Source organism: Staphylococcus sp. FSL W8-0271, assembly GCF_038006605.1.
GTDB lineage: Bacteria > Bacillota > Bacilli > Staphylococcales > Staphylococcaceae > Staphylococcus > Staphylococcus cohnii.
This window is the reverse complement of the sequence record NZ_JBBOVM010000001.1, coordinates 1,903,161-1,960,831: the sequence shown is the minus strand read 5'-3', so window position 1 is coordinate 1,960,831 and position 57,671 is coordinate 1,903,161. Positions and strand designations below refer to the sequence as shown.

At 32.6% G+C, this 57,671-nt stretch carries 58 protein-coding genes and 1 pseudogene (2 of these 59 cut by a window edge); 40 read left to right on the top strand and 19 right to left on the bottom strand.

The window, feature by feature from the left end:
* Positions 1-246: the end of a methionine ABC transporter permease gene (locus tag NST87_RS09525; RefSeq protein ID WP_019469767.1), read on the top strand. The gene continues 450 nt to the left of window position 1, outside the view; the window shows 246 of its 696 coding nt (coding positions 451-696); its start codon lies off the left edge, out of view; its stop codon occupies positions 244-246.
* An 18-nt stretch (positions 247-264) separates the two neighbouring features.
* Positions 265-1,080, top strand: a complete 816-nt coding sequence (locus NST87_RS09520) for a MetQ/NlpA family ABC transporter substrate-binding protein (RefSeq protein ID WP_040030175.1) — start codon at positions 265-267, stop codon at positions 1,078-1,080.
* Positions 1,081-1,811: 731 nt separating this feature from the next.
* Here the strand turns inward: NST87_RS09520 and NST87_RS09515 are convergent.
* Positions 1,812-2,663 (bottom strand): DUF368 domain-containing protein, encoded by an 852-nt coding sequence (locus NST87_RS09515; RefSeq protein ID WP_019469765.1) that lies wholly within the window; start codon positions 2,661-2,663, stop codon positions 1,812-1,814.
* Positions 2,664-3,027: 364 nt separating this feature from the next.
* Between NST87_RS09515 and sufC the strand changes: the two genes are divergently transcribed.
* The 12 genes from sufC to NST87_RS09455 all read left to right on the top strand — a co-directional run bounded on the left by sufC (position 3,028) and on the right by NST87_RS09455 (position 15,735).
* Positions 3,028-3,789: a Fe-S cluster assembly ATPase SufC gene (gene sufC / locus NST87_RS09510; RefSeq protein ID WP_019469764.1), complete on the top strand. Its 762-nt coding sequence runs from the start codon at positions 3,028-3,030 to the stop codon at positions 3,787-3,789.
* Between the two features lie 100 nt (positions 3,790-3,889).
* Positions 3,890-5,197, top strand: coding sequence for a Fe-S cluster assembly protein SufD (sufD, locus tag NST87_RS09505; protein WP_040030174.1), 1,308 nt, complete (start codon positions 3,890-3,892; stop codon positions 5,195-5,197).
* A gap of 171 nt (positions 5,198-5,368) precedes the next feature.
* On the top strand, positions 5,369-6,607 hold the full coding sequence (locus tag NST87_RS09500; protein WP_019469762.1) for a cysteine desulfurase: 1,239 nt from the start codon (positions 5,369-5,371) through the stop codon (positions 6,605-6,607).
* Positions 6,597-7,046, top strand: coding sequence for a Fe-S cluster assembly sulfur transfer protein SufU (gene sufU, locus NST87_RS09495; RefSeq protein ID WP_019469761.1), 450 nt, complete (start codon positions 6,597-6,599; stop codon positions 7,044-7,046). The genes NST87_RS09500 and sufU overlap by 11 nt, the downstream gene beginning before the upstream one ends.
* A 127-nt stretch (positions 7,047-7,173) precedes the next feature.
* Positions 7,174-8,571 (top strand): Fe-S cluster assembly protein SufB, encoded by a 1,398-nt coding sequence (gene sufB / locus NST87_RS09490; RefSeq protein WP_019469760.1) that lies wholly within the window; start codon positions 7,174-7,176, stop codon positions 8,569-8,571.
* Positions 8,572-8,811: 240 nt separating this feature from the next.
* Positions 8,812-9,831: a hemolysin family protein gene (locus NST87_RS09485; protein WP_340721624.1), complete on the top strand. Its 1,020-nt coding sequence runs from the start codon at positions 8,812-8,814 to the stop codon at positions 9,829-9,831.
* A 52-nt stretch (positions 9,832-9,883) separates the two neighbouring features.
* Positions 9,884-10,951 carry an NAD(P)H-dependent flavin oxidoreductase gene (locus NST87_RS09480; RefSeq protein ID WP_040030172.1) on the top strand — a complete coding sequence of 356 codons (1,068 nt, stop codon included), beginning with the start codon at positions 9,884-9,886 and terminating at the stop codon, positions 10,949-10,951.
* A gap of 189 nt (positions 10,952-11,140) precedes the next feature.
* On the top strand, positions 11,141-11,989 hold the full coding sequence (locus NST87_RS09475) for a DUF72 domain-containing protein (RefSeq protein WP_019469690.1): 849 nt from the start codon (positions 11,141-11,143) through the stop codon (positions 11,987-11,989).
* A gap of 12 nt (positions 11,990-12,001) precedes the next feature.
* Positions 12,002-12,826 carry a sulfite exporter TauE/SafE family protein gene (locus NST87_RS09470; protein ID WP_019469689.1) on the top strand — a complete coding sequence of 275 codons (825 nt, stop codon included), beginning with the start codon at positions 12,002-12,004 and terminating at the stop codon, positions 12,824-12,826.
* 20 nt (positions 12,827-12,846) lie between these two features.
* Positions 12,847-14,166: a bifunctional metallophosphatase/5'-nucleotidase gene (locus NST87_RS09465; protein WP_340721623.1), complete on the top strand. Its 1,320-nt coding sequence runs from the start codon at positions 12,847-12,849 to the stop codon at positions 14,164-14,166.
* An 81-nt stretch (positions 14,167-14,247) separates the two neighbouring features.
* A complete protein-coding gene (gene lipA / locus NST87_RS09460; protein ID WP_019469687.1) occupies positions 14,248-15,177 on the top strand; it encodes a lipoyl synthase in 930 nt (309 codons plus the stop codon).
* Positions 15,178-15,348: 171 nt separating this feature from the next.
* Positions 15,349-15,735, top strand: a complete 387-nt coding sequence (locus NST87_RS09455) for a YutD family protein (RefSeq protein ID WP_019469686.1) — start codon at positions 15,349-15,351, stop codon at positions 15,733-15,735.
* A gap of 272 nt (positions 15,736-16,007) precedes the next feature.
* Here NST87_RS09455 and NST87_RS09450 read toward each other — a convergent pair whose 3' ends face one another.
* The gene (locus NST87_RS09450) at positions 16,008-16,274 is read right to left on the bottom strand and encodes a DUF3055 domain-containing protein (protein ID WP_019469685.1); all 267 of its coding nucleotides are present in this window, start codon (positions 16,272-16,274) and stop codon (positions 16,008-16,010) included.
* Between the two features lie 145 nt (positions 16,275-16,419).
* Between NST87_RS09450 and NST87_RS09445 the strand changes: the two genes are divergently transcribed.
* The 8 genes from NST87_RS09445 (at position 16,420) to dltD (ending at position 23,276) form a co-directional block, all read left to right on the top strand.
* The gene (locus NST87_RS09445; RefSeq protein WP_019469684.1) at positions 16,420-16,854 is read left to right on the top strand and encodes a DUF86 domain-containing protein; all 435 of its coding nucleotides are present in this window, start codon (positions 16,420-16,422) and stop codon (positions 16,852-16,854) included.
* Positions 16,855-16,860: 6 nt separating this feature from the next.
* The gene (locus NST87_RS09440) at positions 16,861-17,640 is read left to right on the top strand and encodes a TIGR01457 family HAD-type hydrolase (RefSeq protein ID WP_019469683.1); all 780 of its coding nucleotides are present in this window, start codon (positions 16,861-16,863) and stop codon (positions 17,638-17,640) included.
* A gap of 10 nt (positions 17,641-17,650) precedes the next feature.
* Positions 17,651-18,610: a 2-hydroxyacid dehydrogenase gene (locus NST87_RS09435; RefSeq protein ID WP_040030171.1), complete on the top strand. Its 960-nt coding sequence runs from the start codon at positions 17,651-17,653 to the stop codon at positions 18,608-18,610.
* A gap of 434 nt (positions 18,611-19,044) precedes the next feature.
* Positions 19,045-19,191 (top strand): teichoic acid D-Ala incorporation-associated protein DltX, encoded by a 147-nt coding sequence (locus tag NST87_RS09430; protein ID WP_019469681.1) that lies wholly within the window; start codon positions 19,045-19,047, stop codon positions 19,189-19,191.
* Positions 19,192-19,205: 14 nt separating this feature from the next.
* The gene (gene dltA, locus NST87_RS09425) at positions 19,206-20,669 is read left to right on the top strand and encodes a D-alanine--poly(phosphoribitol) ligase subunit DltA (protein WP_019469680.1); all 1,464 of its coding nucleotides are present in this window, start codon (positions 19,206-19,208) and stop codon (positions 20,667-20,669) included.
* Complete coding sequence (gene dltB / locus NST87_RS09420; protein ID WP_040030169.1) at positions 20,666-21,880, top strand: D-alanyl-lipoteichoic acid biosynthesis protein DltB; 1,215 nt, start codon at positions 20,666-20,668, stop codon at positions 21,878-21,880. The genes dltA and dltB overlap by 4 nt, the downstream gene beginning before the upstream one ends.
* Positions 21,881-21,897: 17 nt before the next feature.
* Positions 21,898-22,134, top strand: coding sequence for a D-alanine--poly(phosphoribitol) ligase subunit 2 (gene dltC / locus NST87_RS09415; RefSeq protein WP_019469678.1), 237 nt, complete (start codon positions 21,898-21,900; stop codon positions 22,132-22,134).
* Positions 22,131-23,276, top strand: coding sequence for a D-alanyl-lipoteichoic acid biosynthesis protein DltD (gene dltD, locus NST87_RS09410; protein WP_040030168.1), 1,146 nt, complete (start codon positions 22,131-22,133; stop codon positions 23,274-23,276). The genes dltC and dltD overlap by 4 nt, the downstream gene beginning before the upstream one ends.
* A 163-nt stretch (positions 23,277-23,439) precedes the next feature.
* Here the strand turns inward: dltD and NST87_RS09405 are convergent, their stop codons facing one another.
* Positions 23,440-23,682, bottom strand: coding sequence for a NifU family protein (locus tag NST87_RS09405; RefSeq protein WP_019469675.1), 243 nt, complete (start codon positions 23,680-23,682; stop codon positions 23,440-23,442).
* A gap of 106 nt (positions 23,683-23,788) precedes the next feature.
* Here NST87_RS09405 and NST87_RS09400 point away from each other — a divergent pair, with 106 nt between their 5' ends.
* The gene (locus NST87_RS09400) at positions 23,789-24,100 is read left to right on the top strand and encodes a YuzD family protein (protein ID WP_019469674.1); all 312 of its coding nucleotides are present in this window, start codon (positions 23,789-23,791) and stop codon (positions 24,098-24,100) included.
* A gap of 92 nt (positions 24,101-24,192) precedes the next feature.
* Here the strand turns inward: NST87_RS09400 and NST87_RS09395 are convergent, their stop codons facing one another.
* Positions 24,193-25,257, bottom strand: coding sequence for an NAD(P)/FAD-dependent oxidoreductase (locus NST87_RS09395; protein WP_019469673.1), 1,065 nt, complete (start codon positions 25,255-25,257; stop codon positions 24,193-24,195).
* A 435-nt stretch (positions 25,258-25,692) separates the two neighbouring features.
* Between NST87_RS09395 and NST87_RS09390 the strand changes: the two genes are divergently transcribed.
* The 7 genes and pseudogenes from NST87_RS09390 to NST87_RS09360 all read left to right on the top strand — a co-directional run.
* A complete protein-coding gene (locus NST87_RS09390; RefSeq protein WP_019469672.1) occupies positions 25,693-25,929 on the top strand; it encodes a YuzB family protein in 237 nt (78 codons plus the stop codon).
* A gap of 13 nt (positions 25,930-25,942) precedes the next feature.
* Positions 25,943-26,302: a HesB/IscA family protein gene (locus tag NST87_RS09385; protein WP_019469671.1), complete on the top strand. Its 360-nt coding sequence runs from the start codon at positions 25,943-25,945 to the stop codon at positions 26,300-26,302.
* Positions 26,303-26,537: 235 nt separating this feature from the next.
* Complete coding sequence (locus tag NST87_RS09380; protein WP_019469670.1) at positions 26,538-27,746, top strand: NAD(P)/FAD-dependent oxidoreductase; 1,209 nt, start codon at positions 26,538-26,540, stop codon at positions 27,744-27,746.
* Between the two features lie 183 nt (positions 27,747-27,929).
* The gene (locus NST87_RS09375) at positions 27,930-29,405 is read left to right on the top strand and encodes a M17 family metallopeptidase (RefSeq protein WP_019469669.1); all 1,476 of its coding nucleotides are present in this window, start codon (positions 27,930-27,932) and stop codon (positions 29,403-29,405) included.
* Between the two features lie 234 nt (positions 29,406-29,639).
* Positions 29,640-30,956, top strand: a complete 1,317-nt coding sequence (locus tag NST87_RS09370) for a Na+/H+ antiporter family protein (RefSeq protein ID WP_019469668.1) — start codon at positions 29,640-29,642, stop codon at positions 30,954-30,956.
* A gap of 30 nt (positions 30,957-30,986) precedes the next feature.
* On the top strand, positions 30,987-31,367 hold the full coding sequence (locus tag NST87_RS09365) for a PaaI family thioesterase (protein WP_019469667.1): 381 nt from the start codon (positions 30,987-30,989) through the stop codon (positions 31,365-31,367).
* Positions 31,368-31,664: 297 nt separating this feature from the next.
* Positions 31,665-31,852: pseudogene (locus tag NST87_RS09360) on the top strand (transposase); the annotation flags it as partial.
* A 146-nt stretch (positions 31,853-31,998) separates the two neighbouring features.
* Here NST87_RS09360 and NST87_RS09355 read toward each other — a convergent pair.
* From NST87_RS09355 to kapB, 9 genes are all read right to left on the bottom strand, one after another.
* Positions 31,999-33,144 (bottom strand): NAD(P)-binding domain-containing protein, encoded by a 1,146-nt coding sequence (locus NST87_RS09355; protein WP_019469666.1) that lies wholly within the window; start codon positions 33,142-33,144, stop codon positions 31,999-32,001.
* A 127-nt stretch (positions 33,145-33,271) separates the two neighbouring features.
* Positions 33,272-33,628: a Na+/H+ antiporter subunit G1 gene (locus NST87_RS09350; protein ID WP_019469665.1), complete on the bottom strand. Its 357-nt coding sequence runs from the start codon at positions 33,626-33,628 to the stop codon at positions 33,272-33,274.
* Positions 33,606-33,899, bottom strand: coding sequence for a Na(+)/H(+) antiporter subunit F1 (locus NST87_RS09345; RefSeq protein ID WP_019469664.1), 294 nt, complete (start codon positions 33,897-33,899; stop codon positions 33,606-33,608). Before NST87_RS09345 ends, NST87_RS09350 begins: the two co-directional genes overlap by 23 nt.
* A complete protein-coding gene (locus NST87_RS09340; protein WP_019469663.1) occupies positions 33,899-34,378 on the bottom strand; it encodes a Na+/H+ antiporter subunit E in 480 nt (159 codons plus the stop codon). Before NST87_RS09340 ends, NST87_RS09345 begins: the two co-directional genes overlap by 1 nt.
* A 1-nt stretch (position 34,379) precedes the next feature.
* A complete protein-coding gene (locus NST87_RS09335) occupies positions 34,380-35,876 on the bottom strand; it encodes a Na+/H+ antiporter subunit D (protein ID WP_019469662.1) in 1,497 nt (498 codons plus the stop codon).
* Positions 35,863-36,210 carry a Na+/H+ antiporter Mnh1 subunit C gene (gene mnhC1 / locus NST87_RS09330; protein WP_040030166.1) on the bottom strand — a complete coding sequence of 116 codons (348 nt, stop codon included), beginning with the start codon at positions 36,208-36,210 and terminating at the stop codon, positions 35,863-35,865. Before mnhC1 ends, NST87_RS09335 begins: the two co-directional genes overlap by 14 nt.
* The gene (locus NST87_RS09325; RefSeq protein WP_080760407.1) at positions 36,210-36,638 is read right to left on the bottom strand and encodes a Na(+)/H(+) antiporter subunit B; all 429 of its coding nucleotides are present in this window, start codon (positions 36,636-36,638) and stop codon (positions 36,210-36,212) included. The genes mnhC1 and NST87_RS09325 overlap by 1 nt, the downstream gene beginning before the upstream one ends.
* Complete coding sequence (locus NST87_RS09320; protein ID WP_040030164.1) at positions 36,619-39,036, bottom strand: Na+/H+ antiporter subunit A; 2,418 nt, start codon at positions 39,034-39,036, stop codon at positions 36,619-36,621. The genes NST87_RS09325 and NST87_RS09320 overlap by 20 nt, the downstream gene beginning before the upstream one ends.
* A 128-nt stretch (positions 39,037-39,164) precedes the next feature.
* Positions 39,165-39,545, bottom strand: coding sequence for a sporulation phosphorelay system protein KapB (kapB, locus tag NST87_RS09315; protein ID WP_019469658.1), 381 nt, complete (start codon positions 39,543-39,545; stop codon positions 39,165-39,167).
* Between the two features lie 67 nt (positions 39,546-39,612).
* On the opposite strand from kapB, the gene NST87_RS09310 reads away from it, so the two are divergent.
* The 5 genes from NST87_RS09310 (at position 39,613) to NST87_RS09290 (ending at position 45,460) form a co-directional block, all read left to right on the top strand.
* The gene (locus NST87_RS09310; protein WP_019469657.1) at positions 39,613-40,209 is read left to right on the top strand and encodes a peptidylprolyl isomerase; all 597 of its coding nucleotides are present in this window, start codon (positions 39,613-39,615) and stop codon (positions 40,207-40,209) included.
* A gap of 429 nt (positions 40,210-40,638) precedes the next feature.
* Positions 40,639-41,040 carry a S1 domain-containing post-transcriptional regulator Ygs gene (gene ygs, locus NST87_RS09305; RefSeq protein ID WP_019469656.1) on the top strand — a complete coding sequence of 134 codons (402 nt, stop codon included), beginning with the start codon at positions 40,639-40,641 and terminating at the stop codon, positions 41,038-41,040.
* A gap of 179 nt (positions 41,041-41,219) precedes the next feature.
* Entirely contained in the window at positions 41,220-42,353 is a 1,134-nt protein-coding gene (locus tag NST87_RS09300) for an NADH-dependent flavin oxidoreductase (RefSeq protein ID WP_019469655.1), read from the top strand.
* A gap of 564 nt (positions 42,354-42,917) precedes the next feature.
* The gene (locus NST87_RS09295; protein WP_019469654.1) at positions 42,918-44,108 is read left to right on the top strand and encodes an ornithine--oxo-acid transaminase; all 1,191 of its coding nucleotides are present in this window, start codon (positions 42,918-42,920) and stop codon (positions 44,106-44,108) included.
* Between the two features lie 107 nt (positions 44,109-44,215).
* Entirely contained in the window at positions 44,216-45,460 is a 1,245-nt protein-coding gene (locus NST87_RS09290) for a Glu/Leu/Phe/Val family dehydrogenase (RefSeq protein ID WP_019469653.1), read from the top strand.
* Between the two features lie 63 nt (positions 45,461-45,523).
* Here NST87_RS09290 and NST87_RS09285 read toward each other — a convergent pair whose 3' ends face one another.
* From NST87_RS09285 to NST87_RS09260, 6 genes are all read right to left on the bottom strand, one after another.
* Positions 45,524-46,510, bottom strand: a complete 987-nt coding sequence (locus NST87_RS09285; protein WP_040030162.1) for a glycerophosphodiester phosphodiesterase — start codon at positions 46,508-46,510, stop codon at positions 45,524-45,526.
* 292 nt (positions 46,511-46,802) lie between these two features.
* Positions 46,803-47,198 carry an arsenate reductase (thioredoxin) gene (arsC, locus tag NST87_RS09280; protein WP_019469651.1) on the bottom strand — a complete coding sequence of 132 codons (396 nt, stop codon included), beginning with the start codon at positions 47,196-47,198 and terminating at the stop codon, positions 46,803-46,805.
* A 17-nt stretch (positions 47,199-47,215) separates the two neighbouring features.
* The gene (gene arsB / locus NST87_RS09275; protein WP_103211271.1) at positions 47,216-48,505 is read right to left on the bottom strand and encodes an arsenite efflux transporter membrane subunit ArsB; all 1,290 of its coding nucleotides are present in this window, start codon (positions 48,503-48,505) and stop codon (positions 47,216-47,218) included.
* A gap of 2 nt (positions 48,506-48,507) precedes the next feature.
* On the bottom strand, positions 48,508-48,822 hold the full coding sequence (locus tag NST87_RS09270; RefSeq protein ID WP_019469650.1) for an ArsR/SmtB family transcription factor: 315 nt from the start codon (positions 48,820-48,822) through the stop codon (positions 48,508-48,510).
* Between the two features lie 415 nt (positions 48,823-49,237).
* Positions 49,238-50,620: an argininosuccinate lyase gene (gene argH / locus NST87_RS09265; RefSeq protein ID WP_040030159.1), complete on the bottom strand. Its 1,383-nt coding sequence runs from the start codon at positions 50,618-50,620 to the stop codon at positions 49,238-49,240.
* Positions 50,613-51,815: an argininosuccinate synthase gene (locus NST87_RS09260; protein ID WP_019469648.1), complete on the bottom strand. Its 1,203-nt coding sequence runs from the start codon at positions 51,813-51,815 to the stop codon at positions 50,613-50,615. The genes argH and NST87_RS09260 overlap by 8 nt, the downstream gene beginning before the upstream one ends.
* 352 nt (positions 51,816-52,167) lie before the next feature.
* On the opposite strand from NST87_RS09260, the gene NST87_RS09255 reads away from it, so the two are divergent.
* The 5 genes from NST87_RS09255 to addB all read left to right on the top strand — a co-directional run.
* On the top strand, positions 52,168-53,499 hold the full coding sequence (locus NST87_RS09255; RefSeq protein WP_040030158.1) for a glucose-6-phosphate isomerase: 1,332 nt from the start codon (positions 52,168-52,170) through the stop codon (positions 53,497-53,499).
* A gap of 240 nt (positions 53,500-53,739) precedes the next feature.
* Positions 53,740-54,315, top strand: coding sequence for a TVP38/TMEM64 family protein (locus NST87_RS09250; protein WP_019469646.1), 576 nt, complete (start codon positions 53,740-53,742; stop codon positions 54,313-54,315).
* Positions 54,316-54,319: 4 nt separating this feature from the next.
* Positions 54,320-54,838 (top strand): signal peptidase I, encoded by a 519-nt coding sequence (gene lepB, locus NST87_RS09245; RefSeq protein ID WP_019469645.1) that lies wholly within the window; start codon positions 54,320-54,322, stop codon positions 54,836-54,838.
* An 18-nt stretch (positions 54,839-54,856) separates the two neighbouring features.
* Complete coding sequence (gene lepB / locus NST87_RS09240) at positions 54,857-55,429, top strand: signal peptidase I (RefSeq protein WP_064264172.1); 573 nt, start codon at positions 54,857-54,859, stop codon at positions 55,427-55,429.
* Between the two features lie 234 nt (positions 55,430-55,663).
* Positions 55,664-57,671, top strand: the 5' portion of a protein-coding gene (gene addB, locus NST87_RS09235; protein ID WP_019469643.1) for a helicase-exonuclease AddAB subunit AddB. The gene runs 1,457 nt beyond the window's last position; the window shows 2,008 of its 3,465 coding nt (coding positions 1-2,008); the start codon lies at positions 55,664-55,666; its stop codon lies off the right edge, out of view.

Sequence of the window (57,671 nt, the reverse complement as noted above, 5' to 3'; positions counted from 1 at the left end):
GTGTTGTTACCTGAAGCAATGCCAGCGTTAATATCTGGAATAACTGTAACAGCAATTGCTTTAGTAGGCTCTACTGCAGTAGCTGGTGTGATTGGAGCTGGAGGTTTAGGTAACTTAGCATACTTAACTGGCTTCACACGAAACCAAAACGATGTCATATTCGTTTCTACAATTTTAATCTTAATTATTGTTTTTATCATCCAATTCATTGGAGACCAAGTTACAAATAAAATAGATAAACGTTAAGTTAAAGGGGACAATTATATGAAAAAATTATTTAGTTTAGCTTCAATAATAGCTTTAGCATTAATATTAGCTGCCTGTGGTAATGGCGGTGGAGGTAAAGATAAGACGATTACAGTTGGTGCTTCTCCAGCACCACATGCTGAAATCTTAGAAAAAGCAAAACCGATTTTAAAAGATAAAGGCTATGACTTGAAAATCAAAACGATTAACGATTATACGACACCAAATAAATTATTAGATAAAGGTGAGATAGATGCAAACTTCTTCCAACATACACCATATCTAAATACTGAAAAGAAAGATAAAAATTATAAAATCGAATCAGCAGGCAATGTACATTTAGAGCCTATGGCCGTCTATTCAAAGAAATATAAAAGCTTAAAAGAATTACCAAAAGGCGCTACTGTTTATGTTTCAAATAACCCTGCAGAAGAAGGTCGTTTCTTAAAATTCTTCTCTGATGCAGGATTAATCAAAATTAAAAAAGGTGTTAAAACTGAAGATGCTAAATTTGATGATATCGTAGAAAATAAAAAAGATATCAAATTTAACAATAAACAATCAGCAGAATATCTACCTAAGATTTATCAAAAAGAAGATGCAGACGCAGTAATTATTAATTCAAACTTTGCAATTGATCAAAAGTTAAGTCCTAAAAACGATTCTATTGTTTTAGAAAAAGCAAAAGATAATCCATACGCTAATTTGATTGGTGTCAAAGAAGGTCATAAAGACGATGAAAAAATCAAGGCATTAATGGATGCATTACAGTCTAAAGAAATTAAAGATTATATCAATAAAAAATATGACGGTGCAGTAGTACCAGCAAAATAATATCAATTCCGATAAAGAATCCTTTAACTACAACGGTTATAGGGTTCTTTTTATTTGTTTAAAATTAGAAAAAGGGCATAAAAATTAGCAGTGTGTGGAATATGACATATAAAAATACGAATGGTTTAGGATATATTAACTTGGTTGCATATGCTCAAATTTGTTCATGATTTTGTCATCAACAAGTGTAATATGCAATTATTTAGTGAGGTGTTACTCGATGATTTTAATAGTCTAAAGGATTGATAATTGTTTTTTGAGATGAGTTATATTTATTTACTTTGCTTATAAGATGATTTTAAATTGAAAAATTACATATTTGAATTTCACATTTTTATGGCGTAAAATTAAATTATGTTTGAGTGTTTTGCTTTAAAGCACGAAAATATTGATGGTGTTTTTCGATACCACAATATCATTCAAACTGTAATAGGGAGAACTTAAAATTGGGCGTACGTTAAATTAGAATGTAGGATGCGCCATTATATATAGGCATTCATCATATATCATTTCGCTATTGATATATAAGTATGAATGTAAAATAGCCCGGATGTGGTATGGATTTGTAACTAAACTACTTAGTTATAGCAACGAATCATTACCATTCCGGGCTTTAATATTTTTGATAAAGGCAAAATCAAATATTATATAGTGATTGTATTGTCAAAATGCTTAGTTAAGCTTCTGATAAATATACAATCCTATTTTTATATGGTTTATACATAGAAAAATTAAAAATCATCGCTTGTAATATGCCCTAGTTTGTAGCTAATAAAGTAGCCTGAAATTACTGTAATAAAAGAAATAATCCAAGTGAAAACATCGCTTGGCAAACCAGGAAATACTGCATATAGTGACCCTACAACAAAACCAATGATAAGTGCATAGGTTAAATAAGTATAATGGTTTAAAAGGTATTGAATCAATTTACTAGAAAATAAGAAACCACAAATAATCCCAATACCTACGACTATTAAGATTGATACAGCTTTAAAATTTAAAGACATAAATTCTGAAATTGAAAACATTATAGTACCATATACACCAAATACTAATAACATAAAGGATCCTGAAATGCCTGGTAGTAACATTGCACTAGAAGCACAAACACCTGCAATAAAATATTTAATAATAAGACCAGTTGATAATTCAAGTGTTTCTCCTGCATGTTTATCACCATTATTTAACAAGGTGATCACTACAATAATAATAATACCAAGTAAAACAAGTAAATAGTGAGAAGTTTGAAATGTTTGTTTAACTCTTGCTGTATTTAATAAATAGGGTATGATGCCTGCTATTAGTCCAACAAATAAAAACATGGTTGGTACAGTATGTTCACTTAAAAGATAATTAATTACTTTGCTCAATAAGCCAATAGCAATGATCATTCCTAATCCAATAGGAATCAAGAATTTTAAGCTTTCCCAAAACCTCTTTGAAAATATACCACTAATAGACCGTATAAAATCATCATAAATACCCAGAAGTAAAGCTATAGTACCGCCACTTACACCGGGTACTAAATCGGAAGTACCCATTGCAAATCCTTTCCATAGATTTGACCACTTAATTTTTGACATACCAAAATCCTTTCTATCTAAAATATATTGAAAATGATAGCACAATTTGTCTTATAACTATATTAAAACAAAAGTTAAAATGAATGAATGATTATAGAATATGCTTTGCTTATAATAAATGATATAGGAATAAATGAGTTGAGAACATCACATCTTATATTATCAGTTAAAGAATTTATTAATGTACTATCAAAAATCATTGTATTTTGATAACAATTTTAATTTAGCACTTGAAAAGGTTTATATTCCAACACAACTGCGTTATAATTAGAAGGTGTAACAAGGGCTCAGTCTTTTGACTGTAGATTAAAATTATTATAAACTGGATAGGAAAAACATATCATATAATACGGAGGGAATATGTATGCCATCAACATTAGAAATTAAAGACCTACATGTGTCTATTGAAGATAAAGAGATTCTTAAAGGTGTTAATCTAACAATTAACACAGGAGAAATACATGCAGTAATGGGACCTAATGGTACAGGTAAATCAACATTATCATCTGCAATCATGGGACACCCAAGCTATGAAGTAACACAAGGTGAGGTACTATTAGACGGCGTCAACATTTTAGAACTAGATGTTGATGATCGTGCCAAAGCTGGATTATTCCTAGCAATGCAATATCCATCAGAAATCACTGGTGTAACGAATGCTGACTTTATGCGTTCAGCGATAAACGCTAAACGTGAAGAAGGCGAAGAAATTAATTTAATGCAATTCATTAAAAAGTTAGACAAAGAAATGGACTTTTTAGATATTGATCAAGATATGGCACAACGTTATTTAAACGAAGGATTTTCAGGTGGGGAGAAAAAACGTAATGAAATTCTTCAATTAATGATGTTAGAACCTAAATTTGCTATTTTAGATGAAATTGACTCAGGGTTAGATATTGATGCATTAAAAGTAGTTTCAAAAGGTATCAATCAAATGCGTGGAGAAACGTTTGGGTCATTAATCATTACGCACTATCAACGACTATTAAATTATATTACACCTGATCATGTACACGTTATGTATGGTGGAAAAATTGTTACTTCAGGAGGACCTGAATTAGCGAAACGCCTTGAAGAAGAAGGTTATGAATGGGTTAAAGAAGAGTTTAATGCTGCAGAATAAGTCTTAATTCATATGAAAAATAATATTATAGATGAAGATTTAGGTTTTGATTTATACCGATGAGTTAAATCATACAATCATCAAATGGGAGGAAAAAAGTATGACGACTGAAACTTTGAACATTTCTGAAGCTCAACTTGTTGAATATTCACAAGCCCATAATGAACCTTCTTGGTTAACTGAATTACGTAAAGAAGCGTTGCAATTAACTGAAACTTTAGAAATGCCAAAACCAGATAAAACAAAAATCACGAGATGGGACTTTGATTCATTTAAGCAACATGAAACAACAGGTAACTTATATGAATCATTAGAAGAATTACCAAGTGAAGTTAGAGAGATTATTGATGTTGAAAACACTGAGAATTTGGTTATCCAACATAATAATACATTAGCGTTCACGAAAGTTTCTGATTCAGCTCAAAATGATGGCGTTGTCGTTGAAGGCCTAGCAGAAGCTTTAATCAACCATCCTGATTTAGTAAAAAAATATTTCATGAATGAAACTGTTACAGTTGATGAACATAGATTGACAGCACTACATACTGCATTACTTAATGGTGGCGTATTCGTATATGTTCCCAAAAATGTAGTGGTTGAACACCCAATCCAATATGTAGTATTACACGATGATGAAAATGCAAGTTTCTTCAACCATGTCATTATTGCAACTGAAGAAAGTGCTGAAGTAACTTACGTTGAAAACTATTTATCAATCGCAAGTGGAGAAGGTAACCAACTTAATATTGTTTCAGAAGTAAGTGCTGGTGCTAATTCAAAAATCACATACGGTTCAGTAGATTATTTAGATAAAGGTTTCACCGGCCACATTATTCGCCGTGGTGTTACTGAAGCAGATGCTACTATAAATTGGGCGTTAGGTTTAATGAACGAAGGTAGTCAAATCATTGATAATACAACTAATTTAATTGGTGACCGTTCTGAAAGTGAACTCAAATCAGTGGTTGTAGGTACTGGTAGTCAGAAAATTAATTTAACTTCTAAAATTGTGCAATATGGTAAGGAAACAAATGGCTACATCTTAAAACACGGTGTAATGTTAGAAGGCGCGCAAACAGTATTTAATGGTATCGGCTATATTAAACATGGTGGTACGAAATCTATTGCGAACCAAGAATCTCGTGTCCTTATGCTTTCTGAAAAAGCACGCGGTGACGCGAACCCTATCTTACTTATCGATGAAGATGATGTAGAGGCTGGACATGCCGCATCCGTTGGCCGTGTTGACCCTGAACAATTATATTATTTAATGAGCCGTGGTATTTCTCGTCAAGAAGCTGAACGTCTTGTTATTCATGGTTTCTTAGATCCAGTTGTACGTGAATTGCCAATTGAAGATGTTCAACGTAAATTACGTGAAGTAATCGAATTAAAAGTTAATAAATAATAAACAATAAATACAATTGAATCCGCAGCAAAATAATTTTAAGAGAATGTGATTGAACATTATTATAAAATGCTCAGATTAAATAAATTAATATAAGTTAGTTTGTTGCATTTCTTAAATTGCTACGGTTTCTTTATTGATTTTTTAAATTAAGAAAGGTCTGTGGATAATTTGACCCAATCACTAAATGTTAACGAAATATTAAAAGACTTTCCAATTCTTAATCAAAAAGTTAACAATAATCGCCTTGCTTATTTAGATACAACTGCTACTAGTCAAACACCAACACAAGTCATTGATGTTATAGCTGATTATTATAAACGTTATAACTCTAACGTACATCGTGGTGTACACACACTTGGATCATTAGCAACTGATGGTTATGAAAGTGCACGTGAAACAGTCAGACGTTTCATTAATGCAAAATATTTTGAAGAAATTATCTTCACACGTGGAACGACAGCTTCCATTAACATGGTTGCACATAGTTATGGAGATGCGAATATTTCTGAAGGTGATGAGATTGTAGTCACTGAAATGGAACATCATGCTAATATAGTGCCTTGGCAACAATTAGCGAAACGCAAGCGTGCATCTTTAAAGTTCATTCCAATGACAGATGAAGGTGAACTTACAATTGAAAATATAAAAGCGACAATTAATGATAATACCAAAATTGTTGCTATCACGCATGTTTCAAATGTACTAGGTACAATTAATGACATTAAGGCTATCACAGACATTGCGCATGAACATGGTGCTATCGTGAGTGTGGACGGTGCACAAGCAGCGCCACACATGGATTTAGACATGCAATCATTAGATGTTGATTTTTATAGTTTTAGTGGTCATAAAATGTTAGGGCCTACAGGTATCGGTGTACTTTATGGTAAACGCGCTTTATTGGATGAAATGGAACCGGTCGAATTTGGTGGGGATATGATTGATTTCGTTGAAAAATATGATGCTTCATGGGCTGATTTACCTACGAAATTTGAAGCTGGTACGCCATTAATTGCACAAGCGATTGGTTTAGCTGAAGCAATCCGCTATATTGAAAATCTAGGTTTTGATGCAATACAAGCACATGAACATGAATTGACGACGTATGCTTACGATAAGATGTCTGAAATAGAAGGTATTGAAATATATGGTCCACCAAAAGACAGACGTGCTGGTGTTATCACTTTCAATATGACTGACGTTCATGCACATGATGTAGCGACTGCAGTTGATACAGAAGGTGTTGCTGTTAGAGCAGGGCATCACTGTGCACAACCGTTGATGAAATGGTTAAATCAATCATCAACTGCACGTGCAAGTTTCTATATTTATAATACTAAAGAAGATATTGATCAGTTAGTACAATCCTTGAATCAAACGAAGGAGTTTTTCTCATATGAATTTTAATAATTTAAACCAGTTGTATCGTTCAGTCATTATGGATCATTATAAAAACCCTAGAAATAAAGGGAGTTTAGATACTGGTGCAATGACAGTAGATATGAATAATCCAACTTGTGGGGATCGCATCAATCTTACGTTTGATATTGAAAATGGTTTTATCAAAGATGCTAAATTTGATGGAGAAGGTTGTTCAATTTCAATGTCAAGTGCTTCTATGATGACAGAGGCAGTAAAAGGTCACTCTTTAGCTGAAGCAATGCAAATGAGTCAAGAATTCACAAAAATGATGCTTGGTGAAGATTATGAAATCAGTGAAGCAATGGGGGATATAGAAGCGCTACAAGGCGTTTCTCAATTCCCAGCTAGAATTAAATGTGCTACTTTGGCTTGGAAAGCTTTAGAAAAAGGTACAGTTGAAAAAGAAGGAAATACAGAAGACTAATCCATGTTGATACGTTGACATTGTGTAAATTTCCATTCACACTAGACATAACATCATGATTACGATGTAACTACAAATGAAGTTATCTTGACGCGAGTCGTTTTAATATATAAAAGGAGTGATTTAAATGGCTAAAAAAGCACCTGATGTGGGCAATTACCAATATGGTTTCCATGATGAAGATGTTTCCATTTTTAGATCAGAACGCGGTTTAACAGAAAATATCGTCCGTGAAATTTCAAATATGAAAGAAGAACCAGAATGGATGCTTAATTATAGATTGAAAGCATTAAAACAATTCTACAAAATGCCAATGCCTCAATGGGGTGGTGATTTATCAGAATTGAATTTTGATGATATCACTTATTATGTTAAGCCATCAGAACAAACTGAACGTTCATGGGATGAAGTACCAGAAGAAATCAAACGTACATTTGATAAATTAGGTATTCCTGAAGCAGAACAAAAATACCTTGCTGGTGTTTCAGCTCAATATGAATCAGAAGTTGTTTATCACAATATGGAAAAAGAACTAGAAGATAAAGGCATTGTCTTTAAAGATACAGACACTGCATTAAAAGAAAACGAAGAATTATTTAAACAATATTTCTCAACAGTTGTACCAGCTGGAGATAACAAATTCTCAGCACTTAATTCAGCTGTTTGGTCTGGTGGATCATTCATTTATATACCAAAAAATATCAAACTAGATACGCCTTTACAAGCGTATTTCCGCATTAACTCTGAAAACATGGGACAATTTGAACGTACACTAATCATTGCAGATGAAGGTGCTTCAGTTAACTATGTAGAAGGTTGTACTGCACCAGTTTATACAACAAGTTCACTACACTCAGCTGTGGTTGAAATTATCGTCCACAAAGATGCCCATGTGCGTTATACTACAATTCAAAACTGGGCTAATAACGTTTATAACTTAGTTACAAAACGTACATTAGTGCATGAGAATGGTAATATGGAATGGGTTGACGGTAACTTAGGTTCTAAATTAACAATGAAATATCCTAACTGTGTGCTTATGGGTGAAGGTGCTAAAGGTAGTACGCTATCAATTGCATTCGCTGGTAAAGGACAAGTTCAAGATGCTGGTGCAAAAATGATTCATAAAGCACCTAACACTTCATCTACGATTGTATCTAAATCTATTTCAAAAGATGGCGGTAAAGTTATTTATCGTGGTATCGTACACTTTGGCCGTAAAGCTAAAGGTGCACGTTCTAACATTGAATGTGATACGTTAATTTTAGATAATGAATCTACTTCAGATACAATTCCATATAATGAAGTATTTAATGATAATATTTCATTGGAACATGAAGCAAAAGTATCAAAAGTTTCTGAAGAGCAATTATTCTATTTAATGAGTCGTGGTATTTCAGAAGAAGAAGCTACAGAAATGATTGTTATGGGCTTCATTGAACCATTTACAAAAGAGCTTCCAATGGAATATGCTGTTGAAATGAATCGTCTTATCAAATTTGAAATGGAAGGTTCAATCGGCTAAAGTATTTATGACGAATAGTTTAGTTTTACAGTAAGTGATTAAATTTAAAAAACACGAGTGATATGATTTTGATACCCTTATATATGTGGGCATTCAAATATGTATCACTTCGTGTTTTTTTATTATAGTTGTTTTGAAAACGCTATTTTAATAGTTAGAAATGCGTTTATGTATTGTAAAACAAGGGAATTGATACATATCGTTTAAAATTTTATAGAATAAAAAAGGAGTTATGCTGATATGATTATAGCTATAATCATACTTTTATTTGCTTCATTCTTCTTTTCTGGTAGTGAAACAGCTTTAACTGCTGCAAATAGGATGAAAATACAAACTGAAGCTGAAAAAGGAGATAAAAAGTCTGCTAAATTATCAAAACTACTTACTAAACCCAGTGAATTTATTACTACAATTTTAATTGGAAATAATATTGCGAATATTATTTTGCCTACATTAGTGACAGTATTAGCAGTGGATATTGGAATGAACGTTGGTGTAGCTACCGCAATTACCACGGTTGCTATTATCATTATTTCTGAAGTGATTCCAAAATCTGTTGCTGCAACTTATCCAGATCGCATGTCTAGATTGGTTTATACACCGATTTCATTTTTTGTCACAGTATTTAAACCAGTTACGAAATTGTTAAACTGGTTAACAGATATGATCAATAATTTACTTTCTAAAGGGCAAGAAGATCAACAACGATTATCAAAAGAAGAGATTAGACAGATGGTTACGATTGCAGGTAGTGAAGGTGCTTTCAATGAAATGGAACGAAATCGAATTCAAGGTGTTATGGATTTTGAACAATTAAAAATAACAAATATCGATACAACACCAAGGATTAATGTAACTGCATTTCCGGCTGATATATCTTATGAAGACGCGTACGATACTGTAGTGACGAATCCGTATACACGTTATCCAGTATATGATGGTGATATCGACCATATTATTGGCATCTTCCATTCAAAATATTTGCTAGCATGGAGTAAAGAAAAAGCAAACAATATTTTACAATATACTTCAGAACCTTTATTTGTGAATGAGCATAATAGAGCAGAATGGGTTCTGAGAAAAATGACTGTGTCACGTAAACATTTAGCAATTGTATTAGATGAATTTGGTGGGACAGATGCCATTGTTTCTCATGAGGACTTGATTGAAGAAATGCTAGGTATGGAAATTGAAGATGAGATGGACGAACAAGAGCAAGAGAAATTAGAAGCACAAATGCAAGCTTATAATAAAAAATAAAACTATAGTCATAAAATTTAAGTTATTGTTTTTAATGAAAGGAGTGTTTTACATGCACTTTTCATCAAAAGTAACCCAAATGTTGAATATCAAACTTCCTATTATTCAGGCAGGTATGGCAGGTAGTACAACGCCTGAATTAGTAGCATCTGTTAGTAATAGTGGAGGTCTTGGTACAATTGGGGCAGGATATTTTAATTCAGAGAAGTTAGATTCAGAAATAACATATATTCAAGAATTAACTGACTTACCTTTTGCAGTTAACTTATTTGTTCCAAGTGAGCAATTATATATTCCGGAAAATGTAGAACACATGAATGCATGGTTAAAACCCTATAGAAAAGCTTTGAATCTAGAAGAACCTGTGATTGATATTAGTGAAGAACAGCAATTTAATGAATCTGTAGATATGGTAATCGAAAAAGGGGTTCCTGTCGTTTCATTTACTTTTGGAATACCAAATCAAAATATTATTAAAAAATTGAAAGCGCGTCAGATTACTGTGATAGGAACAGCAACCTCAGTGGAAGAAGCGAAAGCTAATGAAAGTGCTGGAATGGATGCAATCATCGCTCAAGGTAGTGAAGCAGGTGGGCATAGAGGTTCTTTTACTGTAACTTCAGGTGATCACACACCATTAATTGGTACCATGTCATTGGTACCACAAATTGTAGATAATGTATCTATTCCAGTGATAGCAGCAGGTGGCATTATGGATGGACGTGGCGTTGTTGCAAGTATGGTGTTAGGTGCCGAAGCTGTACAAATGGGAACAGCTTTTTTAACTTCAGAAGAAAGTGGTGCTTCAGCTTTATATAAAAATGCAATACAGCAAAGTAAAGAAACAGATACTGTCATCACCAAAGTTTTTACAGGTAAACCAGCTAGAGGTATCGATAATGAATTTATACACAAGATGGAAGGTTATGATGATGACATTCCAGATTATCCTATACAAAACCAATTGACAAAAAATATTCGTAAAACCGCAGCTGACTTAGGTAATGAGCAATGGACACATCTATGGAGTGGACAAAGCCCTAGGTTATCACAACCTAGTTCAGCTTCTGAATTGATAGCTGATATCATACAAGAAACCAAACGCATACTTAACGAATAATAAACTTAAATTGTTTCATGAAAAGTTGCTATTTTTAACACGATAGCAACTTTTTTAATTTTTATGTTTCGTGTATCTACTCAGTAATCGTTGTTTTATCATAAACTTAACCGTTGAAACAATTGAAGAATATAATTTAATCTAGTGAATCTCATAAATCATCTATGGTATCATGTAACTGGTGATACTATGATAAATATTGGATTAACAGGTTGGGGAGACCATGATACTTTGTACGAAGATTTACAGCGTAAATCAGATAAGCTAATTACATATGCAAGTCATTTTCCCATCGTAGAATTAGATGCATCTTATTATGCGATACAACCTGAAAGAAATATTAGAAAATGGATAAGAGAGACGCCTGAGAGATTTCAATTTATAGTTAAAATTCATCAGGCATTAACACTTCATGCAGATTATCACGATTTTGCAGAATCAAGACAAATACTTTTTGATCAGTTTAAAGCGATGTTAACGCCATTAAAATCTGAACAAAAGTTAGCGATGGTACTAGTACAATTTCCGCCTTGGTTTGATTGCACGGTACAAAACATCAGATATATTCGATATGTACGAGAACAGCTGAAAACATTTCCTGTTTGTATAGAATTTAGACATCAATCCTGGTTTAGTAATCAGTTTAAGGAAGAAACATTAGCTTTTTTAACTGAACATGACATGATACACGCAGTATGTGATGAACCACAAGTTGGCCAAGGGTCAATCCCCCTAGTTAATCGTATTACAAATGAGACAGCATTTGTGCGCTATCATGGCAGAAATGAACATGGATGGACAAAAAAAGATATGACGGATGAAGCGTGGAGAGATGTAAGGTACTTGTACGATTATAATAAACAAGAACTTCAAGATTTAGCGCAAAAAGTGAAATTATTAGAACAAAAAGCTAAAAATATTTATGTCGTTTTTAATAATAACTCCGGTGGTCATGCTGCACAAAATGCTAAAACATACCAAACATTATTAGGCATTGATTATGAAGGCTTAGCACCACAACAATTAAAATTATTTTAGGAGCGGTCAGATATGTTAACAATAATCATTTTGATTTTAATTGGTGGTTTATCAGCCATATTGGGTTCACTTGTGGGCATTGGTGGCGGTATTATCATCGTCCCAACTTTAGTTTATTTGGGCGTAGAAAATGATTTACTACATGGTATCACACCTCAGATTGCCATAGGAACATCTTCATTAATATTAATCGTGACAGGACTATCATCAACATTAGGTTATTTAAAAACGAAACAAGTTGACGTCAAAAATGGTTCCATCTTTTTATTTGGATTATTGCCAGGTTCTTTGGTTGGGTCTATTTTAAGTCGTTTTTTAACTTTAGACTCTTTTAATTTATATTTTGGGATCTTTTTAATATTTGTAGCAATTTTGCTCATGATAAGAAATAATATTAAGCCGATGAAAATGTTTAATAAACCAAAGTATGCACGTACATATGTTGATGGTTATGGAAAGACACATCATTATAGTGTTCCGCCAGTTGTAGCATTTGTATCAACGTTATTTATAGGTGTTTTGACAGGATTGTTTGGTATTGGTGGCGGCGCATTAATGACACCTTTAATGTTAATTGTTTTCAGATTCCCACCACATGTCGCTGTCGGTACAAGCATGATGATGATATTCTTTTCTAGCGTGATGAGCTCTGTTGGGCATATTGCCCAAGGACATGTAGCTTGGGTTTATTCTATTGTATTAATCATCTCTAGCTATTTGGGTGCTAAAATAGGTGTGAAAGTAAATCAATCCATACAATCAAATACTGTCGTTATGTTATTAAGAACAGTTATGCTTATAATGGGACTATATTTAATCATTAAATCATTTTTATAAACTAAGAGGAGGGAACCAAGGTGAAATTAACTATTTATCATACAAATGATATCCATAGTCATTTGCATGCGTATGCTTGCATTTCCGAATATTTAGCTCAAGAGATACCAAAATTAAATCATCCCTCGCTCTATTTAGATATTGGAGACCATGTAGATCTATCTGCACCTGTTACAGAAGCTACTATGGGAATAAAAAATGTTGAACTATTAAATAAAGCACGATGTGATATAGCAACAATTGGTAATAACGAAGGTATGACCATTTCACATGATGCATTAAATACACTTTATGACAATGCAAAATTTGATGTAACCTGTGCAAATGTTTTTGACGAACAGGGTGACTTACCGCGCAATATCACATCATCAATCATTAAGGAAATTGAAGGTGTGAGCATCTTATTTGTTGCAGCAACTGCGCCATTCACACCATTTTATAGAGCGTTGGATTGGGTTGTTACCGATCCATTAGAAGCTATTAAAGACGAAATCAGTGCGAACGAAGGCGATTATGATTTATTGATTATTATGAGCCATGTAGGCGTGTTCTTTGATGAGAAATTATGCCAAGAAATTCCTGAAATAGATTTAATACTAGGGAGTCATACACATCATTATTTTGAAAATGGAGAAATGAATAATGGTGTATTAATGGCAGCTGCAGGTAAATATGGTCATTTTTTAGGTGAAGTGACATTGGAAATAGACCGTAATAGAGTGGTAGATAAGCAAGCGGTGATTTATCCAGTAGATACTTTACCTGAGGTTGAAACACATTTCGAAAGTGAAGGTAAAGCACTATTAAGCGATCCAATTATTAATCGACCAGTTGAATTACCAAGAAGAACAGATGTTATAACAAAGACTTCTTATATGTTAGCTGAAAGTGTATTTGAATTTACAAATGCTGATTGTACAATCATTAACGCAGGATTGATTGTAAAAGGTATCTCAGCGAATCAAATGACAGAGTTTGATATTCATCAAATGTTACCTCATCCTATCAATGCCGTTCGTATCCGTTTAAATGGTCTGGAATTAAAAAATATAATTATTAAAAGTCAAAAACAAGAATATCTACATGAACATGCACAAGGTTTAGGTTTTAGAGGAGATATTTTTGGTGGCTATATATTATATAATTTAGGATTAATAGAATCAGAATCAAGATATTTCATCAATGGAGAAGAAATTGAAGACGATAAAATTTATGTGTTAGGTACTGTTGATATGTATACATTTGGTCGTTATTTCCCATCGTTAAAAGAACAATCTATAGATTACTTAATGCCAGAATTTTTAAGAGATATTTACAAAGAAAAAATGCTCGAATATTAAAATATTACATTTTACGTTTTAATTTAATCCGATTTTCGTTATAATGATTACAGATTTGAAATCAGGAGGAATTGTGCGGTTATGGCTACTAAAAATGAAGAAATTTTACGTAAACCAGATTGGTTGAAAATAAAACTGAATACTAACGAAAACTACACTGGTCTTAAGAAAATGATGCGAGAAAAGAACTTACATACAGTGTGTGAAGAAGCAAAATGTCCAAACATACATGAGTGTTGGGGCGAACGTCGTACTGCTACATTTATGATTTTAGGCGCAGTTTGTACGCGTGCATGTCGTTTCTGTGCGGTTAAAACCGGATTGCCTAATGAGTTAGATTTAGATGAGCCAGAGCGTGTGGCAGAATCTGTTGAATTAATGAATTTAAAACATGTTGTTATAACAGCGGTTGCACGTGATGATTTAAGAGATGCTGGTTCAAATGTTTATGCTGAAACAGTCCGTAAAGTACGTGAGCGTAACCCTTACACTTCAATAGAAATATTACCATCTGATATGGGTGGTGACTTTGAAGCTTTAGAAACGTTAATGGCTTCAAAACCAGATATTTTAAACCATAATATTGAAACAGTTCGTCGTTTAACACCAAGAGTTCGTGCTAGAGCGACTTATGACCGTACTTTAGAATTTTTAAGACGTTCTAAAGAATTACAACCTGATATACCAACAAAATCTAGTTTAATGGTAGGACTAGGTGAAACTCACGAAGAAATTTATGAAACAATGGATGATTTGCGTGCGAATGACGTAGATATCTTGACTATTGGTCAATATTTGCAACCTTCACGTAAACACTTAAAAGTTGAAAAATACTATACACCTTTAGAATTTGGTAAATTAAGAAAAGTAGCAATGGATAAAGGTTTCAAACATTGCCAAGCTGGACCGCTTGTGAGAAGTTCTTATCATGCAGATGAGCAAGTAAACGAAGCGGCAAAAGAAAGACATCGTCTAGGTGAAGAAAAACTTAATACAGATTCTAATAGTTAAAATATAGATATTGTATTTAAAGACTTAGTTCAATTAGGGATATTAACGATGCGCGTTAACTCACTTTGGGCTAAGTCTTTTATTAGAAATAATAAAAATTGATTACTAACCTATTAAAGACAGACACTGTATGGTTAAATTGAGTAATGAAAATTAGATTAGGTGAGTATAATGATAAAAGTTAATAGTTTTTATTTTGAAATTATAGAAGATTATAGAGAATGTTTTGATGAAACATTATTTGCAAATCGTTACGCTGATATTTTAGATAAGTATGATTATATTGTGGGAGATTTTGGATATGATCAATTAAGATTAAAAGGATTCTATAAAGATTCGAATAAGAAAGCTGAATTAAGTAAGCGTTTTTCCACAATTCAAGATTATTTATTAGAATACTGCAACTTTGGGTGTCCGTATTTTATTCTCAGAAAAGTTCCAGAAAATGAAATTCAATCTCAAATTGAAACAGAAGATGAAAATGCGTTAATATCATTTGAAGAAAATAAATTACAAGATGTTAAAATTCAACCAACGATTCAAGATACAGAACAATAAGTTGATGTAGATTTAGCGCCAGTTTAATATTAAAAAACAAGTTAGGCTGCTATTCAACCGAGGAGTTACGGGTGATGAATAGTAGCTTTTTTATAAATTTAGCAGATGCTAAATAAAAAAGGCTGATTATCGTAAATGACTCAGCCTTTTTCAATGACATTGTGTCTTATCATGTGCATCGATTTAATTAATAATATGACATAGAAATAATTTTTAACGAACTGTATTTTGGCCATTAATACTAATTTGAACTTGTGCGTTTGTCATAGCAATTATTGTATGACTTGATTGAGATATTCAGTGATTTCATTACCTTCATTTTCAGTTACACCTAAAATATAAGCAATGTATCCTTCTTCTTCTAAATCATCTGTACCAATAATGCCAAATTTATTTGTTTGCATGTTTAAAACAATTGTTTTTCCAAAGTGACGATCAGTTTGTATGAGCATTAAATCATAACGACTAAATTCTCCGACGAAACCTACAAATTGCACCTGTGATGATTCATCATCGTCATAAAGATACATATCTATCATAAAAACACCCTTTCATCATTGAGATATTAAAGTTTTATATCATTCGAATCATTCAATGAACTTAAAAAGTCTTAATTTACAGTATAACCATAAATGAATTCGACTGCAAAGGTGTGGTATGATGAGAATGATAGGGGTGACATAGATGTATTTTGTTAATAAAGAAAAGTTAGATAAAAAATTAAACTATTTACAACAATTAGTTAATGATTATCCAGATTATAGAGATAATCACTATGCATTTGAAAGAATTTCACAAATGTTGATTGAATCATCAGTAGATATTGGTAATATGATCATTGATGGCTTTATTTTGAGAGATCCAGGAAATTATAAAGATGTCATTGATATTTTAGAATTAGAAAATGTAATTTCTAAAGATACTCAAAATAATGTTAACCAAACTGTTGATGTCAGAAAGCAATTCGTTCATTTTTATGATGAACTTGATACGATTCAATTAAAACCACTTTTTGATAAAGCACTTGATTATTATCAACAATTTATCGATGAGGTAATACAATTTTTGAATAATGAAAATGTACCTATAACAGCATTTGGTCAAAAAGGAGAGAAGTAATTTTTGATGAAACAGTACAAAGCATATCTCATTGATTTGGATGGTACGATGTACAAAGGAAATGAAAAAATTGATGGCGCAGCACAGTTTATTGAATACTTAAACAAGCATCAAATACCTCATTTATTTGTCACGAATAACTCCACTAAAGAACCATCAGAAGTAGCAGAAAAATTAAAAGTGATGGGAATTGATGCTACAGCAGATGAAGTAGTTACATCAGCACTGGCAACTGCAGAATATATTGCTGATGAACAACCAGGTGCCTCAATCTATATGTTAGGTGGCACTGGTTTAGAAAAAGCGTTAACGCAACATCATTTAAAAATAAAAGATGATGAGTTTGTAGATTATGTAGTTATTGGTTTGGATGAAGCTGTAACTTATGAAAAATTAGCAACGGCTACGCTAGGTGTTCGAAATGGAGCAAAATTCATTTCAACAAATAAAGATGTATCCATTCCAAAAGAACGTGGATTCTTACCTGGTAATGGCGCAATTACAAGTGTTGTGTCAGTATCTACAGGTGTTGAACCAACATTTATTGGTAAACCAGAACCCATTATTATGAATAAAGCCTTAGAGATTTTGGGATTAGATTGTTCTGAAGTTGCAATGATAGGTGATTTATATGATACAGATATACTTTCTGGAATCAATGTTAATGTTGATACAATACATGTTCAAACAGGTGTATCAACTTTAGATGATGTAAACCAAAAAGCAATACCGCCAACATATAGTTTTAAAGATTTAAACGAGGTAATCAAAGAACTCGAAGTTTAGGAGTGATTGAATGCAAAAAATCGTAGTAAGTAGAAAAATTCCACAGAAATTTATCAAACAATTAGAGGACATCGGTGAAGTAGAAGTTTGGGATGCATCGTTGACCCCTATGCCAAGAGAAAAATTTTTAACAGCTTTAAAAGACGCAACAGCTTGTTTTGTGACATTAAGTGAAACAATGGATGAAGAAGTTATTGAAGCTGCACCAAACCTGAAAGTCATAGCAAACATGGCAGTAGGTTATGACAATATAGATGTTGATTTGATGCAAAGTAAGGGTATTGTTGTGACGAATACACCAAGTGTTTTAACTGAAACAACGGCGGAATTAGGCTTTACTTTGATGCTTGCAGTAGCAAGACGTGTAGTCGAAGCGGAAACTTATGTTCAAAATGGTGAATGGCAGAGTTGGGGACCGTATTTATTTGCCGGTAAAGATTTATATCATGCTAATGTCGGTATTTATGGTATGGGCGATATTGGAAAAGCATTCGCGAGACGTCTAAAAGGTTTCAATACGAATATTATGTATCATAACAGAACTAGACATAAAGATGATGAAGAAGCGCTTGGTGCATTATACGTTTCATTTGAAACATTATTAAAAGAGAGCGACTTTGTGATTTGTACGGTACCATTAACTGCAGAAACACGTGATAAGTTTGACGATAAGGCATTTAAAATGATGAAAAATGATGCGATTTTTATCAATATCGGTAGGGGTGCTGTCGTTGATGAGGAAGCATTAGTGAAAGCTTTACAAAACGGTGAAATTAAAGCATGTGGATTGGATGTTTTAAGAGAAGAACCCATTGATATGAAACATCCATTACTTTCAATGGACAATGCAACAATACTGCCACATATTGGAAGTGCATCGGTGATAACAAGAGACCGAATGATACAACTTTGTATAGATAATATAAAGTTAGTGTTAAGTGAAAAAGAACCTAAGACACCTGTAGTATAAATTACGCATACCTTTTCAAGCGACTCATTATTTGGTTAACCCAAATGAAGAGTAGCTTGATTTTTAGAAATATTTACAATGAAGGTCAGTTATTTAAATTTGCATGATTACTAAAAGAGATTGCCGCATATGATAACTGTGATTGTTGCATTATTGGCTTATTATATCTTGATTTGATGAATACACATTAAATTTTTGTAAAAGAATTTAATGTGTATTTTTTTAATTTTTAAAATAGCGTTCTATTTATTTATATTCTATCTAACAGTTTTGTTATATATATGCACAAATATTTAATTGTAATGACGTAGGAAAAATTGTATAATTAATTGGTGAAAAAGTTGAATAATTTATATACAATAAAGTGTAAAATATAAAAAATAATTTAATGAAGATGGTTAATGTTAAATTTACATAAATGCTAGAGGTGAAATATGCAAAAAAACGATAAAGAACGTACTGCTTTACAAAAATTCAAACCGTGGTTATTGATAGTAATGTATTTAGCTATATTAATTGCATTATATTTAATTTATGGTACAGGAGATACACACAATAACTTTATTTACAATGAATTTTAATTAAGGAGACTATCATGAAAGACATCATTCGAACTTTAATAGAGCATGGAGAAAACTGCCCAAATCAAGTTGCAGTTAAACATAATGACGAAATTCTGACATATGAAGCGCTCAATTGCTTTGCTAATAAACTTGCAATCCTATTGAAAGATGCTAAAACACCACTAATTTTATATGGGCACATGTCCCCGTTTATGATTGTGGGAATGATAGGTAGTATGAAAGCAGGTTGTGGCTATGTCCCCCTAGATACTTCTATCCCTCAAGATCGTATTCTATCTATTATAAATAAAATAGAGCCTCAATATATATTTAATACTACTGATGAACAACTAGAAATTGAGGATATTTCCTTTATTTCAAAAGAGTTATTAACAAGCGTAAAACAAAATGAAGACATAGTAAGTAAAATTAAAGATTCAGATATTGCTTATACTATTTTCACATCAGGTTCTACTGGAGAGCCCAAAGGTGTACAAATCAGTTATGAGAGCCTCAATCTTTTTACAAATTGGATGTTAGAACTTAATCAAGTTGGTTCAAATCAACAATGGTTAAATCAAGCACCTTTTTCATTTGATTTATCTGTCATGTCTATATATCCATGTTTAATGACTGCTGGAACTTTGAACTTAGTTGATAAAACAATGATTAATAAACCAAAATTATTAAATGAAATGTTAGAAGAATCAAAAATAAATGTATGGGTATCTACACCCTCATTTATGGAAATGTGTCTCATGTTACCTCGCTTAACAGAAACATATTACAGTAATTTAAAGGAATTTTTCTTTTGCGGCGAGATATTGGCAAATAAAACTGCAAAACTATTGCTGCAACGTTTCCCATCTGCATATATTTACAACACTTATGGTCCTACAGAAGCTACTGTAGCAGTTACAAGTATATTAGTTACAGAAGAAGTGATAAATCAGTACAATCCTTTACCAGTAGGATTACCGCAGCCGGGTACGAAGTTATCTTTGACCGATGAAGGCGAACTTATTATTTCAGGGAAATGCGTAAGTAAAGGATATGTCAAAGACGAACTACGTTCTAAAAAAGTATTTAACGAAATAGACGGTCAGAAATCTTATTACACTGGTGACAAAGCACAATTTATTGATAATCAATGGTTTATAAATGGGAGAATAGATTATCAAATTAAATTAAACGGTTATCGTATGGAATTAGAAGAAATAGAATTTCAATTGCGCAAATTAGAAAAGATTAGAGATGCGATTGTTGTACCAACTTATAAAAATAACAAAGTTACTCATTTAAATGCAGCAGTAATATTGAATCATTGTGACGAGGTAAAAGATGTTCAAACTTTGACACATGATATCAAAACTGAATTAAAACCTGTACTGCCTGAATATATGATTCCCAAAAAGATAATATATATGAAAAAATTACCGCTTACAATGAATGGGAAATTAGATCGTAAGAAGATTGCAGAGGCTATATTAAAATGATTCCATATAGCGATTTTACATTCTTTTTTATAGCATTAGCAATTTTGTTACCAGTTATTATATTAGGATTTATGGGCAAACAGAGCAGAATCTATAATGGTCTTAGTACAGCCGTCATGATTATATTAATATTTTCATCGACTAAGCATAATCTATTTGGACAAACGTATTTAAGTTTAGAATTGATAAATTTTATACTTTATCTGATTTGGCAAGTGATGATTATTATATATTATTGGCATTCTCGAGCTAAAAATAATACAACAACAAAATTTATATCGGTTATTTTTCTCTCTATTTTGCCATTGATTGTTGTTAAAGTTATGCAAAGTTCGTGGTTTGGTACTGCACAGTTAAAACTTCATGAGAGTAAAGTTATTGAATTTATAGGGTTTTTAGGTATTTCATATGTAACATTTAAAAGTGTTCAACTATTAATGGAAATTAGAGATGGTTCAATCAAAGAGGTAAGACTTTGGAAAGTCGTACAGTTTATATCATTTTTTCCAACCATTTCTTCAGGGCCGATTGATCGTTACAAACGTTTTGTCAAAGATGACAATAAAATACTGAGTGGAAGTGACTATAGTCATTTATTAGTCAAAGCAATACATTACATCATGCTCGGATTTTTATATAAATACATTATTGCTTATTTAATACAAACATTTGCAATTAATCCATTAATGTCGAATTTTTCTGGTGTTATCACAAAATGGCTATATATGTATGCTTATAGTTTATATTTATTTTTTGATTTTGCCGGTTATTCACTATTTGCGATAGCATTTAGTTATATTTATGGCATCCATACCCCACAAAACTTTAACCAACCATTTAAAGCTAAGAACATTAAAGATTTTTGGAATAGATGGCACATGTCACTCTCATTCTGGTTTAGGGATTGTATTTATATGCGTTCATTATTTTTTATGTCAAAGAAAAAATTACTGAAAAGTCAATTTGCAATGTCGAATATAGCATTTTTCTTAAACTTTTTAATAATGGGTATCTGGCATGGTATTGAAATTTATTATATTGTGTATGGTTTGTACCATGCAGCATTATTTATTGGATATGGCTATTATGAAAAATGGAGAAAAAACCATCGTCCACGTTGGCAGAACCAGTTTACAACTGCTTTAAGTATTGTTGTAACGTTTCACTTTGTAACATTCGGTTTTCTGATTTTTTCTGGAAAACTTTTTTAAAATGAGGAGGAATTATAATGGAATTTAAAGAACAAGTGTTAGATCTATTAGCTGAAGTAACTGAAAATAATATCGTGAAAGAAAATCCTGACATTGAATTATTTGAAGAAGGTATTATAGATTCATTTCAAACGGTTGGTTTATTATTAGAAATTCAAAATAAATTAGATATAGAAGTTTCAATTATGGATTTTGACAGAGATGAATGGGCAACGCCTAATAAGATTGTAACGGCATTAGAAGAACTAAAATGAAATTAAAACATTTTATTCCAATTATTATCAGTCTATGCTTATTTGGGATTTTCTTAATATTACCTTCTAGCTGGTTTAGCGGATTAATTACTCCCAAAACTATAGATAATCAACGCACTTCACTGTCAGATCAAGTGTTAAAAGGTACGCTAATACAAGAGAAAATGTTTAAATCGAACGATTTTTATCCTATTTATGGTTCTAGTGAACTTGGAAAAGATGATCCATTTAATCCGTCCATGTTATTGCGCAACAAAAATACGTATGCTAAACAACCATTTCTAATTGGCACAGGTGGTTCTACAGATTTGGTTAATGCTGTAGAATTGGCTTCACAATATGATTATTTAAAAGGAAAGAAAATGGCACTTATCATATCACCACAATGGTTTACGGACCATGGATTAACTAATAAAAATTTTGATGCACGTATATCTAAAGCACAATTGAATCGTATGTTTAATCAAAAGCATTTAAGTCCAGAGCTTAAACAACGTTATGCAAAGCGTTTATTGAGATTTAAAAATGTAGAAAACCGAAACTATTTAGAAAAAGTAGCTAAAGGTAAAACCAACAGTAAAGACCAATATTTATCACCGTTTAAAATGAATCAATTTGAAAAAATTGAAGCGATAAAGTCGAATTTCCCACTTTCAAATACTGAGCTAGAAGATATTAAACCAGTAACAGCGCAAAATGAAAGTTGGAAAATGCTTCACAATAAAGCTGAACAATATGGCGCTAAACATTCACAATCAAATATGTTTAAAATTAGAGATGAGTATTGGCAATTAATAAAAAAACATAAGCGTAAAGTGAACAGAGATTATGAATTTAATAGTAATTCTCCAGAATTTAAAGATTTGGAGTTATTGGTAGATACTATGCGAGAAGCTGGTGCTGATATTGAGTATATCAGTCTTCCATCAAATGGAAAATGGTACGATCATATAGGTGTAAATAAAGAAAAACGTCAGAAAGTGTATAACAAAATTACGGAAACTGTTGTTAATCGTGGCGGGAAAATTTATGATATGACAGATAAAGATTATGAACCATATGTTATCAGTGATGCGGTCCATATAGGATGGAAAGGCTGGGTTTATATTAGTGAACATATTGCGCAACACATGGGTAAATAGTTGTTTTAAAATTGAACGTGAATGATTTGAATATAAAAATGCACCTTCATTGAACATGAAAGTGCATTTTGTTATGAATCGATTATCATATAACAGATTCATAAACAAAGAATTCTATAAAATTTGACGTTTTTGTTGTTTAATTTATATATAAGTTGATCAACTAGAATACTTGTTCTACTTCTACTACTCCAGGTACTTCTTCATGTAAAGCGCGTTCGATGCCTGCTTTTAATGTGATTGTTGAACTTGGGCATGTACCACATGCACCGTGCAATTGAAGCTTAACAATGCCATCTTCTACATCTACTAACGAGCAATCGCCGCCATCACGTAGTAAGAATGGACGTAGTTTTTCAATTACTTCTGCTACTTGATCAAACATTGTTACGTTTTCAGTTGGCATGGAAATGCCTCCTTTCAAGTATATTATTTCATTTTCTGTCTATCTTTTTATTATAATAGATATATAAAGAAAAATCTATCAATCAAGACAAAAGGGGATAGTTAAAATGAATAAAGTAAGTGTAGTCGTTTATGGTGCAGATGTTGTTTGTGCCAGCTGTGTTAACGCACCAACTGCTCGAAATACTTTTGATTGGCTGCAACCATTGCTCAAAAGAAAGTATCCAGATACACAATTTGAATTTACTTATATCGATATCGAGAAGGATACTGAAAACTTAACTGATCATGATCAACAATATATTGAGCGTATTCAGGAGGATGAATTGTTCTATCCACTTGTAACAATGAATGATGAATATGTTTCTGATGGATATGTACAATTGAGAGATATCACTCAATTTATGGATGCAGATTAATTTAATCATTTAGAAAAAAGACACGCTCATATACATTTAATACATGTTAGTAAAGTATATGAAGACGTGTCTTTATTATTTTTGTTTAAGATTTATCCATTGTGATATTTGTATAACCATAGCACACCAGATTTTAAAATTGAAGCTAAACGACCAGTAACTGTTCTGTCCATGATGTAGGCAAACCCTTTTTTATCGCCAAGAGAGCCTAAGAAACCTTGAACTTTAAGTTCTGGCATTTTTTCTGGTAGAGGCTTGCCTTGCCATTGTAGTTTCATAACATCAGCAATTTGATCTCCTTGCACTTCAGCAAGTTGTGCACTAGGTGCATGAGGCAAATCTGCACAGTCTCCCACTACGTACACATTTTTATAGGTTGGAACTTGATGGTATTGGTTAAGGATCACACGGCCGTCTCTACTAATATCAATTGGTAAATTTCTAACAATTTCCACAGGTTGGATTCCAGCAGTCCAAACGATTAAATCTAATGGTTCAGGTACATCATTATTGAAAATCTTACCAGGTTCCACTCGATTAATATCAGAGTTTGGTACTACTGTTACATCGTTCTTTTTAAACCAATTTTCTATATAACGACTTAATTTTTCAGGGAAACGTTGTAAAATGCGTTCTCCACGATCATATAAGTATATTTGTAAGTCTTTACGACTTTCACGGAGTTCACTCGCTAATTCGATACCACTTAAACCTGCACCTACAATACCAACTTTTGCTCCGTTTGGTAGTTCACTAATATGATGGAATGTTTCCCGTGAACTTGATAACGTTTGGATACTGTGCGTATATTCTGCAGCACCTGGAACATTATGATATTTGTCCTCGCAACCAAGTCCAATAACTAATTCATCATAATCTACTTTTGTGTTGCCAACTGAAATAATTTGATCTTCCAAATTAATATCATTAATTTCTCCATACACAATATTGATACGTTCTGAATCAGGGAAATTCATACGAATATCTTTGTCTGATTTAGTACCAGCAGCTAATTCATAGAATTCTGGTTTTAAACCATGATAAGGCATACGATCAATTAATGTAATAGAATAATTTTCAGGAAGTGCAGATGGTAAAATATGAGACATAATGCGCATATTTCCGTATCCGCCACCCAATAGTACTAAATTTTTCATTTATGATACCCCTTTAGTAAAAATGTATTGAGCAATTTGATAAAAATATTATTTTTGTTCATAAATAATATTTTTATCTATTGTCGTCAATGTAAGTCAATAAATATAATTTGGTTAAATCATATTCGTCTTCATTGAACGAAATACCAATTTCATAATAAGCTTACTTAGATATATTATATGCTTTTTTATATACTTCTACAAATAAACATGATGAATTGTAATTTGTAAATATATATCTTTTAAATGCAATATGATTATAACAATATAAAAAAATTGTGTTAATGACATTTCATACGAAAAACAGTTTTGTTTTAATTTATTTGTAACAAAAATGGCAAAACAGATGAATCAATAATATAAGCTAGTAATTGGTCAAAAACGGTGTGATTTTGTTATAATTGGTAAACTGATAATTAATTGAGAGGGTGTAATATGAATCCAATAGTTGAGTTCTGCATTTCGAATTTAGCGAAAGGTGGAGATTATGTATATAATCAACTTGAAAATGATCCAGGTGTAGATGTTTTAGAATATGGTTGTTTACAAAATTGTGGTATTTGCTCAAGTGGCTTGTATGCATTAGTAAACGGTGATATTGTTGAAGGAGAATCACCAGACGACTTATTACAAAATATTTATTCACATATAGAAGAAACATGGATTTTTTAGGGAGGTAATTTTAATGGCAGTAGTTGAACTGACAGAAGCGGCAGCATACGAAGTTAAAGATATGATGGAACAAAATGATATGCCAAATGGTTTTTTAAAAATTAAAGTTAATGGTGGCGGTTGTACTGGATTAACGTATGGTATGTCTGCAGAAGCTGAACCTAGTGAGAATGATGAAATATTTGAATTTCACGGTGTAAAAGTGCTGGTTGATAAATATGACATACCAGTATTGGAAGGTACAAAAATTGATTTTAAACAATCATTAATGGGTGGCGGCTTCCAAATAGACAATCCAAATGCAATTGCATCTTGTGGTTGTGGTAGCTCATTTAGAACTGCAAAAGTTTCTGGCTCACCAGAAGATTGCTAATAATTGTAAATAGCGTGTTTATAGACTATAGTTCGACTAAGTAAGGTGAGAACTATAGTCTTTTATCTGTTTATGTGAAAAAACAAACAATATATGCGTTTCGGCTTGAAAATAAACTATAAAAACTATAAAATTAGTGTTGGATGAAAAATGTCTTTTTTGTGAATTTCTATGAAAATCAGTAAATTAAAAAGACGATCGCAACAAAAAAATTATGAAAGCTTAGGTGAATGAAATGGCTCAAGAACGTAAAAAAGTTTTAGTTTTAGGCGCTGGTTACGCTGGGTTACAAACTATTACCAAATTACAAAAGCAACTTTCGGCTGATGAGGCTGAAATTACATTAATTAATAAGAATGATTATCACTACGAAGCGACTTGGTTACATGAAGCTTCAGCTGGAACAGTTAGTTATGAAGATGTTTTATACCCAGTTGAAAGCGTGATCAATAAGAATAAAGTAAACTTCATCAAAGCAGAAGTTACAAAAATTGATCGCAATGCTAAAAAAGTAGAAACTGATGCGGGCATTTTTGATTTCGATATTTTAGTTGTTGCTTTAGGTTTCGAAAGTGAAACATTTGGTATTAAAGGTATGAAAGATCATGCTTTCCAAATCGAAAATGTTTTAACTGCTCGTAAATTGGCGCGTCACATTGAAGATAAATTTGCTAACTATGCTGCATCAAAAAATAAAGACGATAAAGATTTAGCTATTATCGTTGGCGGTGCAGGATTTACAGGTGTTGAATTCTTAGGTGAATTGACTGATCGTATCCCTGAGTTATGTAACAAATATGGTGTAGATCAAACAAAAGTTAAAATAACTTGTGTAGAAGCTGCTCCAAAAATGTTACCTCAATTCTCTGATGAATTAGTAAACCATGCAGTAAGCTATTTAGAAAGCAAAGGTGTTGAATTTAAAATTGCTACACCAATCGTTGCTGCAAATGAAAAAGGTTTCGTGGTTAAAGTTAACGATGAAGAACAACAATTAGAAGCGAATACAGTGGTATGGGCTGCTGGTGTTCGTGGTAGCAAATTAATGGAAGAATCATTCGAAGGTGTGAAACGTGGCCGTATTGTTACTAACCAAGATTTAACTATCGATGGATATAATGATATTTTTGTAATAGGTGATTGTTCTGCATTTATTCCTGCTGGAGAAGAACGTCCATTACCTACAACAGCACAAATTGCTATGCAAGAAGGCGAGCACACTGCTAAGAACATTAAAAATATCCTAGAAGGTCAACCAACTCAAGAATTTGAATATGTTGATCGTGGTACAGTATGTTCTTTAGGTGCTAACGATGGCGTTGGTGTTGTTTATGGTAAAGATATCCAAGGTAAAAAAGCTGCATTTATGAAAAAAGTTATCGATACACGTGCGGTATTCAAACTTGGTGGCGTCGGTCTAGCATTTAAAAAAGGTAAATTTTAATAACTGATAAATACTAGATGTATATCTAGTAGTATAAATATTGAGGCTGAGACTATTTTATGTCTCAGCCTCAATTATTATATGTATATTTTTATAAGTTTACACTGTAAATCATTTTTAATAATGAACAGGGATTAATTAATGATACAATGTGACTGAATAAACTGAAATGAGGGATGATTGATGAAAGCAATTATAAATAACACTGCTAAGGTTGAACAAGAAACAATCATTGTCGGTGTACCTGAACACTTAAATCAATTAGAGGCCATAAAAATAGGTGAAGAAGATTTAAAAGACTTATTATCACCTTTAAAGGAACATCAAGTCTTTAGCACTAATGTTGGAACGATATCGACTACATTTTTTAAAGTAGAAGAGAAGGCGCATAAGTTGATTACTGTAGGATTAGGAAATACTAAGGAATTAGGATACAATGATTATTTAAAAATATTCGGTAATTTATTCCAAGCTTTAAATAGCAGTAGAATCACTGAAGCTTCACTGTTATTTAATTCATTTAAATCTCAAAAAGTAGAAAAAGAAATAATCGCTGAAATTCTTGGTCAGCAAAGTGAACAATCAATTTATCATTTTGATGGTTATAAAACCAATAAATCAGCACCTTATCAATTAACATTAGAGATACATACAGAAGAAGATGATATTGCAAAATCTATTGAAAATGGTGAAGCAATTGCAACTGCTGTTAATTTAGCGCGTGATTATGGTAATATACCACCTAATATATTAACACCAGCTTATTATGCAGAACTGATAGAAAACCAATTTAATGACACTAATGTATTTGTTGATATCAAAGATGATGAGACTTTACAAAAAGAAGGGTTTGGGTTAATTCATGCAGTTGGTAAAGGTTCTAAAAATGGACCACGTGTAATTACATTGACTTATAATGGTGGCAAACCAGGAGAAAATCCTATTGCACTTGTAGGCAAAGGCATTACTTATGATTCCGGTGGTTATTCAATTAAATCTAAAACAGGTATGCAGACTATGAAATTTGATATGTGTGGCTCTGCAAATGTAATAGGAATGATCGAAGCTGCCCGTCAATTAGCACTACCTTTAAATATTGTTGGTATTATTGCTGCTGCTGAAAATATGGTGAATGAAGAGGCGATGAAACCAGATGATGTTTACACAGCCCTTAGTGGGGAGTCTGTAGAGGTATTAAATACAGATGCAGAAGGACGTCTTGTTTTAGGGGACGCTGTATTTTATGCTAATCAATTTCAGCCAAATATAATATTAGATTTTGCAACTTTAACTGGTGCTGCTGTAGCTGCGTTAGGTGAAGATAAAGCTGCCGTTTTTAATCAAAATGCTGAAGACACGTTAAAATCTATTCTAGGTCAAGCAGAAATTATGGATGAAAAAGTCTTTGAATTACCAATTACTGCTACAGAACAAGCACTGATAAGAAAAAGTGAGGTAGCTGATTTAGTCAACCATACCAATGGTCAAGGCAAAGCATTGTTTGCAGCAACATTTATCAATCATTTTGCAGGTAATACACCACATTTACATTTTGATATAGCAGGGCCTGCTACTACGAATAAACCAAGTTATAAGGGACCTGCTGGACCTACAGGTTATCTAATATCAACAATCGTACAATGGTTACGTAATCAATAAAATAAACAACATTGAAGTTAAGAAAACATATGCTTCAAGTTAATTTTTAGTAGATTAACTTGAAGCTTTTTTAACTTATATAAAAAGGTCGGCAAGTTTATGAAGCATGTCTCATTTTAATATAAAGTTTTGAATAAATATATCTAAAGATAGGATTGACAATTTGATAAGCAATTGTTATTATAAATCTCGTGATACTTTAGTTCGATAACGTAATAAAGGAGTTGTGCTTTTGTGATAAATGCAGTTGTTATAGCAGTGGTACTGATGATTGTACTCTGTTTATGTAGATTAAATGTTGTTATAAGCTTATTTATCAGTGCACTAGTTGGTGGCTTAATCGCAGGTATGAGCGTCACAGACATTGTATCTGTATTTGGTAAAAATATTGTTGATGGCGCTGAAGTAGCATTAAGTTATGCTTTATTAGGTGGATTTGCTGCGTTGATTTCTTATAGCGGTATTACAGACTATTTAGTAAATAAGATTATCAATGCGATTCATGCAGAAAACAGTAAAATGTCACGTATTAAAGTTAAAGTTATTATTATCGGTGCACTATTAATTATGAGTGTAATGAGTCAAAACTTAATACCTGTACATATTGCATTTATCCCAATTGTAATACCTCCATTAATAAGTTTGTTTAATGAACTTAATATAGATAGAAGACAAATTGCAATAATTATTGGCTTTGGTTTATGTTGGCCATATGTTTTATTACCCTATGGTTTCGGTCAGATTTTCCACCAAATCATTCAAAGTGGATTCTCTAAAGCAGATCATCCAATTGAAATGGGTATGATATGGAAAGCAATGCTGATTCCATCATTAGGCTATATTGTTGGCTTAATCGCAGGTATTTATTATTATAGAAAACCAAGAAAATACTCTGAACATAAAGACATTAAAGATATGAGTGAAATTGAAATTAGACCTTATGTTCTCGTAGTAACGATTATTTCTATTATTGCTACTTTTTTAGTACAGATGTTCACTGATTCTATGATATTTGGGGCTTTAGCTGGTGTACTTGTTTTCTTCATTTCACGCGCTTATAAGTGGACTGAGTTAGATCAAAAATTTGTCGATGGTATTAAAATCATGTCATTTATAGGTGTTGTGATTTTATCAGCAAATGGTTTTGCAGGTGTAATGAATGAAACAGGCGATATAGGTAATTTAGTAAGTGGACTTAGTGGTGTTATTGGAGAGAATAAATTAGTTAGTATTATTGTAATGTACATTATTGGTTTGGTCGTGACTTTAGGAATTGGCTCATCATTTGCTACAATCCCTATTATTGCAACGTTGTTTGTGCCATTAGGTGAATCTTTGGGACTAAGTACCATGGCATTAATTGCTTTGATAGGAACGGCGAGTGCATTAGGAGATTCGGGATCGCCTGCGAGCGATTCAACATTAGGTCCTACAGCAGGTTTAGATGTTGATGGTCAACATGATCACATTCGTGATACATGTATTCCAAACTTTGTTTTTTATAATATTCCATTAATCATTTTTGGCACTATTGCGGCTATGATATTATAGAGCTAAGAATTAGAAAAAGAGGTGTCTTCAATGGCGAATATGCTTGATGCTTTAAAGATAAAGGTAGAGCGACAAGAACATGGACTTATGGTTATGTCTATGCCAGTCACAGATGAAGTGAAACAACCATTTGGCTTTTTACATGGTGGAGCGAGCTTAGCGCTTGGAGAAACAGCATGCTCAATGGGAGCTGCTGACATCATTGATACAGAGCATTTTATTCCTTTAGGTCTAGAAATGAATGCAAATCATATAGGTTCAACGACTGAAGGAACAATATTTGCGACTGCTACAATCATTCATGAAGGTAGTACAACGCAAGTTTGGAACATAGATATCAGAGACCAAAATGATAGATTGATTTGTGTAATGAGAGGGACCGTTGCTATTAAACCACGTAAACGGCAATGAGAAATTAAAGTATTAGATTGGTGATATTAATCTTAATGATTAGCGTGTATTCAAGCTAATTATTATTAAATGTAAACTATATATGAGCTTGGTACAAAAACTAAGAAAAATAGCACGCAGATGATTTAATTAATGCATCTGTGTGCTTCTTTGTTATTCAATATTTCGTATGGTGGGCTCGCTTTCTTAGGGGACAGCTTCAGCTTGTCTTGTTTCCTCAAGCGACACGCCAAAATACAACGTATTCATATGTCATTTCACATTAAAATACTTTAAAAATAAGGTCTTATATTAACCAAAATGATGTTAATAATTATTCTACATGTATACACCAATCTGTATACACTGGTCGTAAAATAGAAGAAATGTTTAATAATCGTATCTGAATTATGTAGCTCTTACAAAATCAAACACCTTTTTATAAAACAATGAATCGTTTTAAAGTAAATCTTAAAGTAGATGTCTTATTAGTATCTTTATTTCTTGGTATTAATGGTATTTAATATGAGCAAATTAGCAACTCAATGAGTTAATTATTATTTCAATTGAAATTGGCTTTTTCACTTGTCCAAGAACTTTATGTCCCAGATTCTTTTGAATATGATTATTTGTTGTTAAATATATCTTATGTTCAATACGTTTTTTTTGATAAAACAGCAGTTGCAATTTTTGCTGCTGCTTCACGGCCACCCATGATGTTGCGAGCAAAGGGACCGAGTTCTAAATCTGCTAGACCACCTGTGACGAATAAATTCGGTAACCATTCTAAATGAGATGAAATAGAAGGCAGTCCCGCATCTGACACAGGTGCATTAAAATTTTTAACGAGCTGCTTGATAATTGGTTGTTGCATTAGTGTATCTTCGAAACCTGTGGCTAATACTACGCTATCATAGAACATACAATATTGTTCTGTACAAATATGATGATGATGTATATCTTTTAATTCATTGATATGCATTATTAATTTGCCTTGCTTCATGTGTTTTTTGAGCCTCAATGCTAATTCTTTAGGCATAGAACCTTTATGGCGCTCTTTTTGAATGATTTTCAGTTTGGTTTTAGAGTCAGTTAATGCACTAAAGTTTGACATTTTTTTGGGACCTAACCAACCTGGATCTGCGTCGAAGTCATGTACGTCAATTATTTTATTTGTCCAAAGATGAATGACTGATTGCGGTTGATGTTGTAGTAATTTTAAAGTGACATGTGCTGCAGAAATCCCACTTCCAACGACATGAGAAGTTTGTTTATGTAAATTTAATTGTGAATCAAAAATATGATATACATCTGGCGTATGTTTAAAGTTATGTGGAATATAGGGTACGTGATTACAACCTGTTGCAATCACCAAGTAATCTGATGTAATCCAATTGTGTTGTGATAATTGTACATGCCATTGTTTTTGGTTGAAACTGATTTTATTAGCAAAACCGACAATATGGTTCTTGTTCAAATTAAATTTATGTAATAGATGGTGAATATGGTCTATAAATAACGCTCGATTTGGTCTTTTATACGGTCCATAACTGGCATTAATATACTGATAACATTTAGCAAATTGATTTAAATGAAAGGGATTAGGGTGTATATGGTGGACACACGGCGAACGTAAATAAGGCATTTGAATGCGCTGAGTATAATCCTCGAATTGCTCGCATAAACTATGATGTGGATCAATAATTGTTAGTTCGTGGTCTTTGATACCTATGGATTTTAATTTTATCGCAATTGTAACTGCTTGGATACCGCCACCGATTATGGTCCAAGTAGACATATTTACAGCTCCTTTTAAAACGTAATAATTACGATTTAATATATCATCACACATCGAATTTAGCAATCATTAATTTTATAAAATAAAAAACGCATCCCAGATAATTGGAATGCGTAAGTTAATGACTTTACAATTTTGTATCTTTTAGGTCTTTTTGTATATCATCACGTTTTGTTCTTTTGGAAGCGGGTGTTCTCAAATTATATGCGGATTTAATAATAAGGTGACTTGCTAGTGGACCTGTTATCAGAATAAATAATATTCCAATAAGTAATTGCATATTTACGTAACCTTCACGACCTATGAAATATAAGAAAACACCACTTATAAGTAACATTGCTCCTAATGTAGCAGCTTTACCAGCAGCATGCGCACGTGCATATACATCATCTAAACGTAAGAGGCCAATCGCAGCTAGTGCACTTATGAGTGAGCCAAGGATAACCAAAATAAGCGCTATACTAATGACGATCGTTGTTATCATGCTCAATCACCTTACCTTTATCCATATATTTTGCAAACACTGCAGTTCCTAAAAACGCTAAAATACCAATTAATAAAATGACAACCATCATATATTTAGTACCTAAGAAAATACTAAATAGTGCTACAATCGCCATTAGTTGGATACCCATTGCATCAAGTGCCACAACCCTATCAGCAAGAGAAGGGCCGATAATGACACGAACAAGCATACCAAACATTGACAATGTTACAATAACTAATGCCACGATTAATATCACGTTGTAGTTCATTAATACTCACCTACCTCTCTTACCACTTTTTCTAGTGATGATTTAATACTTTCTATTTCTTCTTCTTTGGTACTGAAATCAATACTGTGAATATATATTTGTTTGCGATCATCACTGATGCCTAGAACAATCGTACCTGGTGTTAGTGTAATCAAATTTGATAACAACACAATTTGCCAATCTTTTTTCAAATCTGTTGGATAAGTAAAAAAGGCGGGTTCATTGTTAATTTTAGGTTTAGTAACGATTCTAATAACATCAATATTTGCTTTAACCAATTCTACTAAAAATACGATAAATAATTTTATGATTTTATAAATAGTAATAACATAAAATCTACCGGGTAAGACACCACGCATCAGGAATACTAACAATAGCCCAAATATATAACCTAATAGGAAATTATTAAATGTATAGCTACCTGTTACAAATAGCCAAAACACTGATAAAATTAAATTCACTAATATTTGAATTGCCATATTATTTGCCCCCCAATACGCTGTCTATATAAACACTAGGATTATAGAATGTTTCGGCAGCATCTTTTATGATTGGTTGTAAAAAGTCAGCGGATAGGCCAAATATCACTGATATAGCAACTGCAATAATAGCAACTGTTAAAATACCTTTGTATTGCAGTTTAGGGTTGACTTCATAACCTTCAGATTTTCCGAAGAAACCTTTTAAGAAAATACGAATAACTGAGTAAAGTACAACTAAACTAGATAATAAAACGATAATTCCACTTAAATAAAATCCTTTTTCGAAAGTAGCTTGAACAATGTAATATTTACCATAAAAGCCGCTTAACGGTGGTATACCGGCTAAACTCAAAGCAGCGATAAAGAAAGACCAGCCTAATACAGGGTAATGTTTGATTAAACCACCATACTTACGTAAATCGTGTGTTTTGGTGATTTTATACATGACACCAATTAAGAAAAATAGGGCTGCTTTAATCAACATGTCATGTAATGTATAATAAATCGCTCCCATCATACCAGCCTGATTCATCATTGCTACGCCGACTAAAATGACACCAACAGCAATCATAATATTATAAATTATGATTTTTTTAGTATCAAAGTAGCTAACAGCACCTACACAACCAAAAATAATTGTAAGTAAGGCTAAGAATAAAATGGTGTACAGTGAAAAGTTAGAAGCATCACCAAAGAATAAGCTTGCTGTTCTAGCTATTGCGTAAACGCCAACTTTTGTTAACAACGCACCAAAGAAGGCAATAATTGCTATAGGTGGCGCATAATAAGCACCTGGTAGCCAGATATACATTGGGAAGACACCAGCTTTTGTAGCAAAGACAAAGATAAACATAATAAATATAATACTGATAATTCCTTTATCTTGTGTTGACAATTGACTTAATTTTTCACTAATATCTGCTAAATTCAATGTGCCTACAACAGAATAAAGCATTGCGACGGCTATAACAAAGAAAGCAGAAGATGTCACATTTACAAGTACATATTTTATCGTTTCACTCAATTGAACTTGTGTGCCACCAATAACTAATAAAATATAAGAGGCCATTAAAAATACTTCAAAGAATACGAAAAGGTTGAAAATATCACCAGTTATAAATGATCCTATAACACCAGTGAGCATAAACATAATAGCAAAATAATAGTAATATGTTTCACGCTCGATACCTACAGATTGATATGAATATAAAATAATTAACATCGTTACAATTAAACTTGTAATCACAAGTAAAATACTAAAAATATCTGTAACAAAAACAATACTATATGGTGCATCCCATGAACCAAGTTCGAGTTTTATAGGTCCATCTCTGAGAATATTTTTTAAATTTATAAAAGCAAAAATTAATGTGACTGCAGTACCTGTTAATGCAACGTAGCGTTTAATTTTAGGGCGTTTACCAATAAAAATTAATGCAATAATTGTTAACATTGGTATGACGAGTAATGAAATAATAAGATTACTCTCTATCATTATCTAGCACCCCTTTCATACTTTCTACGTTGTCTGTACCTAGTTCTTTATAGCTTCTAAAAGCCAATACTAAGAAAAAGGCTGTTACAGAAAATGAAATTACTATAGCTGTTAATATGAGTGCTTGTGGAATTGGATCCACATATGAAGTGAACCCTTTTTCATAAATAGGGACTTCACCTTTCTTAAGACCACCCATAGTTATTAAGAATAAATTAGCTGTATGTGTTTGTAATGTAGTCCCAATAATGATGCGTATCAAACTTTTAGAAAGAATGAGATAGACGCTCATTGCAGTGAGAATACCACAAACAAAAATCATCACTATTTCCATTACTCATTCTCTCCAATCGCTAATATTATAGTCATTATTGTGCCAACAACCGCACATAAAACACCTAAATCGAAAAATGTGGCAGTATGCATTTCTATAGGTTTTAAAATACCTAATGGAATCTCAAATGGCGTATGCGTAAAGAAGTTTTTATTGTATAGCCAACTCGCCATAGGTGTAGCTAAACAAAAGAATAACCCAATACCAATGAGTTTCTTGAAATCCCATGGATATATTTTACGCATAGTCTTAATATCGTAAGCCACTGCTACAATCACAAGTGAACTTGATAGGAGTAGGCCACCGACGAAACCACCACCAGGTGTATAATGTCCTGTTAAAAATAGGTGTAAACCAAACATAACGATTAAGAAGAAAATCACGATAGCTGAGTATTGGAAAATTAAATTATTTTTCTGTCTTTTCAATGTGAGTTCCTCCTTCATTATTTGGTTTGTTTTTATAACGAAGTTTAATCATTGTGTAAACACCTAAACCTGCAATTCCTAGTACAGAGGATTCGAATAAAGTATCGGTACCACGGAAATCAACTAGAATAACGTTGACCATGTTTGTACCATGTGCTAAATCATATACATGCGCTTTATAAAATTCTCCAATTGAGCCAAAGTGTCTATTACCATATGTGATTAAACCTAATACTGTTACGACGGTACCAGCACCGATGGCAATAATAATGTTCAACCATTTATATGAAGTTGATTCGTTATGTCGATTTAAATTTGGCAAATGATAGAAACATAATAAGAACAATGCAGTAGAAATAGATTCTACAACAAATTGCGTCAATGCTAAGTCTGGTGCACCAAAGAAAATAAAGAAGATCGCTACTGCATAACCTACTGCACTTGCCATGATTATACTGAATAGGCGTGAGCGTGCAAATATAATCATAGACGCTGCTGTAATGATAAAGACTACGATGATCAATTCAAATGGTCTGATTTCACTAACATCTTTAAAGTTAACATTGAATGGTGTTACTAATAATGTCACAAGTGTAATCACAATTAAAGATGCGAAAATGATTAATAAGTTATTACGTGTAAACCCAGTAACGTAAGTGTTAGTAAATTGACTTGAATAGCCTGGGAACACCGCTCCAAATTTATCATACCAATAATTGATTGTTAGTTTTGTAGGTTGTGCTTTTAATAGGCTGATCCAATAACCAAAGCTAAGTATTAACAAAATTCCAGCGATGTAAATGCCTAATGTTGAGAAAAAGGCTGGTGTAAATCCATGGAACATATGAAACTCAGCTGTTGCGTTACTATTATGACTAATTGCGTTTACTGCTGGTTCAATGATTGTCCCAGTCAATATAGAAGGGAAGAACCCAAAAACAATGACGAGTATTGCTAATATACCTGGAGAAATTAGCATTAGTTTTGAAACTTCATGCGCTGATTTTGGTAAATTATTTGGTTTATAGCTACCTAAGAATATTTGACCAATAAATCTAACAGCATAGACAAAAGTGAATACGCTACCTAAAATTGCCACGATTGGTATGAGTATACCAATACTATTTAAACTGAAGATATTAGCGTGCGTAACTTCAATCATACTTTCAAGAAATTTCTCTTTTGATAAGAAACCATTAAATGGAGGAATACCTGCCATACTTAATGATGTAATTAATGTGATGGTAAAAGAAATTGGCATGATGGTTACTAAGCCACCCAATTTATTGACATCACGTGTTCCCGTACTGTGATCAATAGCACCAGTTACCATAAACAATGCACCTTTAAAGGTAGCATGATTTATAAGGTGAAACACAGCTGCCGTAAAAGCAGCAACGTAAATTTGACTGTCTGAGCCTTCGAAATGGTAACTTACTGCTCCGATACCTAACATTGACATAATCATGCCAAGTTGTGAGACAGTTGAAAAGGCTAAAATGCCTTTTAAATCTTGTTGCTTTGTTGCATTTAATGATGCCCAAAACAAAGTGATTAACCCCACTGCAGTAATCGTCCAAATCCAACCTTGTGAAAGCGCGAATATTGGTGTCATACGTGCAACTAAATAAAGACCGGCTTTAACCATTGTTGCTGAATGCAAGTAAGCACTAACTGGCGTTGGTGCTTCCATTGCATCTGGTAACCAAACATAAAATGGAAACTGAGCTGATTTAGTCATCGCTCCTATAATTACAAAAATCATAGACAATATAAAGTAAGGGCTTGTTTGGATTTCAGACGCGTGATTTATGAGCGTTTGAATACTAGTGGAATTACCTGCAAGGGATAGTAAAATAAGACCACCTAGCAGGGAAAGACCGCCCAACACAGTTATGAGCATTGATTTTTGTGCACCATAAATAGATGCTTGTTTCGTTCTCCAAAATGAAATGAGTAGAAAACTTGAAAATGAAGTTAACTCCCAAAATAGATATAAGATAATGATATTATCTGATAATACGACACCTAACATGGCACCCATAAAAAGCAAAAGGTAACAATAAAAATGACCTAATTGCTCTTGTCGACTTAAATAGCTAATAGAATATAAGACAACCAAGCTTCCAATACCAGTTATTAGTAAACTGAATAATAAACCTAAGCCATCAACGTATAAATCGAAATTCATGCCAAAATGAGGCATCCAATTTGCTTTATGTACTACGCTTTTACCTGACATTGTTGTCGAAATGATTGATAGAAAATATATAAATAAGACGACGGGGATAGGTAACACAAACCATCCTAAATGTATACGCTTATGTATGCGGTATACAATTGGAATAATGAGTGCAAATATTAACGGTAATAATACCGCTATATGTATCAAACTCATTATTTTATCCTCCTTTTTAAAATAGTATAAGGTCATTATACATGAATAAGACTATTCTGAAAAACCACGCTAACCCTTGTGGAGCTTTAATTTAAAGTTTGTTTTAAATAAGAAGAAACACGGTATTTTTATTCAAAATTTTGTTTATATTGAATTGAATAATCTTTTTTTAATTGTGCTAAATTAGCAAGCGAGCAATTAGCATGTTCAGTATTTTCTTCTTTTAATTTATTTTCTAAGTTTGTAATTGCAATTTGTAAAGATTGTATATAATCCAGTTCTTCTACATTAAATGTTCTAAGCTTGGATTTTGACGTATAACGCTTTTCAAATTGACTTAAAGCTTTGCGCTCATGAAAAAATACGTTTTTTGTTTCGTTTGGATGGTGTAAGTCACCTTGCTTTGGATGTTTAATGACCTGTTCAATTTGAACAAGTACTTGATTGTCATCCTCTTCTATAACAGAAACACCATAACTTCCAGTTTTATGTGCAAAACGATATAACATAATTCAATACACCCCTCATTTTATGTTAGAATACATATATCATCTTAACATGAAATGGAGAATAAAAATGTCGAACTATCCTCAGCTAAATTCAGAAGTAAACGAAAATGAAATAAAAATGGTTATGCATACGAATAAGGGTGATATGTCTTTCAAATTATTGCCTGATATCGCACCTAAAACAGTAGAGAACTTTGTTACACATGCGAAAAATGGCTACTATGATGGTATTTCTTTCCATCGTGTCATCAATGACTTCATGGTACAAGGAGGCGACCCAACTGCAACTGGTATGGGTGGTGAAAGTATTTATGGAGGTCCATTTGAAGATGAATTTTCACTTGAAGCATTCAATTTATATGGTGCATTATCAATGGCAAATTCTGGTCCAAATACTAACGGTTCACAATTCTTTATTGTTCAAATGAAGGAGGTACCAGAATCTATGCTTAGCCAACTCGCAGATGGTGGTTGGCCGGAACCAATTGTGAAAGCTTATGGTGAAAAGGGTGGCACACCTTGGCTAGATCAAAAACATACTGTTTTTGGTCAATTATTAGAAGGTGAATCTACGTTAGAAGATATTGCTGCAACAAAGGTAGGACCACAAGATAAACCTTTACATGATATCACGATTGATTCGATAGATATTATTGAAAAATAATGTGAAACATAGTTTGAACGGTAGTGGGTAAAACAATCTTTTATCGTTTTGTATTTTAATGAAACATTAATCGATCATATTAAAAATATAGAGAAGTCTAAGAGACTGGGACAAATTAATTGTTCCAGTCTCTTAACTATTATTATGATATTTTTGTTGTCTTTATAAGAACATGGCGATGCATGCATATTAAATAAAATCATCTTCTGAACAATCACTTGAGATTTTTTATTTTGAAAGTATTGAATCAAGTTACATTCTTAGAATTGTTCAAAAGCCTTTGTATAATGAGACGTAACTCCAATTCGAACAATTATTGTATAGCTGAATTTTGAAAAATCGTGAAATTTTTCTAGGTAATATTAGTACCATTGAATGATTTATGCTATTATGAACATGTTAAGTAAAACGAAATAAGGGGTTATCACGTTGAATAATCACTATAAAGTAGGTCAACATATCAAAGTTCGTGTGACTGGTATTCAACCGTATGGCGCTTTTGTAGAAACCCCTGACAATACTGAAGGATTAATCCATATTTCTGAAATTATGGATGATTACGTCCATAATTTAAAAAAGTTTTTATCGGAAGGGCAAATTGTCAAAGCGAAAGTCATTTCAATCGATAAAGAAGGAAAGTTAAATCTTTCTTTAAAAGATAACGACTATTTTAAAAATTATGAACGTAAAAAAGAAAAGCAATCAGTATTAGATGAAATTAAAGAAACCGAAAAGTATGGGTTTCAAACAATTAAAGAACGCTTACCGGTTTGGATTAAACAGTCCAAAAACGCGATAAAAGATGAGCGATCATCTTTTAAAAAACACTAACATTTTATTTTAAGATGTTAGTGTTTTTTATTTGTAAGGTAAATTTTGTAGGTTAATATAAAACTATATGCGTGAGCATATAATTTTATATTTAAAATCAGGAAAGTTAGAATTAAAATCGCTTAAAGTGATTATGCAATGACACTTAAGTATATTGTATATTAGGAGGATTTAATTTAATGGACAAAAAATTTCAACCGTTATTTGAAAAATTAAAATTACCAAATCAAGTAGTTTTAGATAATCGATTTGTACTAGCTCCATTAACACACGTTTCATCTAATGATGATGGTACAATTTCTAATGAAGAGATTGTGTATATGGAACAACGTTCTAAAGATGTTGGTCTAGCAATTTCAGCAGCAAGCAATGTTACTGATTTAGGGAAAGCTTTTCCTGGGCAACCTTCAGTAGCGCATGATTCTAATTTAGAAGGCTTAAAACGTTTGGCAAAAGCTATGAAGAAAAATGGTGCGAAAGCGGTTGTTCAAATACATCACGGCGGTGCACAATCTTTACCTAATTTAACGCCTGATGGTGATGTTGCGGCACCTAGCCCTATATCATTAAAAAGTTTTGGTGAACAAGAAGCCCATCAAGCACGTGAAATTACTAATGATGAAATTGAATCAACAATAAAAGCATTTGGTGAAGCAACGCGCAGAGTCATTGAAGCTGGCTTTGATGGTGTTGAAATTCACGGTGCCAATCATTATTTAATCCATCAATTTGTATCTCCATATTATAATCGTCGTAATGATGAATGGGGAGAAGACCGTTATAAATTTGCTACAAGTGTAGTAGACGAAGTAACTGAAACTGTTAAAAAATATGGCAGTAAAGATTTTATCGTTGGATATAGATTTTCTCCAGAAGAAGCTGAATCTCCAGGTATAAGCATGGAAATTACAAAAGAACTAATTGAGCAATTAATAGAAAAACCTTTAGATTACTTACATGTTTCATTAATGGATATTCACTCTCAAACACGTGAAGGCCAGTACAAAGGGCAAGAACGTATTAAACTCATTTTAGAGTGGATTAATGGACGCATGCCATTAATAGGTATAGGATCTATCTTTACGGCTGAACAGGCTATTGAAGCAATTGAGTCAACAGGTGTAGAACTCGTCGCTTTAGGACGAGAAATCTTATTGGATCATAATTTTGTAAGTAAAATTAAAGATGGCAAAGAAGATGAAATTTTATCTCACTTTGACCCACAAAGAGCAGATAAACATCATCTGCCACCAAAATTATGGGAACAATTTAATAAAGGCTTTTACCCATTACCAAGAACAGACAATAAATAAAATCTTTGAATGTGAAGATGTTTATAATATTAAATACCACTTTAATTTCAAAACTGAAGTAAAGTATAAATATTTTACTTATGAAGCAACGTCAATTTCTATTGAATATATATAGAAATTGACGTTTTTTGTTTGTGTAAAATTTTGATGAACGTTAAGGTAACCTTTTATATTAAAAATAGTCAATGGTTGTTGGTGCTGGCGTTTTTTAGGAAGATATAACATATATGTCGGAGATATTAGCAATTTTTATATAAAATATTATAAATTGTAGGCACTAAAATTAGTATGAATATTGTGATAGTGTTTTTAATCAAGAAGAATTAATAAATTTATTAAAATTGGCTTGTGTAAACAGTCAGAAGTGTGTCATTATATTAATGTAAAGGCTTACATTTTGAAAGCTATATTCTAAATTTGATATTTAAAAGTGGCTATTTGAGTTCTATATCTACGATTTTATAGTATTTTCGGAAAATAGTTTTCGTAAATGAATAAATACGTTATGCTATGAATGAGTATTGCCAATAAATTATTATATACTTCATACAAAGGGGAGATATTATGTCAAGATCTGAAGAAATCATTGAATTAACAAATCATTATGGTGCACACAATTATGTGCCGCTTCCAATTGTAATTTCAGAAGCTGAAGGTGTATGGGTTAAAGATCCTGAAGGAAATAAATATATGGATATGCTATCTGCTTATTCTGCAGTAAACCAGGGCCACAGACATCCTAAAATTATTCAGGCTTTAAAAGATCAAGCTGACAAAGTGACTTTAGTATCACGCGCATTTCATAGTGATAACTTAGGAGCATGGTATGAAAAAATATGTAAGTTAGCTGGTAAAGACAAAGCCTTACCTATGAACACAGGTGCAGAAGCAGTTGAGACAGCATTGAAAGCTGCGCGACGTTGGGCTTATGATGTGAAAAATATTGCACCTGATCAAGCTGAAATTATTGCATTCAATGGTAACTTCCATGGTCGAACAATGGCGCCAGTATCATTGTCATCTGAACCAGAATACCAACGAGGCTATGGTCCATTATTAGATGGGTTCCGCAAAGTCGATTTTGGTAACATAGATGCTGTTAAAGAAGCAATTAATGAAAATACAGCTGCTATTTTAATTGAACCTATTCAAGGAGAAGCAGGAATCAATGTCCCACCAGAAGGTTATTTAAAAGAAATTAGAGAATTATGTGATGAACATAATGTATTATTTATTGCTGATGAAATTCAAGCAGGACTTGGACGTTCAGGAAAATTATTTGCTACTGATTGGGATGATGTAAAACCAGACGTATATATTTTAGGTAAAGCGCTAGGCGGTGGTGTATTCCCAATATCAGTTGTATTAGCTGATGAAGAAGTATTGGGTGTATTTACGCCTGGTTCTCACGGATCAACGTTTGGTGGTAATCCATTAGCGTGTGCTGTATCAATTGCAGCATTAGATGTATTAGTTGATGAAGATTTAGCAGGACGTTCTTTAGAATTAGGTGAGTACTTTAAATCAGAGCTTGAAAAAATCAATCACCCAGCAATTAAAGAAGTACGTGGTCGTGGATTATTTATTGGTATAGAATTAAATGAAAATGCCAGACCTTACTGTGAAAAATTAAAAGAAGAAGGTTTATTATGTAAAGAAACACATGATACAGTAATTAGATTTGCACCACCTCTTATTATTTCCAAAGAAGAATTAGACTTTGCATTGGAAAAAGTAAGAAATGTTTTTAAATAAAAATGTTCTGTAACTTAAGTTTTGAAAACCCTTTAAAAAGCAAAATCTTATGTTACAATTATCGTGAAAGCGAAATCATTAGTAACGAAAAAGAGGCGAAATGAATCATGACTGAGAATAATAATTTAGTTACTTCTACGCAACAAATTATTAAAGAAGCATTGCATAAATTGGGATTTGATGATGGGATGTATGATTTAGTAAAGGAACCATTAAGATTCCTTGAAGTACGCATTCCTGTACGTATGGATGATGGTACTGTTCAAACATTTAAAGGTTATCGTGCTCAACATAATGATGCTGTTGGACCAACAAAAGGTGGGGTGCGTTTCCATCCAGACGTTGACGTCGAGGAAGTTAAAGCGTTATCTATGTGGATGACATTAAAATGTGGTATCGTCGACTTGCCATATGGTGGCGGTAAAGGCGGCATCATCTGTGATCCTAGACAAATGAGTATACATGAAGTTGAACGTTTATCTCGTGGTTATGTACGTGCGATATCTCAATTTGTTGGACCTACAAAAGATATTCCAGCACCAGACGTATTTACTAACTCACAAATTATGGCTTGGATGATGGATGAGTATAGTTCATTAGATAAATTTAATTCACCAGGGTTTATTACTGGTAAACCGATTGTATTAGGTGGATCACAAGGCAGAGATCGCTCTACAGCACTAGGGGTAGTAATTGCAATAGAGCAAGCTGCTAAAAGAAGAGGTCTAGATTTGAAAGGTGCTCGTATCGTTATTCAAGGATTTGGTAACGCGGGTAGTTTCTTATCTAAATTCCTATATGATATGGGAGCAAAAATTGTTGGTATTTCAGATGCTTACGGTGCATTGCATGACCCAGATGGTCTTGATATTGACTATCTTTTAGATAGAAGAGATAGCTTTGGTACTGTAACAAATCTATTCGAGGAAACAATTTCTAATAAAGAATTGTTTGAACTTGATTGTGACATTCTTGTACCTGCAGCGATTGCTAATCAAATCACAGAAGACAATGCTAATGAAATTAAAGCTGATATTGTTGTTGAAGCGGCTAATGGTCCAACAACACCAGCTGGCACACGTATTTTAACTGAACGTGGTAAATTGCTTGTACCTGATGTGTTAGCAAGTGCAGGCGGCGTAACAGTTTCTTACTTCGAATGGGTACAAAATAATCAAGGTTATTATTGGACAGAAGAAGAAGTAAACACAAAATTGCGTGAAAAACTAATCACAGCCTTCGATACAATTTATGAGTTATCACAAAATAGAAAAATTGATATGCGCTTAGCAGCTTATATTGTGGGTATTAAACGTACTGCTGAAGCTGCACGTTATCGTGGTTGGGCTTAATTAAATATTTTAATTTGTAGAAAAAGAAGAAGTTCTTGAATTCAAGAACTTCTTCTTTTTATTTTATTTATTTTTTTGTTCATCATCTAGAATCACTTGTTTATATAAATCAGGGTAATTTGTGAAAACACCATCTACTCCATATTGATTTAAGCGGTGCATATCAGCTTCATTATTAACGGTGAAAGGATGTACGAGCAGACCAGCTCTTTTAAGATTTTTAACATTTTGTTTTGTTAAATCTGTATATTCAGGGCCGACACCAATGGCGTATTGACGGATTTGGTCAAAATCTTGTTGGGTTAATGAGCGTAATTCACCTTTATCTAATAATCTGATTAATGGGACATTGCTATTTAATTGATGCAATTTATTTAAGCTTTCAGGTGAAAATGATTGTAATAAGACATGTCCTTGATTCAATGATTGTTCATTAAGCATATTGTGATTATTCAGTGTTTTTAATACTGCTTCTTCCATACCTGGATAAACATCTGGTGATTTCGTTTCAATATAATAATTTGCATTAGTACCATAGCGTTCTAATATTTCATCTAATGTAGGAATTTCAGCACCCACATAATTTGAATTTGCATACTGAGGATTTGCGGCATTAAATTTACTTCCAGCATCTAATTGCTTTAATTCCTTTAGCGTATATGAATCAACTCTACCAGTACCATTTGTAGTCCTATCTACAGTTTCATCATGCATGGCAACGAGATGACCATCTTTAGTCATCTGAAGATCGATTTCGATATAAGAAGCACCCATAGCATTGTGACTTTTATCATATGAATAAAAAGTATGTTCTGGCGCATAACCACTTGCACCTCTATGCGCGACCGTTGTATATTTCTCGCCCGTTAGATTTTGTGCTCTATTTGGATTATGTGAGTTATTATCCTTTTGGTTTGATGGTGTGGTGGCATGTTGTTGTGTACTGACATTGCTGTTACTTTCGTTTGCAGATGTTATAGATGTCGTTCCAATTAAAGTTAAAGATAACGTTGCTATACTCGTGGATAGTACTTTTTTTAAATTTTGCAAGAATGGGTCACTCCTCGATATGTATTTACATATCAACCCTACAAAATAAAAGTGTGTTTGAGAATAACATTTACAGGATTAAAATTTAAGTTTTATAAAGTTAATATTTTTATAACAATATATTAAACTAATTAAAACATTTCGAGTATAAATATAATAGAAAATATTATTTTCTATATCATACTAGTTTCATATCTTCATATAAGACGCCCAATCAACGAGTAAGCGTCAATTTCTATTGAAATTGACGCTTACTCGTAGTTAAAACTACTATACTGATAATTTAATTGTGTTATCTTGTTTTAAAATTTTCAATAGCTAATTTAATCTCATCTCTAACACGTTGGAATTCTGACCACGATTTACCAGCTGGATCATCAAATCCCCAATGTTCTTTTTTAACATTTGGCGGTAAAATCGGACAATTCTTATCTGCATCACTACATAATGTTACGACCAAATCTGCTTGCTCTAAGATATCACTATTTATTAAATCTGATGTATGATTTGAAATATCAATATTTACTTCTTTCATAGCTTCTACAGCTTTAGGATTAACACCATGTGTTTCAATACCCGCAGAATAGACATGCCACGTTTTTCCTAATATATGCTTTCCCCAACCCTCAGCCATTTGGCTACGACACGAGTTTCCTGTACATATAAAATAAATTATTTGCTTATCCATTACAAATACCTCTTTTCTTAAAATATGATAAGTGTAAGATATAAACCTAGCAGTGTTACAAATAGTACGGGAATGGTAATGATAATACCTGTTCTAAAATATGTTCCCCATGAAATTTTCACACCTTTTTGTGTTAAAACATGTAGCCACAGTAATGTTGCTAAAGAACCAATAGGTGTAATTTTAGGACCTAAGTCAGACCCTATAACATTCGCATAAATCATGCCTTCTTTCATCGTTCCAATTACATTGGATTGGCCAATAGCAATAGCATCTATTAATACAGTAGGCATATTGTTCATAATTGATGATAAAAAGGCTGATATAAAGCCCATACCCATGACACTGCCAAATAATCCATAACTTGAAACGTTAGATAATACATCTGCTAAAATTGTGGTGATACCAACGTTTTTCAATCCAAACACTACTAAATACATACCAATAGAAAATAGCACAATGTTCCAAGGTGCGCCTTTAATCACTTGCTTGGTATGAACTGCCTTAGATTTACGAGCTAAGAGCACAAAGATAAAAGCAATGATACCAGCAATAATTGATACAGGAATATGAATAAATTCACTTACAAGATAGCCAACGAGCAATATGGCTAATACAATCCATGAAATTTTGAATAATTTGGGATCTTTAATTGCATCTTTAGGTGCTGTAAGATTTTCAGTATCAAATGTTTTTGGTATAGATTTTCTAAAATAGAGCCACAACACGAGAATGCTAGCTATTAATGAGAATATATTAGGTATTATCATACGACTAAAATATTCAATAAAGCCAATATCAAAGTAATCAGCAGAAACAATATTCACTAAATTACTTACAATTAAGGGCAATGATGTCGTATCAGCAATAAACCCACTCGCGATAATAAAAGGGAAAATCACTTTTTTATTAAATCCTAAATTTCTCACCATCGCTAATACGATAGGCGTTAAGATTAAAGCTGCGCCATCGTTGGCGAAAAACGCTGCTACTATGGACCCTAACAACATGATGAAAACAAACATTTTTAAGCCGTTACCGTTTGAAGCCTTGACCATATGTATCGCAGACCATTCAAAAAATCCAATTTCATCTAATATTAATGAAATAAGAATCACAGCTACAAAAGTTAAAGTTGCATTCCAAACAATGCCAGTTACTTCTACTACATCGGAAAAGCTAACGACACCTGTAATAATAGCTATAATAGCCCCAGCTAAAGCCATAATACCAATATCTAATCCCTTAGGTTGCCATATGACAAAAGTTAATGTTAAAAGAAAAATTATAATTGCTAGAATGGTCATGTTTAACACTCACCTGATTTCATATTTTTACATACGCAATGTTGGTTAGATGTGTTAATCATATTGAGACTTTGATTGATATCATCTAAAATAGCATGATTAAGTTGATACATACGTTTGTTGCCATTTTTGCGTGTATTTACTAATTCGTGATCTACTAATGACTTCATATGATGACTTAGTGTAGGTTGTGAGAATTGAAAATGTTCCAACAAATCACATGCACATAATTCACTACAAGAAAGTAAATCTAATATTTCTAATCTGCTTGAATCGGATAGAACTTTAAGCAATGCTGAAAGTCTTTTATAAGACATAAGTATACCTCCTAAACATTAAATAGATTAACATCTATATAGAAATTCGTCTATATAGTTTTGAGCTAAATAATAAAAGAAAGTATTGATTTTATTCAAAAATATGTGATGTTGAATAATTTATTAAACTTATACAATCGTATATCGAAGAAAGTAAATGAAGTGTAATAAAGCGAAGCGGTTTGAATAGTGTGAATACGGGTCTGGGACATAAAATTTTGGACAAATGTGACGTGTTTTGGCGAGACACTTGAGGGAATAGGACAACCTAATGACTACAAACTGAAGCTGTTCCTTAAGAAAGCGAGCCAACATTACGAAGTATTGAATAAAAAATGCACTCAGATGAATTGAATTAAATCATCTGAGTGCTGTTTTTCTGGGATTTATGTCCTAAATGCTACTCTAAAGTTTGTTAATTTGTATCCTGTTGTTGCTTTATGACTGATAATTGGTGCTCCACAGCTGTTTGTCCAGTAGAACCATAACTAATTCTACGGCTAACACAATTTTCTGGTTTTAAGAAATCATAAATATCAGAATCAATACTTGAATGCGCATTTTGATATTCTTCCAATGGCACATCTAATAAATAAACATTATGTTGAATTGACCATAGTACGATTTTCCCTACAATTTCATGTGCTGTTCTAAAAGGAACTCCTTTATTGACTAGGTAATCTGCCAGTTCAGTAGCATTTGAAAAATCATTATAAACAGTTTGATGCAGACGGTCGACATTCACAGTCATTGTATCTATCATACCTGCAAAAATACGCAAGGAACCTTTTATCGTGTGAACAGCATCAAACAAGCCTTCTTTATCTTCTTGCATATCTTTGTTATATGCTAAGGGTAGACCTTTGAGCGTCATTAATATGCTCATTAGGTTTCCTGTGGTACGTCCTACTTTACCTCTTATTAACTCTGCCATGTCAGGATTTTTCTTTTGTGGCATGATTGACGAGCCTGTTGAAAACGCATCTGATAAAGTTACAAAATTGGCTTCTGCTGATGACCAAAAGATGATTTCTTCAGCAAAACGCGATAAATGTATCATTGTTAATGATATGTTATGCAATGTTTCTACAATATAATCTCTATCACTTACAGCATCTATACTGTTTTCATAAACAGAGCTGAAATTCAATAAAGATTGCGTTTCATGACGATCGATTGGATAAGTCGTTCCGCTTAGTGCAGCTGCACCAAGTGGGGAAATATCGATACGCTTCAAACTATCCTGAAAACGTGATTTATCTCTATCTAACATCCAGTAATACGTTAGTATATGGTGTGCAAATGAAATAGGCTGTGCTCTTTGTAAATGTGTATAACCTGGCATAATTGTATTGACATGTTGTTCTGCGATATTGACGATGGTTTGTTGCAAATCATTGACGAGCTCAATAATCTGAGTAACTTCATCTTTTGTATATAAGTGCATATCAGTAGCGACTTGATCATTTCTGCTACGTCCTGTATGCAATCTACCGCCTGCATCACCGATACGTTTAATTAGTTCATGTTCGATGTTGAGATGAATATCTTCTAAAGAAACATCGAACGTTAAATTACCTTGTTCATAATCATTTAAAATTGATGTTAAACCTTTAACTATTTGCTTACAGTCTTCATCAGTTATGATATCTTGTTTGGCTAACATTTGAGCGTGAGCAATACTTCCTTGCACATCATATTGAATGAGTGTTTTATCAAAGTGAATGGAGGCATTAAATTCATCGACCCAATCTTCGGGCTGCTCACTAAATCTTCCTCCCCATGCTTTATTACTCATCTAAGTAACCACCATGTAACATAGAATTAACTTTTGTAGGTAAACCAAAGATATCAATAAAACCGACTGCAGATTCTTGATTAAATGCATCTTCCTTAGTATAAGTAGCTAATTTTTCGTTATATAGTGTATGAGGTGATTTTCTGCCGTTTACAACAGCACTGCCTTTAAATAATTTAATACGTACATCACCAGAAACGAATTTTTGTGTACTATCCACAAAAGCTTTTAAGCTATCTGTCAGTGGAGAGAACCAAAGCCCATTGTATGTTTGTTCCGAAAATTGTTTTTCAATAACAGGTTTAAAATGTGCTACATCTTTAGTTAAAGTAATCGTTTCAAGTGCTTTATGTGCTTTCATTATGACTTCTGCTGCAGGCGTTTCGTAAACTTCTCTTGATTTAATACCAACGAGTCTATTTTCTACATGATCAATTCTCCCAATACCATGTTTACCAGCTAATTTGTTTAAATCTAAAATTAATTGACTTAATTTATAAGATTTACCATTTAAAGCGATAGGTAGGCCTTGTTTGAACGTAAGTACGATTTCATCAGCTTCGTCAGGTGTATCTTCGATTTCATTTGTTAAGTCAAATGCATCTTTAGGTGGTGCGGCATATGGATCTTCTAAAATACCACATTCATTACTTCTTCCCCATAGATTTTGATCAATAGAATACGGAGAATCATGTTGGATCGGTACTGGAATATTATGTTTGATTGCATAATCAATTTCTTCTTCACGGCTCCAGGCCCATTCTCTAACTGGTGCAAATACTTTTAACTCTGGGTCTAACGCTTTTATTGCAACTTCAAAACGAACTTGGTCATTACCTTTGCCGGTACAACCATGTGCAATGCCTACTGCATTTGTTTTACTAGCAATTTCAACTAATTTTTTTGAAATTAAAGGTCTTGATAATGCGGATACTAATGGATACGTGCCTTCATACATCAGATTGCCTTTGATTGCATATGAAACAAAATCTTCACTGAATTCTTCAGTGGCATCAATAATATGACATTCAATTGCTCCCATATCTAAAGCTTTTTGATGAACTAGGTCTAAGTCCTTACCTTCACCTACATCCAAACAGCAAGCCACGATATCATAGCCTTTATCTATCAACCATTTTACGGCCACACTTGTATCTAAACCGCCAGAATATGCTAAAACTATTTTTTCCTTCATATATTACACCTCAATTGAATTTTTAAATATGTTGTTTATAAATTTGATATTAGTAAGTATAGCAGAAGAATTATGAAAATAAAACCATTTTTATACATAATTATGCAAATTGTAGAAATTTCTCACAATTCGAATATCCATTTATGTGGTGATTTGTAGTTGTTTATAAATTTTATGTGCCTTGTAGTGATGTATATATTAATGAATATATTATTAGATATTCTATCTGTTATATAAGAAATGAATAAGCTAAAATAATTATAAAAATTTTGTTTTGTAGGCTAGTTGTTTGAATAGTCAAAATAAACTTAGTAAAATATGTATGAAATCAAAAACACTGGAGGCAATTTAGATGACTCATATTCAATTAGATTATGGTAAAACTTTAGAATTTTTCGGCGAACATGAATTACAGCAACAAAAAGATATTGTTAAATCAATTCATAATACAATTCATGAAGGAACAGGTGCTGGTAGTGACTTCTTAGGTTGGATTGATTTACCTGTTAATTATGATAGAGAAGAGTTTTCACGTATTTTAGAAGCTTCTAAACGTGTTAAAAAAAATTCAGATGTATTTGTAGTGATTGGTATTGGTGGTTCATATTTAGGTGCACGTGCTGCAATTGAAATGTTAACACCAGCTTTTAGAAATAGTAATGAATATCCTGAAATTGTCTTTGTAGGTAATCATTTATCTTCAACATATACGCAAGAGTTAATTCATTATTTAGACGGTAAAGATTTTTCAGTTAATGTTATTTCTAAATCTGGTACTACAACAGAACCAGCAGTTTCATTTAGACTATTTAAGCAAATCTTAGAAAATAAATACGGTAAAGAAGAGGCCAAACAGCGTATTTTTGCAACTACAGATAAAGAAAAAGGTGCTTTAAAACAATTAGCAACAAATGAAGGTTATGAAACGTTTGTAGTTCCTGATGATATTGGTGGCCGTTACTCCGTTTTAACAGCAGTAGGTTTATTACCAATAGCTGTTGCTGGTATTGATATTGAAGCTATGATGGACGGTGCTGCTAAAGCCAGAGAAGAACTTTCTTCAGAAAACCTAGAAGATAATATTGCTTATCAATATGCTAGTATTCGTAATATTTTATATGCAAAAGGCTATGACACTGAGATGTTAATAAACTATGAACCTTCAATGCAATATTTCAACGAGTGGTGGAAACAATTATTTGGTGAATCAGAAGGTAAAGATTATAAAGGCATCTATCCATCCAGTGCAAACTATACAACTGATTTACACTCACTTGGACAATATGTGCAAGAAGGTCGCCGCTTCTTATTCGAAACGGTTGTCAAAGTAAACACACCAAAACATAACATTACTATAGAAGAAGATAGTGAAAACTTAGATGGATTAAATTATTTAGCAGGCAAAACAATAGATGAAGTAAACACTAAAGCCTTTGAAGGTACTTTATTAGCACATACTGACGGAGGCGTGCCGAATGTAGTAATTAACGTTCCTCAACTTGATGAAGAAACATTTGGTTATCTTGTTTATTTCTTTGAAATGGCTTGTGCGATGAGCGGCTACCAACTTGGGGTCAATCCGTTTAACCAACCAGGCGTAGAAGCATATAAACAAAATATGTTCGCGTTATTAGGTAAACCAGGTTTTGAAGATAAAAAAGAAGCATTAGAAAAACGTTTATAATTTTAGCTATTTATAAATCTAAAAAATGACTGGCAAAATGATTTCCGCACTAATTAGGCGGAAATCATTTTTTTGTATGTGCCTTATTTTATCCATGCACATCATCTTTTCTGTGAGATGTCATTAACTGTTTTGGTACTTGAGACTGATATTTGCACAAAAGCATACATAATTGTTTTAAAACCGCTATAATATACTTATAATTATCGTTGACTAACAATAATGGTAGGGATTGATGAAATGACTCAAGAACAAGTGCAGTATTGGTTTGATTTATTTGGCAGTTTAGGTTATATCGTAGGGTTTTTATTGCCTTTTATTGAAGCTTTTATCCCAGTACTACCTATTATTGTATTTGTGATTGTTAATGTGAATGCATTCGGATTATGGATGGGCACATTATTAGCATGGTTGGGTACTGTTTTAGGGAGCTATCTTGTATTTTTAGGCTTTCGAAGATTGAACCATACACGTTATATGAAAAAATTACAGCAACGTACCTCAGTGCAGAGATTAATACATTTTATAGATAGAAAAGGGGTTATCCCGATTTTTATTCTATTATGTTTTCCGTTTACACCAAGTGCATTAGTGAACTTGGTAGTGAGCCTGTCGCATATCAGAGCACACGTTTATCTTGTCGTATTGTTCAGTTCGAAATTGATAATGATCGGTTTAATTGGATGGTTAGGTAATGATATTACGACGCTATTTACAGAGCCATTAAGGTTGATTATCATTATTATTGTTATTATTGTCGTTTGGTTTATAGGTAGAAAACTTGAACGATATTTTATGCATTCTCCAGAGGAGTGAGAATTTGGGTAAGGTAGTAAAACATTTGATTTCTATAATATTTGCGATTATTATTGTAATATTGATTCAGACTTTTATTGTTACAGGAGCAGTCATACAAGATAAAAGTATGACGCCGACGTTGAAACAGAACGATCGTGTGATTGTTAATAAAATCAAAACAACCTTTAACATGTTAAAGCTAAACGATATCATCATGTATCACAAAGGTGACGATGTACATATTGGTAGAATTATCGGAAAGCCCGGCCAATCTATAACTTTTAAAAACAATCAATTGTATAGAGATGACAGACAAGTAGATGAAAGGTATACTGAGTCAAGTATTGATGATTTGTCCCTCAGAAATATTAAAGGTTCTGAAGGAGATATTATTCCACCAGACGAATACTTTGTACTGAATGATAATCGTGAAATAAAAAATGATTCTAGAACAGAAGGCTTTGTTCGACGAGAAGACATTATTGGTGATGTAAGTTTAAGGTATTACCCTTTAAGCAACTTCACAGTAAACTTTAAATAAATAGACGAGGTGTAAAAAGTGAAAAAAGAAATACTAGAATGGATTGTGTCAATTGTTGTCGCAGTAGCGTTAGTATTATTGATTACAAATTTTGTTGCAAAATCATACACAGTCAAAGGGGATTCTATGGATCCAACCTTAAAAGATGGTGAACGTGTAGTTGTAAATATGTTTGGTCAAAAACTAGGACATTTAGAAAAGGGAAATGTCATTGTATTCCATGCCAATAAAGAACAAGATTATGTAAAACGTATCATTGGTACATCTGGAGATAACATTGAATATAAAAAAGATCAATTATATGTTAATGGTAAAAAAGTTGATGAACCTTATTTAGATTACAATGAAAAACATAAACTAGGTGAATATATTACAGGTACTTATAAAACAGAAGATTTCAATCAGGCTGATGGTAAAAACAAAATTCCAGAAGGGAAATTGTTAGTATTAGGTGATAATCGTGAAGTGAGTAAAGATAGTCGTTCATTTGGTTTGATTGATGAAGATAAGGTGGTAGGTAAAGTTTCATTTAGATATTGGCCACTTAATAAGATGACATTTGGATTTAATCCAGATGTCAGTTATGAATAGATAATATATGCATATATATCCTGAGACATCCAAATGTCTCAGGTTTTTTTATATAGAACGATTGTACAAATTGTAGTTTATTAACCGTTTGAGAAATGGAATGTTTTTTAAATATAAAAGCAATACAATATTTAATTAATATATGAACATAAGTGTAGGTAAATCACATAGACTAATAAACAAAGTACAATGCTTAATATGTTAAAATATAAATCAAAGGAGTTGTTGTATGCAATGGAATTCAATGCTTATATTGGGAGAGCTGGCACTGGTAAATCATACAGTGTAATAGAAGAAATAAAAACAAAAATGAAACAAAATCCATTAGGGGATCCTATTATATTAATCGCACCTACCCAAAACACTTTTCAGCTAGAACAAGCCTTCGTAAACGATCCATTATTATATGGCAGTTTGAGAACTGAAGTGCTCCATTTTGAACGCTTAAGTCATCGTGTTTTTCAAGAAGTTGGAGGATTAACAGAACAACAGTTATCCAAAGTTGGTACTGAAATGATGATTTATGACATTATTCAACAACATCAGTCACAGTTAAAATTGTATCAATCACAAGTGAAATACTATGGTTTCAGTGAAAAATTATATGAACAAATACAAGATTTTAAGAAATATGCAGTTTCACCACAACATATTGAAGATTATATAGCAACCAACCACTTACAAACGAGGACTAAGCATAAATTAGAAGACATTGCATTAATATATAAACATTTAGAAGATAGAATTCGTGGAGAATATATTTCTACTGAGGATAGTTTGCAACGATTTATTGAAGTGATGAATCAGTCTGAATGGTTGCAACGTGCCGAGATTTACATTGATGGATTTCATAACTTTTCTACAATCGAATATCAAATCATTCGGTCATTAGTTCAAAATACTAAAAAAGTTACAGTTGCTTTAACTACTGATGGAGATAAAGATATTTTTAGTTTATTTAGAAAGCCGTCAGAATCTTTAACACATATGCAAGATATCGCAAATGAATTAAATATTGATTTAAATATCAAGCAATTTTATCAACAGCAAAGATTCATTCACGATGATTTAACACATTTAGAACAAAACTTTAATGCATTGCAATTTGAACCAATTGCGTCAAATGGACACATCTCTATTATAGAATCATCAGTGATGCGAGAAGAAATAAATGAAATTGCAAGACGCATTCTAAAAGAAAATCGTGAATTGGGTAGACGGTTTCAAGATATTGCTATTTTATATAGAGATGAGTCATATGCATATTTAATGGAATCTATTTTACCTCAATATGACATCCCGTATAACATTGACGTCAAGTCATCAATGACGCATCATCCTATAATGGAAATGTTCCGTTCATTAATTGAAGTACTTCAGACAAATTGGAACTTTGAACCACTCATGCGTTTGTTTAAAACAAATATTTTAACTAAAAAATTTAAAGACAGCCAATACTTAATTGATATTTTAGAAAATTTTGTATTAGAACGTGGTATTTATGGCAAACGTTGGATAGATGATAAATATTTCCAAATTGAACAATTTAGAAAAATGGGTTTAAAACGGCAACCTTTAACAGATGAAGAACGTGAAACATTTGAGAGGGTCATCCAATTAAAAGTAGATGTGATAGATAAAATTATGCGCTTTGAAAATCAAATGGCGAATGCAACAACAGCTGTTGATTTTGCAACGGCATTTTATGAAGCAATCGAATCATTTGATTTACCCAGCCAGTTAATGACAGAACGTGATACGTTAGATGCTGAAGGCGAACACCGTAAAGCAGAAGAAATTGATCAAATATGGCATGGTTTTATTCAAACATTAGATGATTTAGTTACAGTATTTGGAACTCAAGATTTAACAAAAAGTAGATTTTTAGAGCTATTAGATATTGGTTTGGATCAATTGGAATTTGTAATGATTCCTCAAACACTTGATCAAGTTAGCGTTGGTACCATGGACCTAGCAAAAGTTGATAATAAGCAGCATGTGTATTTAGTTGGTGTAAATGACGGTATTTTACCGCAGACTGTTAGTGCTTCAGGCTTAATTACAGATGAAGAGAAAAAATATTTCGAAGAACAATCTGAGATTGAATTAAGTCCAACATCAGATATATTACAAATGGATGAAGCATTTGTTTGCTATATTGCTATGACGAGAGGGCGTTCAGAAGTGACATTCTCGTATTCATTAATGGGCGCAAGTGGAGATGAAAAAGAAGCGAGTCCAT

What these genes read in the sequence shown, in the direction of transcription:
- NST87_RS09260 (WP_019469648.1), bottom strand. Translation starts at nt 51,815, where the DNA reads ATGAAGGAAAAAATAGTTTTAGCATATTCTGGCGGTTTAGATACAAGT.
- NST87_RS09480 (WP_040030172.1), top strand. Translation starts at nt 9,884, where the DNA reads ATGCACTTTTCATCAAAAGTAACCCAAATGTTGAATATCAAACTTCCT.
- NST87_RS09310 (WP_019469657.1), top strand. Translation starts at nt 39,613, where the DNA reads ATGTCGAACTATCCTCAGCTAAATTCAGAAGTAAACGAAAATGAAATA.
- NST87_RS09400 (WP_019469674.1), top strand. Translation starts at nt 23,789, where the DNA reads ATGAATAAAGTAAGTGTAGTCGTTTATGGTGCAGATGTTGTTTGTGCC.
- NST87_RS09515 (WP_019469765.1), bottom strand. Translation starts at nt 2,663, where the DNA reads ATGTCAAAAATTAAGTGGTCAAATCTATGGAAAGGATTTGCAATGGGT.
- sufC (WP_019469764.1), top strand. Translation starts at nt 3,028, where the DNA reads ATGCCATCAACATTAGAAATTAAAGACCTACATGTGTCTATTGAAGAT.
- NST87_RS09475 (WP_019469690.1), top strand. Translation starts at nt 11,141, where the DNA reads ATGATAAATATTGGATTAACAGGTTGGGGAGACCATGATACTTTGTAC.
- NST87_RS09300 (WP_019469655.1), top strand. Translation starts at nt 41,220, where the DNA reads ATGGACAAAAAATTTCAACCGTTATTTGAAAAATTAAAATTACCAAAT.
- NST87_RS09350 (WP_019469665.1), bottom strand. Translation starts at nt 33,628, where the DNA reads ATGATAACAACGATCGTCATTAGTATAGCGCTTATTTTGGTTATCCTT.
- NST87_RS09380 (WP_019469670.1), top strand. Translation starts at nt 26,538, where the DNA reads ATGGCTCAAGAACGTAAAAAAGTTTTAGTTTTAGGCGCTGGTTACGCT.
- sufU (WP_019469761.1), top strand. Translation starts at nt 6,597, where the DNA reads ATGAATTTTAATAATTTAAACCAGTTGTATCGTTCAGTCATTATGGAT.
- NST87_RS09390 (WP_019469672.1), top strand. Translation starts at nt 25,693, where the DNA reads ATGAATCCAATAGTTGAGTTCTGCATTTCGAATTTAGCGAAAGGTGGA.
- NST87_RS09485 (WP_340721624.1), top strand. Translation starts at nt 8,812, where the DNA reads ATGATTATAGCTATAATCATACTTTTATTTGCTTCATTCTTCTTTTCT.
- NST87_RS09520 (WP_040030175.1), top strand. Translation starts at nt 265, where the DNA reads ATGAAAAAATTATTTAGTTTAGCTTCAATAATAGCTTTAGCATTAATA.
- dltC (WP_019469678.1), top strand. Translation starts at nt 21,898, where the DNA reads ATGGAATTTAAAGAACAAGTGTTAGATCTATTAGCTGAAGTAACTGAA.
- NST87_RS09430 (WP_019469681.1), top strand. Translation starts at nt 19,045, where the DNA reads ATGCAAAAAAACGATAAAGAACGTACTGCTTTACAAAAATTCAAACCG.
- NST87_RS09250 (WP_019469646.1), top strand. Translation starts at nt 53,740, where the DNA reads ATGACTCAAGAACAAGTGCAGTATTGGTTTGATTTATTTGGCAGTTTA.
- NST87_RS09345 (WP_019469664.1), bottom strand. Translation starts at nt 33,899, where the DNA reads ATGAACTACAACGTGATATTAATCGTGGCATTAGTTATTGTAACATTG.
- NST87_RS09340 (WP_019469663.1), bottom strand. Translation starts at nt 34,378, where the DNA reads ATGGCAATTCAAATATTAGTGAATTTAATTTTATCAGTGTTTTGGCTA.
- NST87_RS09440 (WP_019469683.1), top strand. Translation starts at nt 16,861, where the DNA reads ATGAAACAGTACAAAGCATATCTCATTGATTTGGATGGTACGATGTAC.
- NST87_RS09335 (WP_019469662.1), bottom strand. Translation starts at nt 35,876, where the DNA reads ATGATAGAGAGTAATCTTATTATTTCATTACTCGTCATACCAATGTTA.
- NST87_RS09320 (WP_040030164.1), bottom strand. Translation starts at nt 39,036, where the DNA reads ATGAGTTTGATACATATAGCGGTATTATTACCGTTAATATTTGCACTC.
- NST87_RS09255 (WP_040030158.1), top strand. Translation starts at nt 52,168, where the DNA reads ATGACTCATATTCAATTAGATTATGGTAAAACTTTAGAATTTTTCGGC.
- mnhC1 (WP_040030166.1), bottom strand. Translation starts at nt 36,210, where the DNA reads ATGGAAATAGTGATGATTTTTGTTTGTGGTATTCTCACTGCAATGAGC.
- arsC (WP_019469651.1), bottom strand. Translation starts at nt 47,198, where the DNA reads ATGGATAAGCAAATAATTTATTTTATATGTACAGGAAACTCGTGTCGT.
- NST87_RS09355 (WP_019469666.1), bottom strand. Translation starts at nt 33,144, where the DNA reads ATGTCTACTTGGACCATAATCGGTGGCGGTATCCAAGCAGTTACAATT.
- NST87_RS09295 (WP_019469654.1), top strand. Translation starts at nt 42,918, where the DNA reads ATGTCAAGATCTGAAGAAATCATTGAATTAACAAATCATTATGGTGCA.
- NST87_RS09435 (WP_040030171.1), top strand. Translation starts at nt 17,651, where the DNA reads ATGCAAAAAATCGTAGTAAGTAGAAAAATTCCACAGAAATTTATCAAA.
- NST87_RS09445 (WP_019469684.1), top strand. Translation starts at nt 16,420, where the DNA reads ATGTATTTTGTTAATAAAGAAAAGTTAGATAAAAAATTAAACTATTTA.
- NST87_RS09395 (WP_019469673.1), bottom strand. Translation starts at nt 25,257, where the DNA reads ATGAAAAATTTAGTACTATTGGGTGGCGGATACGGAAATATGCGCATT.
- NST87_RS09365 (WP_019469667.1), top strand. Translation starts at nt 30,987, where the DNA reads ATGGCGAATATGCTTGATGCTTTAAAGATAAAGGTAGAGCGACAAGAA.
- NST87_RS09385 (WP_019469671.1), top strand. Translation starts at nt 25,943, where the DNA reads ATGGCAGTAGTTGAACTGACAGAAGCGGCAGCATACGAAGTTAAAGAT.
- NST87_RS09470 (WP_019469689.1), top strand. Translation starts at nt 12,002, where the DNA reads ATGTTAACAATAATCATTTTGATTTTAATTGGTGGTTTATCAGCCATA.
- kapB (WP_019469658.1), bottom strand. Translation starts at nt 39,545, where the DNA reads ATGTTATATCGTTTTGCACATAAAACTGGAAGTTATGGTGTTTCTGTT.
- NST87_RS09455 (WP_019469686.1), top strand. Translation starts at nt 15,349, where the DNA reads ATGATAAAAGTTAATAGTTTTTATTTTGAAATTATAGAAGATTATAGA.
- sufB (WP_019469760.1), top strand. Translation starts at nt 7,174, where the DNA reads ATGGCTAAAAAAGCACCTGATGTGGGCAATTACCAATATGGTTTCCAT.
- NST87_RS09375 (WP_019469669.1), top strand. Translation starts at nt 27,930, where the DNA reads ATGAAAGCAATTATAAATAACACTGCTAAGGTTGAACAAGAAACAATC.
- arsB (WP_103211271.1), bottom strand. Translation starts at nt 48,505, where the DNA reads ATGACCATTCTAGCAATTATAATTTTTCTTTTAACATTAACTTTTGTC.
- dltB (WP_040030169.1), top strand. Translation starts at nt 20,666, where the DNA reads ATGATTCCATATAGCGATTTTACATTCTTTTTTATAGCATTAGCAATT.
- NST87_RS09405 (WP_019469675.1), bottom strand. Translation starts at nt 23,682, where the DNA reads ATGCCAACTGAAAACGTAACAATGTTTGATCAAGTAGCAGAAGTAATT.
- sufD (WP_040030174.1), top strand. Translation starts at nt 3,890, where the DNA reads ATGACGACTGAAACTTTGAACATTTCTGAAGCTCAACTTGTTGAATAT.
- NST87_RS09290 (WP_019469653.1), top strand. Translation starts at nt 44,216, where the DNA reads ATGACTGAGAATAATAATTTAGTTACTTCTACGCAACAAATTATTAAA.
- NST87_RS09270 (WP_019469650.1), bottom strand. Translation starts at nt 48,822, where the DNA reads ATGTCTTATAAAAGACTTTCAGCATTGCTTAAAGTTCTATCCGATTCA.
- dltD (WP_040030168.1), top strand. Translation starts at nt 22,131, where the DNA reads ATGAAATTAAAACATTTTATTCCAATTATTATCAGTCTATGCTTATTT.
- NST87_RS09450 (WP_019469685.1), bottom strand. Translation starts at nt 16,274, where the DNA reads ATGATAGATATGTATCTTTATGACGATGATGAATCATCACAGGTGCAA.
- dltA (WP_019469680.1), top strand. Translation starts at nt 19,206, where the DNA reads ATGAAAGACATCATTCGAACTTTAATAGAGCATGGAGAAAACTGCCCA.
- argH (WP_040030159.1), bottom strand. Translation starts at nt 50,620, where the DNA reads ATGAGTAATAAAGCATGGGGAGGAAGATTTAGTGAGCAGCCCGAAGAT.
- lipA (WP_019469687.1), top strand. Translation starts at nt 14,248, where the DNA reads ATGGCTACTAAAAATGAAGAAATTTTACGTAAACCAGATTGGTTGAAA.